The following is a 56,267-nucleotide window of genomic DNA, read 5'->3' on the forward strand; positions in this document are numbered from 1 at the left end:
AACCATGCAACAAAATGGCTCTGGACCTACAATCATGAGCGTCCGAACATGGGCCTTGGAGGCATCACCCCGAAACAGAAATTGGCCCTCGTGCCATGACCTCTACTTCTGGTGAGCGCTAAAAACGGGGGGATTACCGGGCGGATAAGCGAAGCGTCTTCTGCCGGGTGAGGTTCTTGGCGGATGACGCTGCGCTTATCCGCCCTACGCGCGCTGTAGGTCAGGTGTTACTTCGGTCGTAATAGGATGATATGTACGCAAAGATAGCTTTTACGTATTGCTCCATCGTTCGAACACCTCCGCTCAACCGAGGTGGTTGGTTGCCGTGTGCAACGTGACCTCGGTCAATCAGAATTAAATCTCGTAGAACGCTATTAATCTCGCTTGGTATCACCTTTGATTCATTGAGCATCACTTTAATTGATGCATTTTTATTTTTTCCGCGCGCCGCTCTGTGCTTATTTTCGAATATTTCGAAGCAGATGCTCAAGCTCAATATGCTGCGCTCGTCCCGATTGTTCATGTATTCAGACACGCCAGAGAAAAAGTTTTGAAGTGCTATTTCTGTCGATGCTGACGTTGCAAGATGTAGCTGAATGTTCCTCCAGATAGTGGAATCAATCGATTTTTCGAAGCCGAGAGGAAATTGAAACTCGGTACAGGCCTCCCACGGACTGACGAGCGCTTTGTGTCGATTATGCCGTTCTTCCATTTTCAGCTTGCATGGAAGTTGATACGAGCTCAGTAGATGTGCTCGCAGACGCAACTCTTGGTCGAAAGGATTAATGTCCGAGGCAATCCACCATTGAAACGTCTTCTCCGATGTCGCTTGCAGGAATCGTTCAAGCCCAGGTGCCACGCCGCATTCTTCTCCGATTACATCAATACGGAGGCCATGGCAATATGTCTGCCCAACCTCTTTGGCGGCATACGCGGGCGGGCCCACAGAGACGCTGGTAACACGATCATCTGGAAGGCGCACGTAAGCTTGACAACAATCAGAGTGCGCGACGGGTACAAATGCGTCTTCGAAAGAAGATGCCTTGGCGGCATCTTTGTTTATCAAAAATGGAGGGTAAATTCGGTACGTGGTTTCGCCAACAGCAAATTCTATTACTGAAGTGATGTCATTGCGTGTTGTAAGGAGGGGTGCGCGTAATTCGATGAAATACGTACACGCGTCTTGCATGAATTCTTGGTTTTCATGGAATTCACAATCTGATCTATCTTTGCATGCCTTTCTGGTGAATGCGATATAGCGCTCACGATAATGTTTTTGTTCGGTCATTGCGTGATGGCTAGCCAATTTTAGTGATTCGTTCATAGTAATAAGTCACCCCTTCACACAAACCACCTGCTTCAAGGTGTGCACCACCTCCACCAGCGCGTCCTGCGCGGCCATCACGGCGTCGATATCCTTATACGCCATCGGGATCTCGTCAATCACTTCCGCATCCTTTCTGCATTCGACGCCGGCCGTCGCGCGCACTTGATCGTCGACGGTGAACTGCTTGCGCGCGGCCGTGCGGCTCATGACGCGTCCCGCGCCGTGGCTGCAGGAGCAGAAGCTTTCGGGGTTGCCTTTGCCGCGCACGATGTAGCTGGCGGCGCCCATGGAGCCGGGGATGATGCCGAGTTGGCCGGCCTGGGCGGAGACGGCGCCTTTGCGGGTGATGAAAACCTCGCGGCCGAAGTGGGTCTCTTTTTGCACGTAGTTGTGGTGGCAGTTCACCGCTTGCTGGTCGGCGGTGAAGGGCTTTTTGATGACGTGGCGGGCGGCGTCGATGAGGTGGGCCATCATCAGTTCGCGGTTGGCGCGGGCGAAGTCCTGCGCCCAGCCGACGGCTTCGACATAGTCGTCGAAGTGCTGCGCGCCTTCGGTGAAGTAGGCCAGATCGCGGTCGGGCAGGTTGGCGATGTGCTGGCGCATGTCGGTCTGGGCCAGTTCGATGTAGTGGCGGCCGATGGCGTTGCCGACGCCGCGCGAGCCGGAGTGGAGCATGAACCACACGCGGCCGGCCTCATCCAGGCAGACCTCGATGAAGTGGTTGCCGGTGCCGAGCGTGCCGAGGTGGGCGTGGTTGTTGGTCTTCTCCAGGCGGGGCGCCTGCTCGACAAGGCGGCGAAAGCCGGGTTGCAGGCGTTTCCAGGCGGCGTCCACGCTGGCGGGCGGTTTGCCCCAGCTGCCGTGGTCGCGCTTGCCGCGGGTCATGTCGCGGCCGTGGGGCACGGCTTTTTCGATGGCGCTGCGCAGGCCGTGGAGCTTGTCGGGCAGGTCGGCGGCGTCGAGCGTGGTGCGCACGGCCATCATGCCGCAGCCGATGTCCACGCCCACGGCGGCGGGGATGATGGCGCCGAGGGTGGGGATCACGCTGCCGATGGTCGAGCCCTTGCCCAGATGCACATCGGGCATCACCGCCAGGTGCTTGTAGATGATGGGCAGGCGGGCGGTGTGGATGAGCTGTGCGCGGGCGGCGTCTTCGACCGGCACGCCGTGGGTCCACAGCTTGATCGGGGCGGCGCCGGGCAGGGCGAGGGTGTCGTGGTCGGCGGTATGGGGCATGGCCAGTCCGGTGTGGGGCGTGTGTTGACGTTAGTGGCGCGGGCGGGGCGGGCGTTCAGCCGCCGCACTGGGCACGGATCAGTGTGCCGAGGGTGGCCACTGCGCGTTCGGACGCGTCGGTCCACGGGTGGCCGGTGTTGAGGCGGATGCACTGGTTGAAGCCGCGCGTGGCCGAAAAGATCGGGCCGGGGGCGATGCTGATGCCGCGCGCCAGCGCCTGGCGGTGCAGGGCCAGGGCGTCGGCGCCAGGGGGCAGGGCGATCCACACGAAGTAGCCGCCGCGCGGGCTGGCCAGCTGCACGCCGGGCGGAAAGTGCCGCTCGATGGCGGCAATGGCCCGCGCGGTCTGGCTGGCCAGGGCCTGGCGCAGACGGCGCAGGTGGTGGTCGTAGCCGCCATGGTGCAGGTAGTCGGCCAGCGCGGCCTGCAGGGGTACGGCGGTGCCGAGGCTGGTCGACAGCTTGAGCCGCTGCACCGCGCGGGCATGTCGGCCGGCAGCCACCCAGCCGACGCGGTAGCCCGGTGCCAGGCATTTGGCGAAGGACGACACATGCAGCACCTGCCCGGCGCTGTCGAGCGACTTGGCCGGCAGCGGGCGCGGCTCGCCAAAGTGCAGCTCGGCATACACGTCGTCTTCGATCAGCGGTACGTCGTGGCGCGCCAGCAGGCTCACCAGTTCGCGCCGGCGATCGTCTGGCACGCAGGCGCCGAGCGGGTTCTGGTGGTTGAGCATGAACAGGCAGGCGCGGATCGGGTGGCGGTCCAAGGCCTCGGCCAGTGCGCCCACGTCCACACCTTCGCGCGGATGGGTGGGGATCTCGATCACGCGCAGGCCGAGCCGCTCGATGGCCTGCAAGCCGCCGTAGAAGGCGGGGGACTCGATGGCCACCAGGTCGCCCGGACGGGTGACCGCCTGCAGGCACAGGTTGATCGCCTCCATGGCGCCCGAGGTGATGACGATTTCCTCCGGCGACAGGGACACGCCGGCCGACAGGTAACGCAGCGCGATCTGGCGGCGTAGCTCGTCGTTGCCCGGCGCCAGATCGGTGACGCTGCGCCACGGGTCGAGCCGCCGCGCGCTGACGGCAAGCGCGCGCGCCAGGCGGTCGAGCGGGAACAGCTCGGGGCTGGGAAAGCCCGAGCCGAGCGGCACCACCTCGCGGTCGCGGGCGGAGTCGAGAATGTCGAAGATGAAGTCGCTCACCGTCAGCGCGGTGGCGTCGGTGCCCGGCCGACTGACCGGCGGCTCGGCCAGCGTTTGGCCGAGGCGGGAGCGCACGTAGTAGCCCGAGCGCGGGCGTGCCTCGATGAGGCCGCGGCTCTCGAGCAGGGCGTAGGCCTGCAGCACGGTGGACGGGCTGGCGTTCTGGCTGCGGCAGGCATGGCGTACCGACGGTATCCGTTCGCCGGGGCGCAGGGTACCTTCGGCAATGCGTCGGGCCATGTCGTCGGCCAGTTGCTGGTAACGGTTCATCGTCCCTCTGTCGTGTGGGTACGCGACACCATGATACGCATCAAGCGCGACCCCAATTTCTGTATTGCCGGGCGGTCGGACAAACTGTCCCTGCCCGTGGCGAATGCGCTGTGCGCTAATGGTAGCCGTGTTCTTCCCGCCAGGCCGATGCCATGCAACTGACGCTCGACGCCATACCTCATTCGCCACCCGCACGCAGTCCGGTCCCCGGCAATCGCGGCATCTGGGTGGGCATTTTCTGCGAGCTGACCGAGTTCGCCTTGATGTTCCTCGCCTATGCCTATTTCCGACTCACTTTTCCGGAAGACTTCCATCGCGGTCCAGGCATGCTCAATACCACGGCGGGTGTCACCAATACGCTGGTGATGCTTACCAGCAGCTACTGCGCCATGCGCGCCATGATCGCCATCCGGCGCAACCAGGCGCGGGTTTGTCTGCGCTGGCTGGTCGCCACGCTTTGTCTGGGCATCGTGTTTTTGCTGGTGAAGGCCTGGGAGTTCAACTGGAACCTGGATCACGGCGTGGTCGGCACCGGCAACAGCTTCATCGCCATGTACTACTACCTCACGCTCAACCATCTGGTGCATGTGGTGTGGGGCTGCCTCGGGCTGATCTGGGCGCTGCTGCGCACCTGGGGCGGGGCCTACAGCCCGGCCGACCACGAAGGTGTTGAGGCGGCCACGTTGTACTGGCACGCCACCGATCTGGCGTGGATCGTGATTTTCCCGCTCATGTACGTACTGCGTTGAAGGAGACCAGACCATGTCTGCCGAAACTGTTGCGACCCGCATCTGGCTCCTCCTTGTGGGGCTGACCCTGCTCAGTGCCGCATTGGCCGACGGTGGCGTGCCCGGTGCGCTGACCGCCCTGATCGCACTGGGTGTGGCGGGCGTCAAAGGCGCGCTGGTGATCCGCCATTTCATGGAACTGGACGGCCGGTTTCCGCGCCTGCGCCAGCTCATGAACGGCTACATCGTGCTGGTGCCGGCGCTGCTCTTTGTGCTGGGCAGCGTGTTCGCGCAGTAGGGCCGGCTTTGGTCGGCCTTGGCGGGTTGAAACCCGCCCTACGACACTGCCGGCCCGCGCGGTGCAATCTGTAGCCCCTGAAAATCGTGTTCTCTGGAACTGTACCGTAATTCGTGGCACTGGTTTACTCGCCTCACCCCGTCGGTGCCGCGCCGTGGTGCCGGGGGCGTTCGAGGACCGTCATGACCGTCGCCACCATTACCTTTCACCGCCACCCCCCGCAACAGATTCACCCGCGCGAGACGGCCGGCCGCTACAACCGCCTGCGCTGGGCCATGGTGTGGTTCAGTCAGGTGATTTTCTACGGCACCTGCTGGCTGCGCTGGGATGACCGCCAGGCGGTGCTGTTCGACATCGCCGGGCGCAAGGCCTACCTGTTTGGCCTGGTGCTGTGGCCGCAGGATGCGCTGTTGCTGGCCTGGCTGCTGGTGCTGGCGGCGACGGCGCTGTTCTTCGTCACTGCGCTGGCGGGGCGGGTGTTTTGCGGCTTTGCCTGTCCGCAGACGGTGTATACCGCCATCTTCCGCTGGATCGAGGCGCGTATCGAGGGCGATCACCTGGCGCGGGCGCGGCGCGATGCGGCGCCCTGGGGCCCGGCCAAGCTGGCCCGGCGCGGCAGCAAGTTTGCGCTGTGGGCACTGGTGGCCGGGTGGACCGGCATCACCTTTGTTGGCTACTTCACACCGATGCAGCCCTTGCTGACGGATTTGGCGGCGGGCGCGCCGGGGCCGTGGGCGGGGGCTTGGATCGTGGGGTACGCGTTGTTCACCTTCGTGCTGGCGGGCTTCGCGCGCGAGATGGTGTGCCTGCACATGTGCCCGTATGCGCGCTTCCAGGGCGTGATGTTTGACGCCGACACGCTGACCATCGGCTATGACCAGCCCCGCGGCGAACCGCGCCGGCCGCGCGGGGCGCGCCAGGCCGAGCCGGCCGGTGACTGCGTGGCCTGTAATCAATGTGTGCAGGTGTGCCCGACCGGCATCGACATCCGCGACGGCCTGCAATACCAGTGCATCAACTGCGGCCTGTGTGCCGATGCCTGCGACACGGTGATGACTCATGTCGGCGCGCCCACCGGGCTGATCCGCATGATGTCGGCGCAGCCGGGTGGCCATGCCGCCCACGGCTACTGGCGCGAAATCGCCCGGCGTCTGCGCACGCCGCGCGCACTGGCCTACCTGGTGGTGATGGCGGCGGTGAGTCTGGCCATGGTCTGGCAACTGGCCACGCGGGTGCCACTACAGCTCGACGTGCTGCGCGACCGTCAGTCGCTGGCGCGCGAGGGGGCCGACGGCCGCATCGAAAACAGCTACACCCTGCGCTTGCTGAACATGCGCGAAGCCGCGCGGAGCGTGGCCATCGAGGTGCGCGACCTGCCCGGCGGCGCGCTGATCGGCCCGGCCGTGCATGCCGTCGAGGCCGGCCGGGTGAGTACGGTGTCGATCACCGTGGCGGCGCCGCCGGGCGAACGCCGCCAGCAGCCGCTGCGGCTGCAGCTGCAGGCGCTGGACGGCTCGGGTGACCGCGCCGAGGCGGCCAGCGTGTTCTTCAACCCGCGGTGAGCGCGCTCACAGGCCGAAGGCGAAAATGACGATCAGCCCGCCCAGCAGCCACGCGGCGCGCAAGGCGCCGGCCTCGCGGTGGATCAGACCGCGGCTGACCATCCACACGCCGAGGCCGATCTTTACGCAGGCCGCCAGGGCCAGCCACGGCGTGCTGCCCAGCGCGGTGAGCGCGGGGTTGGCAATAAAGGCTAGTGGCACGATGTACAGCCCGATGCCCAGGCTCATCGCATGGCCGGCCACCTTCAACCACGGTGCGCCCGCCATGCCGGCGGCGATGAACACCGCGCCGCACACCGGCGGGGTGATGGTCGACAGCAGCGCGAACCAGAAGATGAACAGGTGCGCATGCAGCGGCTCGACGCCAATCTCGATCAGTGCCGGGCCGGCGACCGCTACGCAGATGACATAGGCGGCGGTGGTCGGCACTTCCATGCCGAGGATCAAGCAGGCCAGCCCGGTGAGCAGCAGCGCGCCCCACAGGTTGCCGCCCGACAGACCGAGAATCAGCGAGGTGATCTTGACGCCCAGCCCGGTGATGTTGAGCACGCCGATGATCAGCCCCGCGCAGAAGATGATGGCCGCGATGGTGGCGATCTGCCGTGCAGCGCTGACCGCCGCGTCGACCAGCCGGGCACCCCAGCGCGACAGCGAGGGGCGCAGGCGCTCGTCAAACAGCAGCAGCGCCGCGGCTGCGCCAGCCGCAGCGGCACCGGCGTATTGCGGCGTGTTGCCCGACAGAAACAGGATGCCGAGCAACAGCCCGAACGGAATCACAAAAAACAGCACCAGCCGCGCCACCTTGGCAAAGGGCGGGATGTCTTCGCCGCGCATCGGCTCCAGCCCGTAGCGCCGGCCGTACAGATCGCAGCCCGCCCACACGCCCCAGAAAAACAGCACCGCCGGCAGTAGCGCCGCCATCAATACTTCGTTGTAGGTGGTGCGCAGCAGCTCGACCATGATGAAGGCGCCCGCGCCCATCACCGGCGGCATGATCTGCCCGCCCGACGAGGCCACGGCCTCGACCGCCGCCGCCAGCGCGGGCGGATAGCCGAGGCGCTTCATGGTGGGCAGGGTGATGGCGCCGGTGGAGGCGACATTGGCCGAGGCCGAGCCGGAGATCGACCCGAACAGCGCAGAGGACAGCACAGACACTTTGGCCGCGCCAGCGCGCAATCGCCCGGCCACGGCCACCGACGCAGCCATGAAGCCTTGCCCGCCCTCGCCCGCGCTGACGATGGCGCCGAGGATCACGAACACCGCTACCACTTCGGCCGAGACGCCGGTCAGGCTGCCCCACAGGCCGCCCTCGGTGATGGTCAGCGTGCCCAGAAAACTCGCCAGCGGAATGCCGGCATGGCCGAGCTCACCAGGCAGGTGCTGGCCAAACAGGCCATAGAGCAGGGCCAGCGCGGCGGTGATGGGCATGGCCCATTTCACTTGCCTGCGCGCCATCTCCAGCGCCAGCAGAATCAGCCCCCAGGCGACCACGAACTGCGTGGTGCTGCGCAGCCGGCCGTACTGGTTGTCGAGCATTTCGTACTGCACCAGCACGTAGATACAGGCGGCCAGCCCCAGCGCGCACAGCAGCACGTCGACCGCACGGCGCCAACCGGTGGCGCGCTGCGCGGTGAAAATGAACACGAAGGGAATGGTGGCAATGATGTGCAGCGGGCGGCTGATGAGGTGGGGGATCAGCCCCGCCATGACCAGCCACAGGTGATAGCCCACCGAGGTGATGGCGAGCGCCACCATGACGGTGTGCAGCGAAAAGAGGGGATTGGCGGGGGCGGGGGTGTCGGTCATGGGGGGGCGTGGCACATTGCCCGCGTGGTCGCAGGTCTGGTTGTGGGCAAAAGCAACGCGGCGTCCGAAGACGCCGCGCAGGCTTGGCTGGCTGATTACTTCAGCCGATCCGGCACCGCGATGCCGGCCTCGGCGTAGTACTTGAGCGCGCCAGGATGCAACTTGACGCCGATGTTGTCGAGCAGCGAGGCATCGATACTCTTCCACCACGGATTGGACTTGGCCATCTCGGCCAGGCCCTCCCAATAACTGCGGGTGAGCTGATAGGCGGTCGCTTCGTCCATGTCGGTGAGCGCGTAGGCGATGACCGGCAGCGAGGTGGTGACCACATCGGTATCCACGCCCGGGTAGGTGCCTTTCGGAATCACCAGGCGGGTGCGGCCGGTGGCCTTGACCTGCTCATCGGTCATCGACAGCAAGGTGACCGGCGAGCTGGCGGCCGCTTCAACGACGTTGGGCGCAGGCCATGAACCGGCAGTGGCGAAACCGTCGACCTGGCGGTTCTTCATTGCCGCGCCGGCCCCGGAGAGCTCGATGTCGATCACCTCCACCTTGTCTTCGATGCCGAACAGTTTGAAGTTCTTCACCGCCTCGGTGGCGCCGAAGGAGCCCTTGCCGGTCACAAAGCGCTTGCCGGCCAGGTCGGCAAAACTGTTGATGCCCGCGTCGGCCCGCACCACGTAGTGCATGGTCAGCGACGGAATCGGGAACATCGCGCGGATCTTCTTGAAGGCTTCGTCCGCCGGCTCGAAGGGCTTCTCGCCCGCCACCGCCTTCTCGACCAGCGCCGGGGGCGAGGTAAACATGTAATTGGCGTCGCGACCGGCGGCCTCCATCACGTTCTGCACCGAGCCCTGGCTCTCTTCGACCGTGACGATGATGGCGCTGGCACTGGCCTTCTTGACGGACTCGCCGATCTGCACGGCCATCTGGTAGTAAGACGTGCCGGCCTTCGCCGCCTTGAGGGTGACGCGGGTTTCGGCCGTTGCCAGCGAGGCGCTCAGGGCCAGCGTGAGCGCCGCGCCCAGGGTTGCCATATGTCCAAGCTTCATAGTTTTCTCCATCGAATCGCGTTTCCCGAGAAGGAAACCGGCCAGGTTTTGCCTGACGGAATGTATTGGTTCTTGTTCTGGATGCTGTGCGTCGGGATGCTTCCCGAATGCGGCGAAAGTACTATCGCACAAAGCGCCGCAGGGGGAGCCGAATTTATTGTTATCGGGTTGTGTCTGCTGTAAATGCTTGGGGTCGACTAAGCCGAAAGTATCAGTTCTCGGGCCGCGACTGCCCCAGCCGCTGCGAGATTTCGCGGGCGCTGGTCATCAGCCGGGTGGCGATGGGTCCGTCCCAGGCCGGGTCGAAGCTGCTGGCCGGGCCCATGGCGGTGAGGGCGAGGGTGAGGTGGTTGCCGCTGTCGAAGACGGGGGCGGAGAAGGCGTTGATGCCGGGGATGGGGTTGCCCAGGGCGCGGGCGAGGCCGTGTTGGCGGATCTCGGCGAGGGTGTCGTCGACATGGCGGCGCGACTGGCGCAGGGCGGGCTGCTCGCCACCGCCGAGTTGGGCCAGCTCGCTTTCGACCAGCGGGCGGGTGATGCGCTCGGGCAGGAAGGCGGCGAACAGCCGGCCGGTGGCCGAGGCCATGAGCGGGGTCATGACGGTGCCGGGGCGCATGTTCACATGGATGGGGCGGCTGCATTCTTCGATGCGCACGATGGTTGGGCCGCGGTTGCCCCACACGGCGATGGCGATGTTCAGCTGCAGGTCGTCGGCCAGCTGGGCGACGGCCGGGGTGGCGGCGCGGATCGGTTCGACCTGTTCGAGTGCCGTCAGCCCCAGTTGCAGCGAGAAGGCGCCCAGGCCGTAGCGGCCGGTGGCGGCGTCCTGCTCGATGAGGCCAAGTTTGCAGAAGCTGACCAGGTAGGGGTGCGCCTTGGCGGGCGGCATGCCGGCTTCGCGCGCCAGATCGCGCAGCATCATGGGGGCGCCGTGGCGAACGAGCGCTTGTAACAGCGTGCCGCCGACTTCGATCGACTGGATGCCTCGGCGATCACGTTCCATGGTGTGGATGTCTTCCTTGTTTTTCGCGGCATCTTAGCAGTTTTCGGGTGTCCTATCGGAGCCTCGTCAGTGAATTAAAATTCGTTATTAACAAAATCATTGACTAATGACGAATCAAAAACTAGCATGAGGATGTCGCGGTTGCCTGGATGTGCGCATCCGATTCGAGCGACCCAGCCCCACACCCAGATCATGGAGCACCTTATGAACACCAAAGTCTTTGCTTCCCAGGCCGACCTGGAAGTAAAAAAAACCACCTTCGAGCAACTCTCTGCCCACTGCTGGGCCTACACCGCCGAGGGCGATCCCAACACCGGCGTGATCATCACAGACGAAGCCGTGCTGATCTGCGACACGCTGGCCACGCCGCTGATGGCGCAGAGCCTGATCGCCGAGATCCGCAAGGTCAGCCAGGCGCCGATCAAGTATGTGGTGCTGTCGCACTATCACGCGGTGCGCGTGCTGGGGGCGTCGGGTTACAAGGCCGAGGGCATGGAGCAGATCATCGCCAGCCAGGGCACCTATGAAATGATCGTCGAGCGCGGCGAGCAGGACATGAAGAGCGAGTACGAGCGCTTCCCGCGGCTGTTCCAGAATTTTGACTCCGTGCCGGGCCTGACCTGGCCGACCATGGTGTTCAAGGACGAGATGACCCTGTACATGGGCGGCCTCGAAGTGAAGGTGATGCACCTGGGCCCCGGCCACACCAAGGGCGACACCGTGGTGTGGGTGCCGAGCGAGCAGGTGCTGTTCTCGGGTGACCTGGTCGAGTGCGATGCGGCCTGCTACACCGGCGATGCGCAATTGGAAGAATGGCCCGCCACGCTGGATGCGATCTCCGCGCTCAATCCGCAGGCCGTGGTGCCGGGCCGTGGCCCCGCGCTGACCTCGCCGCAGAAAGTGGCCGAGGGTCTGGCCTACACCCGCGACTTCGTCACCACGCTGTTCAGTTCGGCCAAAGAGGCCGCCGCACAGGGTCTGGATCTGAAAGCCGCGATGGCGCTGGTGCGCAAGAACATGGATCCGAAGTTCGGCCAGGTGTTCATCTATGAGCACTGCCTGCCCTTCGACGTGACCCGCGCGGTGGATGAAGCCAGCGGCATCAAGCATCCGCGGATCTGGACGGCCGAACGCGACCAGGAAATGTGGCACGCGCTGCAGGCCGATTGAAACCCCTAGGGCGGATAAGCGCAGCGCATCCGCCGAACGATGGGGCAAGAACAACCCCCGGTGGCCCACGGGCCGCCAGATCCCCAACCCGGCGCACAACGAACAGACCGGGCGAGATCCTAAAAATGTCCAAAGGAGGACGCGACGTGCTGAGTACCTATCAGTATCCCAAGTACGAATATCGCAAGCCGGCTGAACTGGCCGCAGGTGAGAACGGCGCGCCGGGGCGTTACCCGGTAGTGGTGGTCGGAGCCGGCCCGGTGGGCTTGTCGGCGGCGATCGATCTGGCGATCCAGGGCCAGAAAGTGGTGGTGCTGGACAACGACGACACGGTGTCGATCGGCTCGCGCGGGGTGTGCTACGCCAAGCGCGCGCTGGAGGTGCTCGACCGCCTCGGCTGTGGCGACGAGATGGTGAATAAAGGCGTGTCGTGGAACGTCGGCCGCACCTTCTTCCGCGAAGAAGAGGTGTTCAACTTCAACCTCTGCCCCGAGCCGGATCATCACCGCCCGGGCATGATCAACCTCCAGCAGTACTACCTGGAGGAGTATTTGGTGAAGCGCGCCGTCGAAGTCGGTGTGGATCTGCGCTGGAAGAGCACCGTGATCGCGGTGAACCCCGGCGAAGACACCACCGGCCTGCGCGTCGAGACGCCCGACGGCGTCTACAACATTGAGGCCGACTGGCTGGTGGTCGGCGACGGCGCCCGCTCGAGCATCCGCACCATGCTGGGGCTGGACATCGACGGCAAGATCTTCATGGATCGCTTTCTGATCGCCGACGTGGTGATGAAGGCCGACTTCCCGACCGAGCGCTGGTTCTGGTTTGATCCGCCCTTCCACCGCAATCAGTCGGTGCTGCTGCATCGTCAGTCAGATAACGTGTTCCGCATCGACTTCCAGCTCGGCTGGAATGCCGACCCGGCGGAAGAGAAAAAGCCCGAGAACGTCGTCCCGCGCATCAAGGCGATGTTGGGCGATGACCGCGAATTCGATCTCGAATGGGTCAGCGTCTACACCTTCCAGTGCCGCCGCATGAACAGCTTCCGCCACGGCCGCGTGCTGTTTGTCGGTGACGCCGCGCACCAGGTCTCGCCCTTCGGTGCGCGGGGCGCCAACTCGGGCATCCAGGACACCGACAACCTGGCCTGGAAGCTCAAGCTGGTGATGGACGGCAAAGCGCCGTCCACGCTGCTCGACACCTACTCCGAAGAGCGCGTGTTCGCGGCCGACGAAAACCTGATGAACTCGACCCGCTCCACCGATTTCATCACCCCCAAGAGCACCACCAGCAAAACCTTCCGCAACGCCGTGCTGGGCCTCGCCGAGCACTACCCGTTTGCCCGTGCGCTGGTGAACTCCGGCCGGCTCTCGGTGCCCGCCTACCTCACCGAATCGCGGCTCAACACCGCTGACACCGACGCTTTCGCCGGCAAGATGGTGCCGGGCGCGCCGATGGACGATGCGCCCATCGAAACCGACACCGGCGAGTCGTGGCTGCTGCAGGTGCTCGGCAACCGCTTCCAGTTGCTGGTGTTTGCCGATGACGCGAGCCAGGTGGCCGATGCCGCCGCGCTGGCTGACCTGGCCAACAACACCGTGCCGGTGCAGGTCATTGTCGTTGCCAAGACCGGCATCGCCCCGGCCGGCCTCAAAACCGTCATCGACACCCGCGGCTGCATTGCCGAACGCTACGACGCCCAGCCCGGCACCTGCTATCTGGCCCGCCCAGACCAGCATGTCGCCGCCCGCTGGCGCGCCTTCGACGCCGCCGCCGTCAAGAAAGCCGTGGCCGTGGCCACCTGCAACGCCTGAGGAGACCGACCATGTCCCTGATCACCACCAGCAATTTCGCCGAACCGGGCAAGCGCTACTTTCAGACCTTCAGCCCCGGCGACGACTTCTACGAAGCCCTCATCGACATGCACCGCGACCTCACCGACGAACAGTCGGCCATGGTCAACGCGCGCTTGATTCTGCTGTTGTCGAACCATATTGGCGACATCAGCGTGCTGCGCGAGGCGATGGACAAGGCCCGCGAAGGGGTTTGATGCGCTCCTGTCGCAGTGAAGAAACGGCGGGCCGCGGCTCGCCGTTTCTCGTTGACCGTGCCGTAGGGCGGATAAGCGCAGCGCATCCGCCGAACACCGCCCCGACGCGGCACCGATGGCGGATGCGCCTTATCCGCCCTACGGCGCTGAGAGGCTCTGCAAGGCCGCGGCGCCCACGCGGTTACGCGCCCGATGTTGGACCTTGATTACCCTGCTGGATTCGACCATCCGTTGGCCGGGTCTCGCCCCGGCGGGCGACTTACTTTCTTGCTTGTGCAAGAAAGATAAGCAAAGAAGCACACCCCGCCGTCGTGGCCCTTCGGGCTTCCCTCCCTCCGCAAGCACGGGGCGGGCAGCTTCGCAAACTCGCCCTGCGGGCTCAAACAAGCGAAGCCGCTTTTTCCACCCCGCACTTGCTGCGGTCGGCACGGCAGAGGGGCGAGGTGGGTGCTTGCCTGTGTGGCCTTGGTCGAACCGGGAGGTCGGCTCGGCGGCAAGGTGCAATAACCGAAGGGCATTGCACCGTTCAACGGTTGCGCCGTGTTGGAATAGATTCAGCCACATCGAATCTACTCAAGGTATGAGCTTTGAGGATGGCGGCCTTTTTTTGAGATAACGTGTGATGCTACTGGGTATCGTTGTCGTCTATCACTAGTTCGTATCCAATCAAGCAGGGGGAAAATCAATGAGAACTGTGCTCTTGACTTCTATTTTCCTCATGATAGCTGGGTGTTCCACAGTCCAAGAAATACGGCGTCCCGACGGCTCAGTGGAGTATTTGATCGCGTGCGGAGCAAGCCTTGGTTGGAACATCTGCTATGACAAGGCAAACCAAGTGTGCCCTTCGGGCTACAAAACGTTGTTGCGAGATGCCGGCTTCAATCGCAAGGAGTTGCACATTTCCTGTCCCGCCGAACGTCATAGTTCGCAGTAAAGTGAGATAGTCGAAAGGCATTTGCTCTTCCTCCGCCGCTGCTTGCTGCAAAACAGCTGCGCCAGTCGGACCTACGGGGTAGGCGGACTGAGTCGCCCCGGACGCCATCGTTTGAAGTATCAGCCCTCCAGTGGTCAGAGTGAGCGGGCTTCTCGTTGGATTCACTTCGCATACCCCTCATGCTCCCCGATATACCGAAACAGAAAATCCCGAAAACTCTGCGACGCGGGCGTGAGCGATCGGCCGTTGCGGCTGAAGGTGTAGAAGCGTCGTGTCACCACCGGGTCGACCAGCGGGCGCATCTCCAACCCGTACAGCCGCACGAGCGAGGCGGCGTAGGGGATGCAGACGGTGATGCCGAGGCCTGAACTGACCATGCTGAGGGCGGTGGACATGAAGGCGACGGTGGTGTTGGGGTCGAGGGATTTTTCGCGCATGGCGGTGTGCAGGTCGACCGACAGGCGTTCGGTGAATTGGCCTTGCAGGGCGATCAGTGGCCAGGCTTCGAGGTCGGTCCAGCCGACGGTTTTCTGTTTGGCGAGGGCGTGATCGGGCGGGAAGACGGCGACAAAGGGCAGCTCGAACAGGGTGGTGGCGTCGATGTCGGAGTTGGGGTCGCGTTCGGGGCCGACGCCGAAGTCGACCTCGCCGGAGAACACGCGCGAGACGACGCTCTCGACCGCACAATCGACGAGCCGGATGCGGATGTCGGGGTGTTCGGCGCTGTAGGCGGCGATGACCTCGGGCAGCAGGGTGCAGGCCATCAGCTGCGGGGCGGCGACGCGCACGGTGCCTTTCTTGAGGGCTTTGAGTTTGGTGGCTTCGTCGATGACGTTGTCGAGGTCGTGCAGGATTTTCTCGATCAGCGGGTAGAGCTCGCGGCCGGTGTCGGAGAGCTGGATGCGGCGAGTGCTGCGGTCGATCAGGCGCAGGCTGAGCGAGCTTTCGAGTTCCTTGATCAGGCCGGACAGCGCGGATTGCGTGATGAACAGGCTCTCGGCGGCGAGGGTGAAGCTGCCGGTGCGCGAGACGGCGACAAAGGCGCGGAGCTGGCGCAGGGTGATATTCATTAGATCATCCGATAAATTGATCTGAAAAAGCTGTTTGTATGATAGATCGTTCTGGGCTGTAATGGACACATCGGCCAGTGGCATCGGCCCGAAACGCGCAGAGACCGGTCAGGTCCGCATAAAGGAGACAGCAAAATGAGCTTGGTCCAGAAAATCCATCACGTGGCATACCGTTGCATTGACGCGCTGGAGACGGCGCGCTGGTACGAAAAGCACCTCGACATGAAGCTGGTGCTGTCGATCGCCGAGGACGCCGTACCTTCCACTGGCGCTCCCGATCCCTATATGCACATCTTCATGGATGCGGGCATGGGCAACGTGCTGGCCTTCTTCGAGCTGCCGACCTGCTCGCCGATGGGCCGCGACGAAAACACGCCGAACTGGACCCAGCACCTGGCGCTGGAAGTCGATTCGATGGAAACGCTGATGGCCGCCAAGGCGCGGCTCGAGGCCGCCGGCATTGAGGTGATCGGCCCGACCGACCACGCGCTGTTCAAGTCGATCTACTTCTTTGATCCGAATGGTCACCGTCTGGAGCTGGCCGCCAACACGCTGCGTCCGGGTATGCTCGAAGCGCTCGACACCGTGAAGTGGGACATGCTCGAGGAGTGGGCCAAGACCAAGAAGGCGCCCAAGCACGCCGCGTGGATGCACGACGGCAGTTATGTGGAGATGTTCAAGTGAAACTCGCAACCCTGAAAGCGGGCGGACGCGACGGCACGCTGGTGGTGGTCAACCGCGACCTCACCCGTTGCCAGCGTGTGCCCGAGGTGGCCGCGACGCTGCAGCAGGCGCTCGACAACTGGGCCGACACCGCGCCGCAGCTGGCCGCGGTGTACGAGGCGCTCAACAATGGCGCGGCCCGCCACGCCGAGCCCTTTGATGCGGCCGCCTGCCACTCGCCGCTGCCGCGCGCTTATCAGTGGGCCGATGGCTCGGCCTACATCAACCATGTGGAGCTGGTGCGCAAGGCGCGCGGGGCGGAGTTGCCCGCGTCCTTCTACACCGATCCGCTGATGTATCAGGGCGGCTCCGACAGTTTCGTCGGCCCGCGCGATACCGTGGTGGCCGATCCGGTCTGGGGTATCGATTTCGAAGCCGAAGTGACCGTGGTGACCGGCGATGTGCCCATGGGCGCAACGCCCGAGCAAGCGGCCGAGGCGATTCGCCTGGTGATGCTGGTCAATGACGTGTCGCTGCGCAACCTGATCCCCAACGAACTGGCCAAGGGCTTCGGTTTCTTCCAGTCCAAGCCCGCATCAAGCTTCAGCCCGGTGGCGGTCACGCCCGACGAACTGGGCGAGGCCTGGCAGGGCGCCAAGCTGCATTTGCCGCTGCTGGTCGAGCTGAACGGCAAGCCCTTCGGCAAGCCCAATGCGGGCGTCGACATGACCTTCAACTTCGGTCAGCTGGTGGCGCATGTGGCCAAGACGCGTGAGCTCGAAGCCGGTTCGATCATCGGTTCGGGCACGGTCTCCAACAAGCAGGGCGACCTGTGGGGGTCGAGCATCGACAACGGCGGCGTCGGTTATTGCTGCCTGGCCGAGGTGCGCATGTACGAAACCATCGAGCAAGGCAAACCGGTGACCCCCTTCATGCAGCCCGGCGACCGGGTGCGCATCGAGATGAAGGACGCGGCCGGCCACAGCATTTTTGGCACCATCGACAACACCGTGGTGACGCCCCGCGCGTCGTAGCCCCGCAGCAACCCAACATAAAAAAGGTGGACGAGACATGAAAAAGACCCTGATCACCGCAGCCATCGCGCTGCTTGGCAGCACCGCCGCCCTGGCCGACGAGCCGATCATCCTCAAGGTGGCGCACTTCTGGCCGCCCACCGCGATGAGTCAGCAAAAAGTGCTGGAGCCGTGGTGTGCCAAGATCGAGCAGGAGTCGGCCGGTCGCATGAAGTGCCAGATCTACCCGGCGATGCAGCTCGGCGGCACGCCGCCGCAACTGATCCAGCAGGCGCAGGACGGCGTGGCCGACATCGTGTGGACCCTGCCCGGCTACACCGCCGGCCGCTTCCCGTCGATGGAAGCCTTCGAGCTGCCCTTCATGACCAACCGCGCCGAGCCGGCCAGCCGCGCTGCGTGGCTGTACTACGAGCAGTTCGGCAAGGAAGACTTCGCCAACGTGAAGCCGCTGGCCTTCCATGTGCATGACGAAGGCTATGTGCACAACAACAAGCGCCCGATCACCAAGATGTCGGATTTCCGCGGCCTCAAGATGCGCGCCCCGACCCGCATGACCAACAAGATGATCGCCGCCTTTGGCGCCACCCCGGTGGCCATGCCGATGCCGGCGGTGGCCGAGGCCGTGTCGAAAGGCGTGGTCGATGGCTATGTGCTGCCCTGGGAAGTGATCCCGGCGATCAAGCTGCACGAGATGACCAAGTACCACTCCGAGACCGAAGGCTCGCTGCCCTCGCTCTACACCACGCTGTTTGTGGTGGCGATGAACCCGGCCAAGTACGACAGCCTGCCGGACGATCTGAAGAAGGTCATCGACGCCAACTCCGGCGCCGATTTCTCGGCCTCGATCGGCAAGGCTTGGGATGTGTCGGCCCCGCCGGCCCGCGAAAAGGCCGTCGCGCACGGCAACGAGTTTGCCAAGATCTCGGTCGAGGAGCTGACCAAGTGGCGCAAGGTGGGCGACAAGCTGGCCGAGAGCTGGGTCAAGGAAATGAATGGCAAGGGCTACAAGGGCCAGGCCATGCTCGACACTGCCAAGAGCCTGATCAAGCAAGCCAACGCACAATAAGGTGGGTCACCGGGGCTGGCGTTGCCGGCCCCGGCGGACGAAGCGCCACTGCGCCTGCGGGCGCGCCTCTGACCAAGAGAGTTCCCCATGGCTGAAGCAATCCCCCGGTCCGACGACATGCCGGACCCGCGTCCGCGCGACCCGATCGGACGTTTTCTCTACAACTGGTCGATGCTCTCCGCCATCGGCGGCAGCCTGACCCTGTTCGCGATCTGCGGGGTGTCGGTGTATAGCGTGGTCGGCCGCTGGCTGACCGACGAGCCGGTGCTCGGCGATGTCGAGCTGGTGCAGATGGGTTGCGCGCTGGCCGTGGCCGCCTTTCTGCCCTGGGCGCAGATGAAGAACGCGCACGTGATCGTCGACTTCTTCACCCACACCGCCTCGCCGGCCGTGCGCGGCGTGCTCGACCGCATTGCCGCGGTGCTGCTCATGGTGCTGGCCTTCGTCATCTCCTGGCGCAGCTTCGTTGGCGCGTGGGAAGCGTACGAGACCGGCGAGACCACCATGTTGCTCGGCTGGCCACTGTGGTGGTCCTACACCACGCTCGGTCCGGGCTTCTTCCTGCTCGGCCTGACCGCCGCCTACACCGCTTGGCAAGGCACGCTGCACAGCGAAGGGGGCATGGAATGAGTTCCGTTGAAATCGGCTTCGCCATCGGCGCCTTCACCCTGGTGCTGCTCGCCTTCCGCGTGCACATCGGCATGGCCATGCTGCTCGGCGGCTCCATCGGCTACACCCTGGTGTCCGGCTGGGACCCGCTGATGAATTACTTCAAGCACCTCGCTTACGGTCGTTTCTCGGTGTATGACCTGTCGGTGGTGCCGCTGTTCTTGCTGATGGGCAACGTCGCCGCCAAGGGCGGCCTGTCGCGTCGGCTGTTTGAAGCCACCAATGCCTTTCTCGGGCACTACCCCGGCGGTGTGGCGATGAGCGCGATTGGCGCCTGCGCCGGCTTTGGCGCGATCTGCGGCTCCTCGCTGGCCACCGCGGCCACGATGGGGCAGGTGGCATTGCCCGAGCTGCGCCGCTGCAATTACTCGCCTTCGCTGGCCACCGGTGCGCTGGCCGCCGGCGGCACGCTGGGCATCCTGATTCCGCCCTCGGTGGTGCTGGTGATTTACGCCATTCTGGCCGAGCAGAACGTGGCCGCGCTGTTCATGGCCGCGCTGATCCCCGGCCTGATCGCCATGTTCGGCTACATGCTGGTGGTGACGCTGTATGCGCGCTTCGTGCCGGGCAGCGGTCCGGCCTCGGCGCCCCTGCCGTGGCGGCAGCGCCTGCACGCAGTCGGCCGGGTGTGGCCGATTCTGGCGGTGTTCATCACCGTGATCGGCGGCATCTACGGCGGCATCTTCACCCCCACCGAAGCGGCGGCGGTCGGCACTTTTGCCACCACCGCGCTGGCCGTGGCCTCGCGCGAGATGCGCTGGCGCGAATTCATGGCGGCGGTGCTTGGCGCGGCCGAAGCGACGGCGATGATCTTCCTGATCCTGCTCGGCGCCGATGTGCTCAACGCCTTCCTGGCGCTGTCGCAGATGCCGGTGGCGATCGCCGAATGGGTGCTGGCCAGCGGCTACCCGCCGATGGTGGTGTTGTTTGCCATGATCCTGGTCTATCTGCTGCTCGGCTGCGTGATGGACAGCCTGTCGATGATCCTGCTGACCATTCCGGTCTTCCTGCCCATCATCATGGGGCTCGACTACTGGGGCCTGGGCTATAGCGACAAGGCGATCTGGTTTGGCATTCTGGCCCTGATGGTGGTCGAGATCGGCCTGATCACGCCACCGGTGGGCATGAACGTGTTCATCATCAATTCGCTCGCCAAAGATGTGCCGATGAAGGAAACCTTCCGAGGCGTGCTGCCCTTCCTCGCCTCGGACCTGCTGCGCATTGTGCTGATCGCCTTCTTTCCGGGCGTGGCGCTGTGGCTGGTGCATGTGTTGGGCGGCTGATGGCCGGCACAGGAGACTGACATGAAGCTCTACACTTATTTTCGCTCCTCGGCGGCCTACCGCGTCCGCATCGCGCTCAATCTCAAGGGCCTGCCCTGGGACGCCGCGGCGGTGCATCTGGCACGCGATGGCGGCGAGCAGCATTCGGACGCCTACCGGGCGGTGAATCCCGCCGAACTGGTGCCCACGCTCGAAGACCGCGGCGCCACGCTGACCCAGTCGCTGGCGATCATCGAGTACCTCGAAGAACTCCGCCCGCAACCGGCCTTGCTGCCGGGCAACCTGATCGCGCGGGCCCGGGTGCGGGCGATTGCGCAAGCGATTGCCTGCGATATTCACCCGATCAATAATCTGCGGGTGTTGCAATACCTGACCGGAGAAATGGGCCTGAGTGAAGACCAGAAGATGCAGTGGTATCGGCACTGGGTCGATACCGGTCTGGCGGCGGTCGAGGCCATGCTGGCCGAGCACCCCGACACCGGCGTGTTCTGCCATGGCGACACCCCGGGCCTGGCCGATTGCTGTCTGGTGCCGCAGGTGTACAACGCGCGGCGCTTCAACTGCCGGCTCGATCATGTGCCGACGGTGATGCGCATTGTCGAGGCCTGCGAGGGCTTGCCGGCCTTCCAGGCGGCATCGCCCGGCGCACAGGCGGATGCCGAGTAAGCCCGATGTGCAGGCGGTGCCCGGGTTGGGCATCGCCATCCTGTTGACCACGCTGGTGGCGCTGGGGCCGCTGTCGACCGACTTCTACCTGCCGTCGCTGCCCGCCATGACCGCGGCGCTGGGCACCGATGTGGCCGGTACCCAGCTGACGCTGTCGATTTTTTTGGGCGGGTTCGCCGTCGGTCAGCTGTTCTACGGGCCGTTGTCCGACCGCTTCGGTCGCCGCCCGCTGATGCTCGCCGGGCTGATCATCTTTCTTGCCGCCAGCATTGCCTGCGCGCTCGCGCCCAATATCGAGACCTTGATCGCCGCGCGCTTTGTGCAGGCCATCGGCGCCTGTGCCGGGCCGGTGCTGGGGCGCACGGTGGTGCGTGACCTCTACGGCCCGAAAGACTCGGCGCGCATGCTGTCGTACATCTCGGCTGCGATGGCGCTGGCGCCGCTGCTCGGGCCGGTGTTCGGCGGCTGGCTGTCGGTAGCCTTCAGCTGGCGGGCGACCTTTGTTTTCCTCATCATCTACTCGGCCTTGCAAACCGCCGCGACCTGGCAACTGCTTGCCGAGAGCAACCGGCACCCCGACCCCACGGCCATACAGCCGCGGCGCATCCTGGCCAACTACGCCACGCTGTTGCGCGACACCACCTACCGCGGGGTGCTGCTGTGCAACGGTCTGGCCTATGCCGGCATGTTCGCCTTCATTTCCGGCGCGCCCTTCGTGTTCATCAACCTGTTCGGCTTCAGTCCACAGACCATGGGTCTGGCCTTCGGGTTGATGGTGTCGGGTTTCATCACCGGCACCATGTCGTCCGGCCGTCTGGCCTCGCGTCACGGGCCGGATGTGATCCTGACCGCGGGCGTGGTGGTCGGCAGTGCGGGCGGTGTGGTGATGCTGGCCCTGGCGCTGACTGGTTGGCAGCACCCGGCGGCGATCATGGTGCCCATGTGGCTGGTGACCTGCGGCATCGGCTTCATCATGCCCAACGCCACGGCCATTGCGCTCGCGCCGTGGCCGACCATGGCCGGTGCCGCCGCCTCGCTGATGGGCTTCTCGCAAATGGCGCTGGCTGCGGCCTTCGGTATCTTTGTCGGTCACAGCTTTACGGATTCCACCGTGCCCATGGCCGCCGCCATTTCGGCCGGCATGGGCGGTTCGCTGCTCAGTTATCTTTTGTGGGTGCGTCCGGCCAGCCGACGCGCCTGAGGAGGCCTCATGCGTCGTCGTGCGTTGCATTTGCTGTTGGGCCTGGTCTGCCTGAGCGGCCTGGCGCCGGCTGGCGCGTTTGAGCTGAGGCTTGCGCTGGCAGATGCCGTGGCCCCGGTGAGCGCCGCCGCCACGCGCCCCGATCAATTGCCACACAGCACCGTTGCGCTCGGGCGCGGGCCGATTCGCGCCGCCTGGCTGGCCGCGCCGACCGACCGCTACGGCCATGCCGTGCTGGGCGATGCGCTGGAGGCCGGACAGTTGCGCATCGACACGGTCGATGGCCAGGCGCATATCGCCACATTGCCCGAGACGCGCGTCTTTGAAGACCTCGTGCCGCGGCTGATGGCACTGGGCGGGGGCGGTGACGACGCCGTAGTGGTGGTCGAGAGCGATGCCGACCGCGGTGCCTCGCTGAGCGTCTGGCGGGTGGATGCCGGCGCCTTGGTGCGCCACGCGAGCAGTGCGTTCATCGGCCAGCCCAACCGCTGGCTCAACCCCGTCGGAATCGGCGACTTCGACGGCGACGGGCGCCCCGATCTGGCCGCCGTGCTCACCCCGCACATTGGCGGCATCCTGACGCTCTACCGGGTGGCGCCGCCCCGGCTGGTTCCGTTTGCCCGCACCGACGATGTCAGCACGCACCGTATCGGCAGCACAGCGCTGGGGCTCGGGCAGGTGCTGCGCGTGGGTGATCGTGATGCGCTGCTGGTGCCGGATCAGGCGCAGCGGCGCATGCGAGTGCTGCGTTGGGTCGGCGAGTGGCAGACGCTGGCGAGTGTCGATTTGCCCGGGCGCATCGGGGGCAATCTGGTGCCGGATGGCCCGGATCGCTGGCGGATGCCCCTGGAAGATGGTCAGGTAGTGGTTCTGCATTTCTTGCGCTAGAACAAGAAATGCCGGCTCGTGTGTAAGGAATCGGAAAAAGCGGCGGTCTGTCAGGTGAGTCCGCTGTTTTGACAGTGGGCGAAAGCGGCAAACACAAACCGCAAACCACCATTTTGAGACCTGGAGATTCACATGACCAAGAACCCGACCGCTCGCAAGCTCGCCACCGCCTTTGTCGCCGCTGGTCTGATGGCCGCTGGCAGCATGGCCTACGCCACCTGCGCGCCGAAGAAAGGCGCCTGCTCGGCACAGCACCCGTGCGCTGCCAAAAAGAACCCCTGTGCCGCCAATCCTTGCGCGGCGAAAAACCCCTGCGCGGCGAAGAATCCGTGTGCTGCCAAGAATCCTTGCGCGGCGAAAAACCCCTGCGCAGCCAAGAAGATGTAATTAGGCCGCCCGCCAAGGTCGCGATGATCGGCTTGGCGGGCCTCGCCGCTTGCCCTGGCGTGCGAGCACGCCGGGGCAAGTTCGTTCTTGTTCGGCGCCTGTTGGCCATGTCGGCGCAAGCGGCGTTGAATGAACCACCCCCAGAGAGAACGGGAGAGACCCATGGCACAGGTATCAACACCCCATACCCTGGTCGCGGCCATGCTGGCTACCGGCTTGATGACCGCGGGTGGCGCCGCTTTGGCCGCCGCGCCGTGCAGTCCATGCAGTGCCCGTGACCGCAAAGCCTGGTCGGCCAAAAACCCCTGCGCGGCAAAAAACCCCTGCGCCGCGAGAAACCCCTGCGCGGCAAGGAATCCGTGTACAGCCAATCCGTGCGTCGCCAAAGCTCCCAACCCCTGTGCCGCCAAGGCGATCACGCGCCCGGCCGGTTATGTCCCGATGAAGGGCGACGCCACGCGTGGTGAGGCGGTCTTCAATGACACCCAGCTGTCTACCAACGGCTTGTCGTGCAATAGCTGCCATACCGGCGGCGCCGCCTACAAGGCCAGCTTTGCCCAGCCCTATCCGCATCCGGTGCAGATGGCCATGGACCACTACGGCATGACGCAGATCCACCTCGATGAGATGGTGCAGCTGTGCATGGTGCGCCCGATGGCGGCGCAGCCGCTGGACTGGAAGTCGCGCGAACTGGCCGATCTGGTGGCCTACGTGAGCATGGTGCAAAAAGGCTACAAGCCCAATCCCTGCGCTGCGAAGAATCCATGTGCCGCCAATCCCGGCGCCGCCCGGAATCCGTGTGCAGCAAAGAACCCGTGTGCTGCCCGCAATCCGTGCGCTGCGAAGAGTCCCTGCAAAGCATCCTGAGCTTGATCCGGCCCGCTGTCGCCGCTATTGTCGGCATGACGGCGCGCTGAACATCGGGCGCCTGAGGGCGCCCGATGTGTGTTTTGCCCGCCGCGAGCGCAACGCTGACGATACCCGGCAGTGCGTTGATGCTGCGCGATCCGATGCTTTGACCGCATTCATGCCCGAGGAGGGGCCGCCATGTCTTCGACGCTTCGACTGGATGACTATCTGCCCGATCTGGCGGGTATTCCGCGTGCCCGGCGCATGCAGATGCAGGCGGCCGCGCGTGACATCGAGGAGTGCTATCGGGTCTTGCGCAAGGGCGGTCTGAATGTGGTGGGCGAGGTGCTGCGCGGTGGGGGCGAGTTCGTCGAACTGGCGCACTATCCGGCCGACGATGTGTATGACCGCGACACCCATGGTCAGTATTACTATCACGCCCATCGCGGCGTCGACGCCGAGCATGGCCATTTCCATACCTTTGTGCGCGCCGGTGGCGTGCCCGATGGCCGAGTGCCGTTGGCGGTGCCACATGCCAGCGAAGCCCGTCCGACCGGCGATGCGGCGATCTGCCACCTGATTGCGGTGTCGATGGATGGCTGGGGCTACCCGTCAGGCTTGTTCACCACCAACCGCTGGGTGACCGACGAGTCCTGGTATGCCGCCGACGACGCCATCGCCATCCTGCAACACTTCGAGATCGATCACGCCTTCCCCTCGTGGCCGACCAATCGCTGGCTGACGGCCTTGCTGCGCTTGTACGGGCCGCAGATCGAGGGCCTGTTGCGCCATCGCGACGCGGTCATGTCCGATTGCCAGCGCGACCGGCCGGGCGACGATGTCTACGAAGATCGCAATATTGATGTAATCGGCTACCTGCCGATCGCCGTCGACACCTTTGCCGCGGCGCTGACCGAGTCTCTGCGCTGAGCTTGCGCCTGCAAACAAAGTAAAACGGGCCGATCAACGGCCCGTTTTTGCGTGTGGCCGAGGTGCTTAACGCACCACCAGCTTGTAGTCGGGGGTGGGGTTCAGCGGGCAGGAATAGACATATTCGCCGGCCTTGAGCTCGATCTCGTAGTCCTGCGTCTTGCCGGTGACCAGCCCGCCGCCAGACACGCTGGGCAGCAGGGCGCGGGCGGCCAGGCCGTCGCCGCGCAGCCAGAAACCGAGCTCGTAAGGCACGTTCTGGTTGCTGACCCGGAAGACGTAGCGGCCGGGTTGGAGGTTCAGCACCTTGGCCTCGGCCAGGCGCTTGTCGCCGGTTTCGGCATTGATCTTGCGGCAATCGTCGGCCGTCATGGGGGTGTAGCCGCGATTGATGTCGTGCTCGCTTTCGAGAAACTGGCAGCCGACCTGATTCAAGTGGATCACGGTGGGTTCAGCGGCTGCCTGGGCGGTGCCCATGCCGAGCGCCAACAGGGCCGCGGTGAGGGGAAGGTGGAAGTGTTTCATGGCGGGGTCTCCTGGACATCGGGCAGGCGGGGCTGCCGGGGTGTTGGGGCGTCCGTTCAGGGCGCTGTCAGGGAGATAGACCCGGCTGAGCTGGCAATGCTTACGGTCGGCGCTCAAAAACAATGACGCGTCAGACGCCATTGCCCATGCGCGTGGCGCGTGGCTGGCGTAGCACGAGCCAATGCGCGGCTTTGTCGGGGTCGGTGAACAGGCGCATGTCGAAGCCGGCGTTTTGGACGGCGGTCTCGAGAAAATTCTGCGAGCGGTCGTCCGGGTCGATCAGAACGGCGAAGCTGGCCGCACGGTTGACCCCCAGTGTCGGCAATTCTTCGTGCGCGAACTGGTAGTTTCGGAAGATCGATTCGACATTGCGCGTGCCGCGTGCATCGAACAGAAACCCTTGCGTGCCGTGGGCATCGCCAAACGCGGTGGCGTCGAGCGCTGCCTGGCGGATCAGATCCAGTGTCACGTCTTCGCTGACCCGACAAAGGACAAAGTGGCCGCACGCTGACAGGGAAAGCGTAAAACCCATGTGTTCTCCTGGCGTGCGCGCCGGGGGCGGTGCTCTATTCGAGCGAGGTTCGTCTTGCGCGCACTTCATGCTCTGACAGTAGCGCGCCCGGCCGGACCCGGATAGGGCATGACACAAGCTATAACGAGTCCGCGCCCGACGGTCGGTCTGGCGACAGGGCCGTTCTCAATTTTTTTCTCGCGTTGCCGTAAAGCGTGTAGTCACCACGTCGATCACTGAGGGAAGGGACACCGTGGGTTGGTTAAGTCGATTGCTGGGCGCGGCAGTTGAGGCGGCAAGACCGCAGGCCGCGGCGTCCGAAGAGGGGGCCGGTCCGGTGGCAGCGGTTGTTGACGCACAGCCCGTACCACCGGTGGATGTCCCGCCGGGGATGTCTGCGCAGAGCGCTGGCGTACTGGTGTGGGAAGCCGTGGTGGGCGATAAGTCGGAGCCGCTGGGCTATCGCTTCTTCTTGTCCGAGGCAGCCACCTTGCGTGTGCGCGGCGGCGCGCGGGTCAGGCAGTTTCTGGACGCGATGCTGGTCAGCCATGTCGCCAGCATTTCGCCTGCCTGGCGCAGCCATCGCCAGATTTTCCTGTGTCTGGATGCTGATGCGCTCGACGCGGTCGCGCTGGCGACGCTCGGCGGCGATGGCGTTCATCTGATTCTGGATTCCGACGCGCGCGGCGAACCCGCCTCCGATGCGTGCATCGCCGCGGTCACCCAGTTGCGTACGGCGGGTTTCCGGGTCTGGCTGCTGGCCTGCGACGGCGCGCCCTGGCTGGCGTCGCTGGTGCCGCATGCGAGTGGTTTTGCGATCAGTCTGGGGGCCGAATCGCTCGATGGCGTGGAACAGTTTGTGGCGGGTTTGAAGGCGACCTATCCGGGCCTGCCGTGGTGTGCGCTCGATGTGCCCACCGTTGACGATCTGGCGCTGCCCCATCGGCTCGGCTGTGCCGCCATCACGGGTCCCTTCGTGAGCGAACGGGCGCCCAATCTTGGCGGTCGCTTCTCGCCGAACGGACTGCGTGTGGCCTCCTTGCTCAGCAAGTTGCGCCAGGGGGCCGAGATTCGCGAAATGGCTGGCGTGCTCAAGCAGGACGTGGCTTTGTCCTACCGCTTGCTGCGCTATGTGAATGCCGCGGCCTGGGGGCTGGTCAATCCGATCAGCTCCATCGAACAGGCCATGCTCATGCTCGGGCGTCGCCCACTGTACCGGTGGTTGATGCTCTTGTTGCTCGCTGGTGCGCCCAAGGGCACCTTGTCTGAAGTGCGCGGCGAGGCCACGCTGGTGCGTGCGCGCTTCATGGAGTTGCTCGGCGCCAGCCTGAGCGTGCCGCAGCGTGACGAGCTGTTTGTGCTCGGCATGCTGTCGCTGCTCGACACCGTCTTGCAGGTGCCGGCCACCCGCGTGCTCGACACCCTGCCGATGAGCGACACCATTCGCGCGGCCCTGGCCGGCACCGAGGCTGACAACCCCTACGGCCCGTATCTGGTGCTGGCCCGCGCCTGGGACAGCGGCGACACCGCCGCCATCCATGCCGCCTGCGAGCGGATCGGGCTGACCCCGGAAGACGCCGGCCGCCTGCATCTGCAGGCTTTCGACTGGGTGCTCGAAAACGGCAAGTGAGCATTGTCGCTCAGCCGCCACTGAGCGCCTGCACGAAGAGCACTTCGTCGGTGCCATCGAGGGCGTGCGCCAGCGAGAAAATCTGCACGCCGTCGATGAAGCAGCGCATGTGGCGCCTGATCTGCCCCTGCTCGTCCACCATGCGAAAGCGGATGCCCGGAAACTGGCGGTCCAGATCGTCCAGCAGCGCGCCCAGTGTGCCGCCATTGGCCTCGACCCGCGGCGCGTGGGTGTAGTCATGCAGCGGGGAGGGGATCAGCACGCGCATCAGGCTTGCGGATAGCCGATGCTGAGGGCGTAGATCTCGGGCAGATGCCGGGCCAGACACTGCCAGTTGTCGCCCTCGTCGCGGCTGGCCCACAGTTCGCCGCTGGTGGTACCGACATAGAGCCCCAGTGTGGCTTCGGTGTCGGCGCACATGGCCTGGCGCTTGACCGTCCACCAGGCCTGCTCGGCGGGCAGGCCGTGATCCTGCCGTTGCCAGCTCGCGCCGCCGTCGCGGCTGCGATAGGCGGCGGGCTTGCCGTCCGGGCTGGTGCGTGGCCACACGGTGTCGCCATTCATGGGGAAGACCCACAGCGTGTCCGGATCGTGCGGATGCAGCACCAGCGGAAAGCCGATATCGCCGACCTCGGCCGGCATGTTGTCGCCGATGCGCTGCCAGGTGGTGGCGGGGCGGTCGAGCCGGTAGATGCCGCAATGGTTCTGCTGGTAGAGCCGGTCGGGCAGCGTGGGGCACAGGCGCACGCAGTGCGGGTCGTGGAAGGTCGGCGTGTCGCGGTCGAAGCCTTCGACCACGGCGAGACCATCGAGCAGCGGCGTGAAGCTGCGCCCGCCGTCGGTGGATTCGTGCACCCCGCCGCCCGACATGGCGATGTACAGGTGCGTCGGGTCGCGCGGGTCGATCTGGATGGAATGCAGCTTGGGGCCGTCCGGCGTGCCGTCCTGTTCGGTGCCCATCCACTCGCGGAACGTCGGATCGTCATTGAGGCAGGAAAACGGCGCCCAGGTGTCGCCGCCGTCGGTCGAGCGGAACAGCCCCTGCGGCGAGGTGCCGGCGTACCACACCTCGGGCTCGCTGGCCGGGCCGGGCTCGAGCCAGAAGGTGTGCTTGACGCTGCGACCGTTGCCGTCGGCCGTGGTGGCAAAGGCCGGTGGCTGGGCGGCTTCCTGCCAGTTTGCGCCCAGGTCGGCGGAGCGGAAAAGGGTCGGGCCGAGATGGCCGGTGGACACTGCGGCGAGCAGGGTGCGTCCGTTGCGCGGATCGAGCACCAGATGGTTGATGATTTGGCCAAGAAAATGCGGGCCATCGAGGCGCCAGTGCTGGCGATCGGTGTCGCCATGCAGAAGCCACGCGCCCTTGCGGGTGGCTACGAGTAGAACGGGGTGCGCGCTTGCCATGGCGGTCTCCTTGTCCGGTGCAGCGACGTGCTGTCGTCATCTGTAGTCGTTGGCGCAGGGCGTTATTCGACAGCACGCCAGCCCCGAATTTCAGAATAGGTGGCTGCGCGTCGGCGTCAAATACGATTCCGGGGCGAGGGTGCGGAAGGTGAGCGGAATGAATCCATGTGGCATTCGTACAAATGCCTGGGGTATATTCTTGGGTTTTTTGGGGAGGTCGCAATGGCAGCGACATCAAACGCGTCCGGCGGTGTTCGGTTGCTGGTCTTGCTGGTTCTGCTGGGGATTTCGGTGTTCCTGCTGGTGAACAAGAACCTGTTTCTGGACAACGTAGCGAGCTGGCGCCGGGGCACGGCGTCGTTCTCGCTCGACCTGAATACGCTGTCCGGCAGCTTGACTGAGGCCGGGGTGCTGCGCCGATTCCCCGAACTGGAACTGCGCTGCCAGTCGGCGCCGGCCGACATCCAGAACCTGGGCGATCGGGTCTGCTACAACTACGCGAAGCGTTTCGATGGCTACGGCGCGCACTTTGTCGCCTTTTTCTTGCGCGACGGCAAGCTGGCGAGCATGAAGGTCGATGTGCCGTGGTGGTGGCATGCCGCCATGGAGAAGCGCTTGATCGAGCGCTATGGCCAGCCGACCGGACGGCAGGTGTTACCGTCGGGCGACCAGCGTCTTGAGGGCTGGCAGCTTGCGCAGGGTTCGGTGTTCTATAACCGCGACCCGGATCTGAATCCGCTGCAGTGGAATTCCGTGTTCTGGATGAGCGACCGGCAGATCGAACAAATGGGCGGGAGCTTTGTTCAGGGTGTGAGCGAACCCAGCGCCACCCGCGCGCAGATGCTGCGCTGGCTGCTCGGCAAGCTGATTCACTCCTGATCGCAGCCGGGCAGGGCGCGCCCGGCTGCGATCAGCCATGACTTACAGTAGCACCCGCTCGATGCCGCCATGGTTGGCGCGGTCGACATATTCGGGTAGCCAGTTGTCGCCGAGCAGGTGCTTGGCGATCTCGACCACGATGTAGTCGGCCTCGATGCCGCCACCGTCGTTGGCGTAACGCGTCAGGCCCTGCAGACAGCTCGGGCAGGAGGTGAGGATCTTCACCGGTGTGCTGGCGTCGCCCTCGCGCAGCGCGGCGGCGCCTTGCTCCATTTCTTCCTGCTTGCGGAAGCGCACCTGGGTGGAGATGTCCGGCCGGGCGACCGCCAGCGTGCCCGACTCGCCGCAGCAGCGGTCGTTGAGGTCGACGCGCGTGCCCATCAGCTCGTTGGCCACCTTGATGCCCGAATGGATCTTCATCGGCGTGTGGCAGGGCTCGTGGTACATGTACTTCTGACCGGTGATGCCCTCCAGCTTGACGCCTTTTTCCATCAGGTATTCATGGATGTCGATCAGGCGGCAGCCGGGGAAGATCTTGTCGAACTGATATTTCATCAGCTGATCCATGCAGGTGCCGCAGGACACCACCACCGTCTTGATGTCGAGGTAGTTGAGCGTGTTGGCGACGCGGTGGAAGAGCACCCGGTTATCGGTGGTGATCTTCTGGCCCTTGTCTTCTTCGCCCGCCGCGGTCTGCGGATAGCCGCAGCACAGGTAGCCCGGCGGCAGCACGGTGGTGGCACCGACATGGTAGAGCATGGCCTGGGTGGCCAGGCCGACCTGGCTGAACAGGCGTTCGGAGCCGCAGCCGGGGAAGTAGAACACCGCTTCGGATTCGTCGCTGCGTAGCTTGGGATTGCGGATGACGGGGATGACCTTGTCGTCCTCGATGTCCATCAGCGCGCGGCTGGTGCGCTTGGGCAGGTTGCCCGGCATGGGCTTGTTGATGAAGTGAATCACCTGCGCCTTGATCGGCGCCTTGCGCAGCGTGGCCGGCGGTTGCTTGACCTGCGACTGGATCAGGCCGAGCGACTTGGCGGTCTTGTGCGCCCAGCGCTGCGCCTTGTAGCCCCATTCGATCATGCCCTTGCGCATCAGCTTGATCGTAGCCGGGTCCTTGACGGTGAGGAAGGCCATGGCCGCGGCCTTGCCGGGGTTGAAGGACTTCTTGCCCTGGTTGCGCAGCAGGTTGCGCATCTTGATCGACACATCGCCGAAGTCGATGTCGACCGGACAGGGGTTCTTGCACTTGTGGCAGATGGTGCAGTGATCGGCCACGTCTTCGAACTCGGCCCAGTGCGCCAGCGACACGCCGCGGCGGGTCTGCTCCTCGTACAGGAAGGCTTCGACCAGCAGCGAGGTGGACAGGATCTTGTTGCGCGGCGAGTACATCAGGTTGGCGCGTGGCACATGCGTGGAGCACACCGGCTTGCACTTGCCGCAGCGCAGGCAGTCCTTGATGTCGTGGGCGATCTCGCCGATCTCGGTCTGTTCCATGATCAGCGATTCGTGGCCCATCAGCCCGAAGCTGGGGGTGTAGGCGCGGTCGAGGTTGGCGCCGCGCTGCAGTTTGCCGCGGTTGAAGCGGCCTTCCGGATCGACCTTTTGCTTGTAGGTCCAGTAGTTGGCCATCTCCGCGTCGGTGAGGAAGTCGAGTTTGGTGATGCCGATACCGTGCTCGCCGGAGATCACGCCGTCGAGCGCGCGGGCGATGGCCATGATGCGGTCCACCGTCTCGTTGGCGGTCTGCAGCATGGCGTAGTTGTCGGAGTTGACCGGGATGTTGGTGTGCACATTGCCGTCACCGGCGTGCATGTGCAGGGCCACGAACAGCCGGCCGCGCAGCACCTGGGCGTGGGTGGCGTCGACCTTCTCGCGTACCGGGCGGAACACGTCGCCTTCAAAAATCTTGATCAGGCGCGCGCGCAGCTCGGTCTTCCACGAGGTGCGCACCGAGTAGTCCTGCAGGCGGTGGAAGAGCACCGGATTGGCGGCGGTGTTGGTCAGCTCGCCGGCGGTGATGCCGAACTCGGCAAAGCGGGTTTCGGCCTCGGCCAGCGGGGTGTCGAGGTTGTCGAGCAGCCACTGCCAGCGCGCGCGGATGCGGGAGACGTAGTCGAGCGCGGCCTGGCGGCGATCGCCGATGATCTCGGCCGGGTCGATGTCGGCGTCCTGCGTGTGCAGCGGCAGCTCGCTCAGCAGCGTGTCGGTCAGCGCGTCGCACAGCTCGAGCTTGTTTTTGGTCGACAGCTCGATGTTGATGCGTTCGATGTGGTCGCAGTAGTCGCCCATGCGCGGCAGCGGGATGACCACGTCTTCGTTGATCTTGAAGGCGTTGGTGTGGCGCGAGATGGCCGCGGTGCGTGAGCGGTCGAGCCAGAACTTCTTGCGCTGCTCGTCGCTGACCGCGATGAAGCCCTCCGAGCCACGCGCGTTGGTCATGCGGACGACGGCCGAGGTGGCCGTCATCACGGCCTTTTCGTCCAGACCGACGATGTCGCCGACCAGGACCATCTTGGGCCGGCCGTGGCGCTTGGCCTTGGTGGTGTAGCCGACGGCCTTCACATAGCGCTCGTCGAGGTGCTCGAGGCCGGCCAGCTGCACGCCCAGGGCGTGGCCTTCGCCGCCCGGCTTGAAGTAATCGGTGATCTCGACGATGGCCGGTACCGCCTCGCGCACCTGGCCGAAGAATTCCAGACACACCGTGCGCGTGACCGGCGGCATCTTGTGCAGCACCCAGCGCGCCGCGACGATGATGCCGTCGGTGCCTTCTTTCTGCACGCCCGGCACGCCACCGAGGAACTTGTCCGTCACGTCCTTGCCCAGGCCGTCCTTGCGACAGGCCGCGCCGGGCATGGACAGCAGCTCTTCGCCCAGCGACTTGGTGCCCGAGGCGTCGAAGCGCTTGAGGCGGAAGTGCACCACGTCCTGCTCGTGGATCTTGCCGAAGTTGTGGTCGAGGCGCTCGACCTCCAGCCAGTTGCCGTCCGGCGTGACCATTTTCCACCACGCCAGGTTGTCGAGCGCGGTGCCCCACAGCACGGCCTTCTTGCCGCCGGCGTTCATCGCCACGTTGCCGCCAATACACGATGCGGAGGCGGAGGTCGGGTCGACCGCAAACACCCGGCCAGCCGCACTGGCCGCTTCGGCCACGCGCGCGGTGACCACGCCGGCGCTGGTGCGGATGGTGGCGTAGGGTTCGGCCATCGGGCCATCCAGGCCCGGCAGCACGGTCTCTTCGACCTTGCCGATGTCGATCAGCTTTTCGGTGTTGATGACCACCGAGCGCGCATCGAGCGGCACGGCGCCGCCGGTGTAGCCGGTGCCACCCCCACGCGGGATGATGGTCAGACCGAGTTCGATACAGTCACGCACCAGATGGCCGATTTCGGCCTCGGTGTCGGGGTAGAGCACCACGAAGGGGTACTCGACTCGCCAGTCGGTGGCGTCGGTCACATGCGAGACGCGCGCATGGCCGTCAAAGCAGATGTTGTCCTTGCGGGTGTGACGCGTCAGCACCCGGGTGGCCTGGCGGCGCAGGTCAATGGTTTCTTCGAACTGCAACTCAAACTGGGCGACCGCCTCGCGTGCCGCGCGCACCAGCAGTTCGACCTTCTCGCTGCGGTCCTGATCTTCGGACTGCGAATCGAGGCGTCGCTTGTCGATCTCGTTCAGGCGGTGACGCAGGGCCCCCACCAAGGCGCCGCGCCGGTCGCGGTTGCCGAGCAGGTCGTCCATCAGGTAGGGGTTGCGTTGCACCACCCAGATGTCGCCGAGTACCTCGTAGAGCATGCGGGCCGAGCGGCCGGTGACACGCTCGCTGCGCAAGGCGTCGAGCACCTGCCAGCTCTCTTCGCCGAGCAGGCGGATCACGATCTCGCGGTCGGAGAAGGAGGTGTAGTTATAGGGGATCTCTCGCAGGCGCTGGGTCATCGGCGTGTCTTGCGGTTGCGTTGGGGGAAACGATGCATTCTATCGAACTGCGGTGCACCATGCAGCCCCAATGAAAAACCCTGAGCGCAACAAGGCTTTGATTTTCGGCGCTTATCTGCCCGGCGATCATGGCCTGGCCTCCTGTTCCCGGCGGCGCGTGCGTGTTTAGCAAATTTTGAAGCTTTGCTGATGCAACTCTTAAGAGCGGCGCGCCGGGCGGCTTCGTAAGCTGGCCTCTCGAATCAATCGATGGAGTCCAGCATGAAACTGTTTGCGAAAGTGGTCCTTGCCGCGGCTGTCGGCGCCAGCCTGCCGGCCCTGGCCGCGCCGGCCGATCCGGTGGCGCGCGGGCGCTATCTTGTCGCGGTGGCCGACTGCAACGGCTGCCACACCGCCGGGTTTGCCGAGTCGGGCGGGGCGGTGCCCGAGGCTCAGCGGCTGACCGGCATGGCTGTCGGCTTCAGCGGCCCGTGGGGCGTGAGCTATCCGGCCAACCTGCGCCTGTCGGTCAGCCGCCAGAGCGCGGAGGAATGGCGGGGGCGTGCCCGTGCCGGCGGCCTGCCTCCGATGCCGTGGCCGGCCCTGAAGGCCATGACCGACGAGGATTTGAACGCCATCTACGCCTATCTGCGCGCGCTCGGCCCGGCCGGGCTGGCGGCGCCGCAGGCCGTGCGGCCGGGCGCGCCGATCCCGACCCCGCATTTCGTGTTCGTACCGCAGCCGCCGACCACGGTGGTGAGCGCTACGCGTTGAGTTGCGCACAGGAGAGAGGCAATGCACATGCGATTCCTACAGCCGACGACCGCCGAGCGCCATGATCTCTACGCCGGCATCCACAAGGGGCTGCGCCTGTTCATGGGTGAGGTGCTGACCGAACTCGGGCGTCTCGATACCGACGATGACGCGGCGGTGGCCGAGGCGCTCGCCGCGCTGCAGGTGCTGATCGGCTTTTGTCGCGACCACCTGGCGCATGAGGACCGGGTGATTCACCCGACGCTCGAGGCCTTGCAGCCGGGCAGCGCCCGGCGGGCGGCCGACGCCCACGCCGAACACGAGGCGAGCCTGCGCTTGCTGGGGCATCTGGGCGATGAGTTGCGCAGCAGTACCGGGCCGGCGCGGGTCCACGCCGCGGCGCGGTTGTACCGGCAGTTGGCCGCCTTTGTCGGCGAGAGCCTGCTGCACATGTATGAGGAGGAAACCGAGCATAACGAGGTGCTGTGGGCGGGCCTGAGCGATGCGCAGATCGCCGCATTGCACGGGCGCATCCATGCCCGGCTGACGCCGGCGGACATGCGCCTGGCGCTGGCGTGGATGGTGCCGGCGATGCGCCCGGCCGAGCGCATCGCGCTGCTCGCGCCCTTGCGCAGCCGGCTGCCGGCGGCCGCTTTCGACGATCTGCTGGCGGCACTGCGGGCGCGCCTGGGGGACGCGGCGGCGGCGCAGCTGACGGCGGCGCTGCCTCAGGCGGCCTGAACGCCCCCGGCGATCAGGCTGACCGGCCGCGCCAGCGCCAGGCGGATGCGGCCGCGGCCGGCCTTCTCGATGCGCAGGTCGGCCTCGCGGTCGGCCAGCCGGCGGCTGAGCAGGATCAGCCGGGCGTCGAGGTTGTCGGCCACCTCGGGCAGGCGCAGGCGGGGGTCGAGGCGCAGTTCGCGCTTGGAGAACTCGCAGCGGCCCAGCGTCTGGTGGTCCTGCAGCAGCGCCCACAGGATGCTGCCGGCCACGCCCTTGATCAGGTAGGTGTCGTCGAGAAAGATGCTGCCGTCCTGCGCGAAGTAGCGCACCCGCAGCGGCGGAGCGGCGGCGTCGGGCGGCGGGCGTGCCGGCACGGCCGGCGTGCCGTCGTCCTCGAGGGCCTCGAATTGCAGCGCGCACATGCACGGCCCGAGCATGGCGCACAGGGCGACCAGCGCGTCTTCCATGTCGTAGTCGAAACGGTATTGCTGGTCGCTCTCGACATACAGCACGGCCATCAGCCGGTCGCCGGCGCGCACCGGCACGGCGAGTTGGCTGGATGGGTCGGGCAGGCCGGGCAGGGGGATGCTCGCTTCGAGCCGGTCGGCCAGCTCGCCGCCTTCGAGCTGCTCGCGGATGGCCCGACCGTAGGCGTATTCAGCGGCCGGGAAGATGATGCGGATGGGGGTTTGCTCGCGCGCCGCCACGCCAATCACGCCGACCCCGTAGGGGATCTCGGCGCCGGCGCCGGAGCTGGCGTAGCCGCGGCTGGCGACGATGTACAGGCGCGGACGGGTGGCGTCGGCCATCAGCAGCATCTGGTGCGTGATGCCGAAATGGCGCTCGAGGCACTGCGCCAGGGTGTCGATCAGGTGCTCCAGACTGCGGCAGCCGGCCAGCGCGTCGACACTGCGGCGCAGTGCCGGCAACAGCGGCGCGCGCGCGACTGGCGGTGGCAGGCTGTGGCCGGGCACGGCCTCGATCGCCAGTACCCGGTAAATATCGGCGCCACGCAGCCGGAACACGCCGGCCATGCCGGTGTGCGAGGCGATGCCGGCCAGCGTGGCCTTCATGCGTTCGAACAGCGGGCCGGCGGTTTCGGTGCGCAGGTAGCGGATGCTCAGCCGGTAGCGGGCGGCGGTGTCCGGATCCATCATCAGCACCGTGGCGTGCGGATTGGCCAGGATGTTCTCGCGCGTCTTGTTGAAGAACTGGAAAGACAGCGCGACATGCTCCGGGTCGACATACATCAGCTGCGACACATAGGTGACGTTGGGCGTGCCGTCGGGTGCGCAGGTGGCCAGCCCGGCTGGCAGGATGCCCTCGAGGCAGCTACGCAGGGAGTCGAGATTCAGCACGGTATTCATGGCAGGGCGCAGCCGGTGGCCAGACGCTGCCCGGCCTGGGGGCCGGGAGTCTGGCCGAAGACCTCATCCGGCGTGAAGCGGACAATGCAAAGCGCCTCGGTGGGGCAATGCAGCAGGGCGCGCACGAAGGCTTCGGGGGTGCCGACGGTGGCGAGGCGGTTGACCATGGTGTCGATGTAAGGCGCCAGTAGCGCGGTATCGTCGGGGTCGCGCTCAACCCGGTGGGCGTCATGCCCCTTGAGCTGGACGGTGCGGTGGCTTTCCGGTTCGCTGAACACCACGGCGATCCGGCCGTTGGTGGCCAGGGCGCGCAGCACCGGCTCGGCCTGTGGCGCGGCAACCAGCATTCGCAAGCGGCCGGCGGCCGTGGGGTCGCGACGGCAGCCCAGGCCGCGCACCAGCGTGGCAAAGCCTCGATCGTCGCTGGCGGCGAGATGGATCGACAGGTGGCTGGTCACGAAGTCGGCCAGCGCGGGGGTGAGCACGGTCGGTGAAGTCATGTCGGCGCCCTGAGGTCCGATGGACTAATTTACTCCAAGCTGTGGCCCGCGTGCGTGGCTAACGCAGCATGAAGGTTTCGTACTCCAGCCGGTGCAGTTTGCGGTCGAGCGCGAACAGGCCGTAGAGCAGGGTCAGCAGCACGGCGGCGGCGTAGCCGTAGCCATAGAAGGCGGCGCCGAGCTGGAGCGACAGCGCGGTGAGGGCGAGGTTGCTGACGCACAGCAGCGCGCACAGGCGCAGCACCAGCGCGCGCTGGTCGAGGTAGAAGAACACGTTGAGCAGCGCCAGCAGGCCGACCTGCAAGCTGGCGCCGAGTGTCTGGATGTGGAAGAGCGGCAGGTAGAGCGCCGAGATACCCAGCGCGGCGAGCACGCTGGGGCCGACGATGATGGCGGCGAGCAGGGCGAGGGTCTGGATCTTGCCGATTTCGGCAAAGCCCTGACGGATGGCGAGCACCATCTCGTCGCGCATCGATTCGATGGTCTCCAGGCTGCCGCCCTCGCGCACGGCGGTGTAGAAGCGCTCGTGGTAGTCCACGAAGTCGGTCTCGATGCGCACCAGAAACACCGCCATGCCGGGGATGATGAACAAATAGGCCATGAACACCGGCAAGTCGTAGATGACCGAGGCGCGCAGCGGGCCGATGATGGCGGCCGAGGTGTCGGGGTAGAACCAGAACACCAGTTTGTCGGCCCACACCGCGAGGTTGTAGAGCACGCCGATGATCAGCAGGCTGGGGTAACGGTTTTGCGGTTTCAGAAAGTCGAAACGCACCGCCTCGGTGGCGCTGAAGCTGCGCACCGTCAGCCACCACATGCCGCACAGGAGCGCGAAGTGGCCGAGCACGAAGCCGGCGAGCAGGCCTTCGAGTGCCCAGTTGCGCGCCAGCAGCGCGGCGCCCACGGTGATGCCGTAGCCGAGCGCGTACATCGCCAGAATGGCGCGGTAGCGCTTGAGCCCGGACAGAAAGATGGTCAGCACCCAGATGGCGCACAGCTGCGTGAAGCCGGCGATCATCAGCAAGCGGTAGAGCACGTTCTCGCCGGCGAAGGCGGTAAAAGCGAGCACCGTGGCCAGCGTGCCCGCTGCCATCAGCACCAGACACAGCACGCCGTGCAGATTGGGTAGCACGGTGTCGTGCTTGTGCTCGAACAAGCGGTCGGACACATAGCGCGTAAAGGCCAGCTGCACGCCGCCGGTGAGAATCAGTGAGCTGGCGATCAGCCAGGTGACCGACACCTGAAACTGCGTGACGCCATGGGATGAGGCGCCCAGCGAGGCGCTGAGCAGGCCGATGGCCAGGATGCCGACAATCGACAGCACCCACGGCCCCGAACCGATCACCCCGGCATAGGCATAGGCCTGCACCAGCCCGAGCAGGCTGTCCTTGCGCAAGAGCTTGCGCAGCTCGAAACCGATGCCGGCCACGAATTACCCCTCAGTCCACCGCGGCGGTCAGCGCGATCTCGACGCGCCAGCCAGCCTGCGCCAGCCCGGCCACCTGCACGCAAGCGCGGCAAGGGGCGGTCCCCTCGGCCAGCCAGGCGTCCCACACGGCGTTCATGCCGGTGTAGTCGTCCATGTCGACGAGGTAGATGGTGGCCATCAGGATGCGCGATTTGTCGCTGCCGGCCTGGGCCAGAAGGCGGTCGATGCTGCCGAGGATCTCGCTGGTCTGGGTTTCGATGTTGGTGTCGATGCTGGCGGGCACTTCGACGGTGTATAGCGTCTGGTTGTGCACCACGATGTCGGAGTAGCGGGTGGTGGTGCCGTAACGGGTCAGGCTCATGATTGGCGCTCCTTGGTGAGTGAGGGGGCTAGCGCGCGGTCGTAGACGGCGCGGTAGCGTTGGAACATCAGGGCGTCACTGTAGCGCGCTTCGACCCGGCGGATGCCGGCGTCGCGGGCGGCGCGCCAGCGTTCGGGGTGGCCGAGCAGGTCGAGCGCGGCGTCGGCGAGGGCTTGCGGGTCGGCGATGCCGACCACGGCACCGGCGTGGCCAAAGGCGCGGTCCTCGGCGTCGCCACCTTCGATCAGTTGCCGGCAGGCGCCGACGTCGGTGCTGATGCAGGGCACGCCAGCGGCGAAGCCTTCGAGCACCACCAGCGGTAGCGCTTCGGAGATGGAACTGAGTACCACCAGGCCGATCCTGGGCAGCAGCGCGTCGATGCGTTGCATGCCGAGCAGGCGCACTTTGTCGCCCAGGTCGAGGCTGTCGATCAGTTGGCGGCACTCGGCCACATAGGCCGGGTCTTCGTCCAGCGGGCCGGCGATCCAGGCTTCGGCCCCGGGCAGGCGGGTGATGACCGTGCGCATGGCGCGGATGAAGTTCTTCACGTCCTTGATCGGCACCACCCGGCCGATCAGGCACAGCACGGGCGGGATCTCGTCGACGCGTTGCGCGCGCAGCGGTGCCAGTCGGGCGATCGCCACGCCGTTGGGAATCACCTGCGTGCGCTCGGCGGCCGCACCATCGGCGATTTGCCGGCGGCGGTTGGTTTCGTACAGCGAGATGATCGGGTCGGCGGCGTCGTAGCTCAGCCGGCCCATCCACTCGAAGAAGCGGATCCACAGCTGGCGGAAGTAGGACAGCTCGGTCGGGTCGCGCTGGAAGGCGTTGCGGTTGTCGTTGATCCACTCACTCTGAAACAGGTCGATCTTGCGTTCCTTGGTGTAGATGCCGTGCTCGGTGAGGATCAGCGGGCGCCCGGTGGCCTGGGCCAGTAGCGCGCCGAGAAAGCCGGCATAGCCGGTTGAGATGCTGTGGTAGGCCCGCACCGGGATGAGCTGGTCGGCAATGCGCGCGAGCTGCCACAGCGGCTGGTGCATGATGCGCACCGACCAGAAATAGTCGACAAAACTGGGGTCGGAGCAGTGCTTGCGGTAGTGGTGGGTAATGCGCTGCCAGGCCGCCTCGGCGTGGCGGAAGTCGTGCTCCGGGATGGCGCCGCCTGGCTTGATGTGGGCGCAGGCGGCGTGCATCAGTTTGGGCGACACGGCCGCACCGCCGCGAAAGGCCGTGTGCAGGGCGTCGATGTCGGCAAAGGCGGCGGCGTTGCCGGTGCGTGGGCGCGGCGCATTGGGTGCCTCGGCCAGGCTGTCGTGCAGGAAATGGGTTTCCAGATGCACCACATTGGCCGGCAACTCGTAGCGCATGGCCGGGTAGTCGTCGCGGCGGCTGCCGAGAAACACCAGCGCAAAGCGCACATCGGGATGGGCCAGCAGGATCTGATGCATCCACGAGGACACCCCGCCCGACACAAACGGGTAGGTGCCTTCGAGCAGCAGCGCCACATCGGCTTCAGTGGCGGTGGGAGTGGCGCTCATCGGGGACTCCAGAATTGCGCCACCTTCTGCACGCCCATCATGCCGCGCCAGCTGGCCAGCGGTGCGAGCAGGCGTCGGACTGCGGTGAAATCGCGTCGCAAGAAGGCCAGCTCTGCCAGATGGGGCAGGACGCGGTGATCGGGCAGGCCGGCCGCGCGCGCTGCCTCGAAGGCCACCTCGGCCTCTGTCGTGTTGCCTAGCGCCAGCAAACATTGCCCACAGCGCAGGTAGAGCCCCGCGCCGCTCGGTCGCAGCGCGAGCGCTTCGCGGGCGTGATGCAGCCCCGCCTCGGCGGCATGGGTGCGCAGGTCGCCCTGCGCCAGTTGCTGGTAAATCAATTCCCAATACAAACCGGCCAGCCGGGTGTGGGCGAGCGCCAGGGCGATGGGGTTGCGCGCGCTGGCGAGCCGCTGGCGTTCAGCCTGGATCTGGGCGTTGAGTGTTTTCTCCTTGCGGTCGAGCATGCCGTAAGCGAGCAGACGCAGGTCTTCGCTGTCGTCGCCGAGCAGATCGCGCAGTAGCGGGCTGGCGACGCGGCCGGGCACGTGCTGGAGTGCGACGAGCGCTTTGAGGCGTTGCGGCGTGGGCACCCGCGGGTTGCGCAAAAAGCCACTGACACCGGTCTGGTGAAAGCCGCTGCGCTCGCGTTGATGCGGATCGAGCGCGGGGAGCTCGAGTGTGCGCAGCCCGCGCGGCCGGCGTATCGCCAGGCGATAGCGGCCGATCCACAAGCCGGCCACGATGCCGGCAAAACCCAGCAAGGGGATGAAGGCCGACAGGGAAAACATCAACAGTCCGCTGGCGCGCCCTGAGCGGGCGGTGAGCGCGGGCATGAGGGCCAGCGCGCTCAGCGCGAGCAGGGCGCTGGCAGTCAGGTGGGCCAGCAAAAAGACGGCCAGGGGGTGTGCGAGGTGCTCGGCAGTGCCGAGCAGCCACATCGCCAACCCTTCAAGCAGCAGTGCTGATACGCCGCTGAGCAGGGCGAACATGGCAATCCTCAAGCAGGGTGGACAGCAACTCGGTGGCCGGTGTGGCGTCGAGCCGGTAGGCATGCAAGGCGATGCCGAATTCGCCCGGCGGCACGCCCAGGTGCTGGGTGAGCCAGGCGTCGAGGCGGTCGAGATAGCCCTCGATGGCCGCGGCGCCGGCCAGCGGCATGAGCACCAGCAAGGCGTTGCGGTCGTCCTCGCGGGTATGCCAGGTGACATCCAGCGTGCGTTGCAGGCGGTGCCATTGCAGGGGCAGGTCGTCGAGCACCGGGCGGCTGCCGTAGGTCAGCACCACCACGGCGCTGGGCAAGCCGCTATCGCGGGTGACATGCCACATGCGTTTCAACTCGAGGGCGAAGTCGGGCGGGCAGGCCGGCGCGACGGCGAGCACCGGGCGGATGATGTCGCGGCTGGCGAGGCTGTCGGCGTAGTAGCCGACCAGCAGATTGAGGATCTGCAAGCTGTCTTCGTTCAGCGCGAAAAAGGGCATTGATTCGACCACCAGCACGCCGTGGTCTGTCCCGCGCAGATCGCGCAGGCGGCTGACCACCAGATACTGGCTGCCGTGGTGTTCGGGCAGCGCATCGCTGGCGACATGGCACAACCCATTTTCAGTGGCGGCGGCCAGCACCAGGGGGTCGTTCGGCGCGAAGGCGAAGGGTGCGCCGAGCTGGCCGGCGGGGGTGTCGGTGGCATCCATCGGATACAGCGCGGCGCGCTCGACCTGGCAGAACTGGGCCAGCAGCTTGAGCAGGGCGTCGGCGCCGGGCAGGGGGCCGGCGGTGTCGGTGCCGAGCAACTCACGCAGGCCGGTGAGTGCGTCGCGCATCGACACCGGCCGGCTGATCAGGTCTTGCTCCAGGCGGTCGTGCGAGACGCGCAGCAGGTAGTGTTGGCGGGTCAGGTGGTCGAGCCGTTCCTGCACATAGCGGGCATGGGTTTCGGCGCGGCGCACGCGAGTGCGCCAGATCGAGGCGAATTCGCCACAGACCATCACCAGCACCAGCGTGCCCAGAAAATACAGCTGCGGGGTGGCCGCGCTGACCTTGCCGGTGCCGGTCAGGCCCAGCCAGCCGACGAGCAGCACGATGCTGCCGATGACGCCCAGCATCGGGCCGTAGCGCAGTGCCAGCAACATCGGGCCGAGCACCGGCCAGGGGAAGCTGGCCCAGGCAAACAGCGGGTCGGCCGGGTTGAGCCACCACGCCGACGCGAGCAGCAGCAGGGGCAGGACGACGGTCTCTGCCAGGGCGGAGCTTGTTAATTGGCGGGGTGCGAGCAAGTGTCGGAAAGGCATGCGACGACTTAGCGGACGACGGGTGCGAGCAGTGACTTGATCAGGGTTTGTGCCACGGCGGCCAGCGAATCGCGGCCCCAGCCGGTGCGCGCGCCGACGCCGCTCCAGACGGTGCTGCCGTCTTCGACATCAATGATGTGCAGCGCCAGACCCACCGCCGGCTCGCCATCGACGCCGACCTTGTATTGCCATTCGTCCACCGTGCCGGTGAGCACATAGCGCACGCCGGCGCTGCGCGCCCAGGCGAGGGCCGCCTCGGTGTCGGCGGCCGGGGCCGGATCGAACAAGGCGTCGCGCGCCGGTGCCGGCGGGCGTACCACCTCCTTGACGCCCAGCGTATGCAGCAGGGCGCGGGCCACCGCTTCAGCGCGGGCGCCGGCCATGGGGGTGGTGGTGGCGTTTTCCAGTGTGAGCACGGCCCAGCGGGCGTCGGGCGTGGCGCTCCGATCGGGCACACGGTCGGTCACGGCGCAGCCGCTAAGGACGGTGATGAGGCACATCAGGCGCAGGACAGGGTGGGCAAGCAAGGTTTTCATGTCGATCCCGTGGGCTCAGAAGAACAGTTGATAGTCGAGAAACAGGGTGGAACTGCGGCCGGTCTCGCCTTCGCCGCCCTTGTCGTGTTGCACGCCGAGAAGCAGCTGATCGGCGCCGAAGACCCGGCCGCTCAGGCCGAACTCCACCCCGTAGCCATAGCCGCGGCCGCTTACATGGTTGAGATCGAGCGTGGCGTAGGGCACCAGGGCGCGCTGGAGGCCATGGCGCTGGCGGTTGTTGACCGTCATTCGCGCGCCGCGAAACTGGTAGCTGTCGGGCAGCAGCGGGGCGAGGCCGCCGGGCAGGATTGACGCCAGCGCCGCGCGGTCGCCGGTGTCGTTGCCGATGTCGGCGCGAAAGCGATAGCCGCCGACATACACGCCGGCTTCGATTTCGGGCCGGCCGCGGGTCAGGCGGTGGGTGTAGTCGAGTTGCCAGCGATCGGCGCGACCCAGCGCCAGCCCGTGCTGGCTGCTGTAGCGGCTGTGCGCCCATTGGGCGGCAATGCGCTCGCGCGAGCTGAGGCCGTAGGCGGCGCTGGCGAGCAGTTCGTCCTTCATGCCGGCCACGCGCAGCGCGGCGCTTTCGTTGGCGGGCAGTTGCGTGCCGGCCTCGAGCGCGAAGGCCCAGCGCTGGTCGAGGGTGAGGTCATGCCCCAGCCAGACGGGGGTGGTGTCGGTCAGGCCGCGACGGCGGGCGACGCCAAGGCGGGTGAGGCCGGCGTCGGTGGTCCACGCCACTTCGACGCTGGCCTGGCGCTCGTTGGGCGCGGCGGCGAGTGCGCCGCTGCCATTGAGGCGACGCTGGATGCTGCCCAGGGTGAGGCTGAGCTTGAGCCGGGGGGCGAGGCGCAGGCGCAGTTCGGCGTGCTGGGCTCGCTCTTTGAAGGCGTCGAGCTTGTGTGCGGCGGCGTCCAGGCGCAGACGGTGGGCCTGGTCGAGCAGTACCTCGCTTAGTTGCAAATGTAGCGCGTCGTTGTGGCGCTGGTCGTTGGCGGCGGCATGGGTGACGCTGGCGGCCACCTCCGGCCGGCCGAGGCGGTCGGCGATTTCGCCGCGCTGGGCGGCGGGCAGGGCCGTGTCGCGGCGGGCGAGGATCTCGGCCAGCGTGGCGCGCTCGTCACTGGCCAGTGCGACCGCGGCTTCGGCCCACAGCGGGCGGGTCAGGGCGCGGGCGTAGCGCTCCCACAAAAAGCCGCGGGCGCCGTCGATGTCGCCCTGGTCGAGCAGCCAGCTCATGGCCACATCGCGCAGCAGCGGGGTGTCGAGCGGGTCGGCGTCGCCGTCCTGGCGCATCAGTGCGCGCAGCAACTGGTCGCTGGCGTCGCCGGGGCGTTGCTGGCGGGCCAGGCGGACCTCCGCGGCGCGTCGGGCCAAGTCGGCGCTCTGGTCGGTCGGTGCAGTGCGTGGCCGTTGCTGCCACTGCTGTTCGCGCAGATGCCAGGCGCGGTCGATCTCGCCGGCCTGTTCCAGCGTGTCTGCCAGACCCATCATCCACAGGAAGTCGTCGCGATTGGCGCCGGCGCGCGGCAGCAGATAACGGTCGAGCGCGCGCTGTGGGCGAGACAGCAGTGCGTTGGCCGCGGCCAGGGCGTCATGCAGGTCGGTGTCGCGGGCCCAGCGGGTTTCGTGGCGGGCGAGCAGGGCGGTGAGGGTGTCGGCCTTGCCGCCGTCGATCAGCAGCCACAGCAGCGAGGCGCGGGCGGCGGTGTTGGCCGGGTCGTGGGCCAGCGCGGCTTCGAAGTCGTCGCGCGCGGCGTCGAATTCACCGAGGCCCTGATGCCATTGCCCGCGCAGACGCAGGAAGCTGGCGTTGCGCTCGAGCGCCGTGCGTGGCGCGTCGTCGAGGGCGCGGATGAGCGTGCCCATGGCGGCGTAGTTGCGAGTGGACAGGTGCAGATCGAGGCTGCGCAGCAGCCAGTCGGGCGTGCCGAGGCGCTCCCAGGCTTGGGCGGCCAGGCGGGCAGCCTGGTCGGGGTGGGTCCGGCGCAGGAGTTCGATCAGGTCGGCGAAGTCGTCGGGCCGGGCCGTGGGCTGGGGTACGAGCCGGCTCAGGGCGTCGCGTTGCGCATCGCGGTCTTGCAGCAGGCCGGCGAGCGAAGCGCGCAGTTGCCAGTAGTCGGTCGCATCGTCCGGCGCTTGGGTGCGTGTCGCGTCAAGTGCGGCCAGGGCGGCTTCAAGCTGGCCACGGGGGATCAGCCCGACCGCACGGCGCAGGCTGAGCGCGGTGGAGGCGCCGGCGTGCTGTGCCCACATGACCAGCGCGGCGTCGGCGATGGCGCCTTGGCCGGCGCGCTCGGCGAGGGTGGCGAGCGCGTCGAAGCCAGCATCGGAGGGGTGGCGCGTGGTGTGCGCTTGCAGATAGGCGATGCCGGCGTCGGGCTCGCCGAGGCGCTCATACAGCGCGGCGATGTCGCGCAGTTGGGCGGTGTCTCGTGGGCGCTGGCGCAACTGGAATTGATGGGCGTCGAGCAGCATGCGGTGCTCGAACAGGCCGGGGGCGAGGCGAAGCACCTGGGCCCAGGCGTCGGTGTGGTCGTTGCGGGCGAGGTGATACCACTGGGCCAGCGCGTCGGCCGGCTTGCCATGCCATTCGGCTGCCTGGGCGAGGCGACGGCGCCAGTCGGCGCTGTCGGGGGCCTGGCGCACGGCGGAGAGGCTGAGCACATAGGCGTCTTCGAGCGCACCGGCGCCGAGGAAGGTGTCGTAGGCGAGGCGGTAGCGGGCGTCGTCGAAGGGCAGGGCGGGGTCGGCATTGCTGCTCAGGGCGACGAGGCGGAAGCTGCCGTCGAGCTGCTCGCGCAGGCTGAGGCGGATCAGGCGACGGGCGTAGTCAGCGGCGCGGTCGGGCCGGTTGGCGGCGCGGGCGAGCCCGATGAGAAAGGTGAGCGTGGGGGCGTCGTCGGCGAGCGCGCCGAGTGCCTGGTTGGCGATGGCCAGTGCGGCCGGAAAGTCGCTGATGGCTTGCAGTGTGCGCAGGGCGGCGAGGAAGTATTGGCGTTGCGCGGCGAGCCCTTCGCTGCGGTCGCGGGCGAGCAGGTAGGCGCGGGCGGCCAGGTGCGGGTGGGCGTCGCGTCGCAGCGTGTCGGCGAGTGTCTGTGCGGCGTCGGCATCGATGTCGGCGTTGGCATGCAGGGCGTCGATGGCGTGGGTGGCGATCTCGGTCTGTGTGTGCTGGGCAGCGTAGGTGATCAGGCTGAGCCGGTCGGCGGTGGACAGGGCGGGATCGCCGGCGAGGGTGCGCAGGATGTGGCGTTGCTGGAGGTTGAGCGCGAGCGGCGTGCGCGCGTCAGGGGCGTCGTCGACGGTGAAGCGCCAGTCGAGCCACCGGGCGCGGCGGTCGATGGCCGGGTCGGGGTGGCCGAGTAGCGGTGCGATAGCCTGGCGGGCGGCGGGGTAGTCGCGGCGGGCGTCGTGTTGGGCGGCGAGGGCAAAGCGCATCTGCGCGTTGTCGGTTTCGGTGCGCAGCAGATTGTGCAGGTAGGCGGCGGCCAGCACGTCGCCCTGACGGGCGCCGAGTGAGGCCTTGACCAGGGTCTCATACGGAAACAGCAGCACCATGCCGGCGGTGGCCAGCGCGCCGAAGATCACCAGCGCACGTAGCGACACGACACGGGGTCGTTCAGCCGGGGCAGCGGAGGGTGAATGTGGCATTGGTGCCGTCAAGGTGATAGTGGTGTTTCAGCCCGCTGCGCCCGGAGGCGACGACAGGGCCTCGCCCTGTCTGCAGGCGGCAGTCGCTGGGGTGAGACAGCGTGAAGGACAGGGGGGTATGTGCCTTCAAGGCAAAATCAATGCCTTTGGGGTGACCCTGCCAGTGGGTGAGGCGGCCGTTGGCGGAGACGAAACTGGGGATGTCGGCTGCGGTAGCGCCAGTGCGCAGGCTGGCGCGTGAGCTGGCCAGGGTGGCAAAGCGGCCGTCGGGTCCGCTGGTTGTGCCGGCCAGGCCGGGGCTGTTGGCCAGATCGATGGCGGCAAAATCGGGCGGCAGGCGCAGGTTGTGCAGCGCATCGGCGTTGCGGATGTGCAGGGTGTCGGGGTCGTCGAGTGCGCGGGCGAGGCTCAGGGTATTGAAGTTGTGCGCCATGGCGATGTAGTCGCTCGGAAACACCGGCTGCGTGGGCTGCGCGAGCGCCCAGTCGTACACGGTGTGCAGGGCCTTGAGGGCGGCGACCTTGCTGGCGGAATAGGTGTGGTAGTAGATGTTGATCGGTTTGAGGCGGCGTGGCTCGCCGGTCATCTTGAAGGTGTCGATGACATCGCGAAAGCCGTAGAAAGGGCCGGTCCAGTCGCTGGTGTACACGTTCTCGTTCATCACCGGGGCGTAGGGCTGGAAGTAGGGGCCTTGATGCACGCCGATGGGTGACACCGCGGCCACGGTGGGCCGACGCCGGCTCATGGTGGTGTTGCCGCCATTCATGTCGAGCAGATTGTGATCGGTGATCAGTTTGAGGGTGTCGGCGTCGGGTGCGGCGTTGCCGCTCCACAGCAGCAGGCGCACGGGTTTGCCGGCCGGGGCGAGGCGGCTGCGGATGTAGTCGATGGAGCCGAGGATCTCGCGCTCGGGGCTGGGGGTGTAGCCGGGGATGTCGAGGTGGTAGTCGGCGGCGCGGTCGTCGTCGCGTGCGTCGAACACCTTGCGCCACTTGAAGGGGTGCGAATAGGTGTGGCTGGCGATCTCGACATGCGCCAGGGCGAACATCTGGCGGGCGATGCCTTCGAGTCGCGTGGCCAGCGCCGGGTAGAGCCCCTGGGGGCTGACTTCGGCCTCGATGACCGACATGGCGTGCGGGATTCGATAGCGCTTGAGCACGTCGTCGAGCAGTACCTGCGCGGCCAGCGGTGAGCCGGGAAATTCGCCCAGCGACGGGAAGCCATCCCCATCGATGTGCACCATCAGCAGCCGGCGGCCGCTGGCGGTGGTGGGGTCGGGCACCGGACGCGCGGGCAGGCGCAAGGCGCGCTGCAGGAAAGCGAAGGGGTCGGCGCCCCAGCGACTCTGGCCTTCGACGCCGGGAAGTTCGACCACCGCAAAGGCGTCGAGCAGATAGCCGCCCCAGGGCATGATGGCGGCGGGGTGGTAAGTCTGGCCATTGGTGTCGGTCAGCGTGGCCAGCGGAATGCCGCCGGGGGCGGTGATTGGAAGCAGAGTGCCGGCACGGGGGCGCGGCGGCATTTCGAAGCCGATGAGCGGGTCGCTCTGGCTGAGTGTCAGCGGGGCGGTCGGTGGCAGCGCGAGGCGCAGCCCGAGTCGGGCGGCGGCGCTGTGGCCGAGCTCGAAGCCGAAGTCGTCGAAGATCGCCACTTTGGTGCCGGCGTCGATCTGCGTCTGCAGCCAGTGGTGCAGGCGTTCGCCGCGTTTGATGCCGCCGGTCATCCAGGTCACGATGCCGGCATGGATGCGCGGGTCGAGACGCTCGGGCAGTGCGTCGTCGGGTGTCACATAGTCGGCCACGTAACCGAGGTAGTTGAGCGGCATCTCGATGTAGCGGTGGGCATTGGTGTAGTTGATGGCGCTGGCTTCGTTCGCGTCATACACCACCAGCACCCGGCGCGGCAGGGCCTCGTTGGCGCCAGTGCCCAGGGTGGTGAGCGAGGGCTCGGCAATCCACGGGATGATCTCCTCGGCCAGCATGCGGCGCGCCAGTGTGCGCGCTTCGTCGAGCGCGGAGGCGGGCAGGTAGTCGATGCCGATCACTGGCAGGCCGTAGCGCTGGCGGACTTCATCAAAGCGCGCGAGCAGCCAGCGGCGGTCGGCCTCGGGCACGGCCACATAGCGCGACTGCCCGGCGCTCCAGCCGCGATGCACCGACTCGGCGGCCACGGCGAACACCTGCGAATGCACGGCCGGCAGCAATTCGAAGCCGCGATTGAAGATCAGCCGGATGCCGGGGTAGCGCTTGGCCAGCGTCTGGATGAGCGCTTCCAGCCCGCGCTGGGCGGCGGCCGGGTCGACGTCATCGAGCAGGCGGTAGGCGTCGAGCGTGTCGAGGAAGAAGCCCCGATACCCACGCTGCCACAGCGGGCCGACGATCCGCTCGGCCATGAACTCGGCCCAGACCGGCTGGCTGACATCGATAACCACGCTACCCCAGTCGGTGTTGATCTTGCGCTTGAGCGCGGCGGGCACCTCCGCCAGGTAGGCGCGCTGCGGATGGACTTCACCGACGCTCACATAGGCGAACAGGTCGGTGTCGGGGCCGAGCGCGCCGGGTTGGTGGCCGTGGTCGGGCTCGACCACCACGATGTCGTGCGCGCGCAAGCCGTCGGCGGGGAGGGTGCTGCCGTAGTGGAAAGCGATCGAAAACGGCGCGGCCTGCAGCTCGCCCAGGCCGAGAAGGCAGGGAAACAGGGCAATCAGGAAGGTGAGCGCGCGGGGCATCGTTTCGCTTTCAGGCAGATGGGCGACCGAGTATACGGAGCGCGCTAGGCTTGCCGCATGACCGATCGCACGGCGCGGCAGGAATTGCGAAAACAAGTGTTAATTCTTGCGGTTTGACGTCTTCAGGACAGTGCGGCGGCCTGAATCACCGCATAGCGCAGCAGTTTGCCGAGCGCCATCCACGCCGCGCAGGCGACTGGGGGCAGGCGCAACCAGCCAGCGGCGGCGCACAGGGCGTCGCCAACAACGGGCGCCCAGGCGAGGATCAACACTGGCGCACCGTGGCGCTCGATCCAGGCCGCGCGCGGCGGTGTGGCGCCGTGCGGAATGGCCCGCGCCATGGCGTAGGTCGTCATCCCGCCCAGGGTGTTGCCGAGGGTGGCCAGTGCCAGCGCCGGCCAGGCCAGCTCGGGATGCAATTGGAGAAAGCCGGCAAACACCAGCTCCGATCCGCCGGGCAGCAGGGTGGCCGCCAGAAAGCTGGCGACAAACACCGCACCGAGGCCGGTATCGGGGCCGGGGTCGAGCCAGGTGAGCACTTCCATGAGGACTCGCGGATCAAGGAGGAGGAGATTGTCTCCGATCTGGCGGCAGATTGTGTCTTGCCGCGCTGCGGCATGCCCTGCTACCGTGCACGTTTCCCTTGAAGTTACAGGCTTTTACGATGAGCACCGCGCACCCAGATTATCTTGAACGCATCCTCAACGCGCAGGTGTACGACGTCGCCATTGAAACGCCGCTCGATTTTGCCCCCAGCCTGTCGGCCCGGACCGGCAATCACATCTACTTCAAGCGCGAAGACCTGCAGCCGGTGTTCAGCTTCAAGCTGCGCGGCGCTTACAACAAACTCAGCAAACTGTCGCCCGAAGCCCTGGCGCGCGGGCTGGTGTGCGCCTCGGCCGGCAACCATGCCCAGGGGCTGGCGCTGTCGGCGCAGAAAAAGGGCGTGCGGGCGGTCATCGTCATGCCGACCACCACGCCGCTGATCAAGGTCGACGCGGTGCGTCGCCGCGGTGGCGAAGTGGTGCTGGCCGGCGAGAGTTTTTCCGAGGCCTACACGCACGCCAAGGAGCTCGAAGCCGCCGAGGGGCTGACCTTTGTGCATCCCTTTGACGACCCCGAAGTGATCGCCGGTCAGGGCACGGTCGGCATGGAGATCCTGCGTCAGCACCCCAAGCCGATCGAGGCCATCTTCTGCTGCGTGGGCGGTGGTGGGCTGATCGCCGGCATTGCGGCCTATGTGAAGCGCGTCCGCCCCGAGATCAAGATCATCGGCGTGGAGGCGATCGACGCCGACGCCATGACCCAGTCGCTGGCGGCCGGTCATCGTGTCGTGCTCGACCAGGTCGGCCTGTTCGCCGACGGCGCGGCGGTCAAGGAAGTGGGCGAAGAAACCTTCCGCCTGTGCCAGTTGTATGTCGACGAGATGATCCGCGTCGACAACGACGCCATCTGCGCCGCCATCAAGGACGTGTTCGAAGACACCCGTTCCATCCTCGAGCCCGCTGGTGCATTGGCCGTGGCCGGCGCCAAGGCCTACGCCGCGCGCGAAGGCCTGCGCGACGCTGCGCTGGTGGCGGTGGCCTCGGGCGCCAACATGAACTTCGACCGCCTGCGCTTCGTCGCCGAGCGCGCCGAGGTCGGCGAGCAGCGCGAAGCCGTGCTGGCGGTGAGCATTCCCGAACAGCCCGGTTCCTTCAAGCGTTTCTGCAGCCTGCTGGGCAACCGCAACATCACCGAATTCAACTACCGCTACGCCGACAGCGCCGAGGCGCACATCTTTGTCGGCGTGTCGGTGCACAACCGTGAGGAGTCCCGCGCGCTGGTCACCAGCCTGGTCGCCGAAGGCCTGCCCTGCATGGACCTGACCGACGACGAAATGGCCAAGAGCCATGTGCGCTACATGGTTGGCGGCCACGCCCCGCAGGCCGACAACGAAGTCCTCTACCGCTTCATCTTTCCCGAGCGCCCCGGTGCGCTGATGAACTTCCTCACCAACCTGCATTCGGACTGGAACATCTCGCTCTTCCATTACCGCAACCACGGCTCCGACTCCGGCCGGGTGCTGGTCGGTATGCAGGTGCCCGCCGGCGACAAGACCGCCTTCCAGACCTTTCTCGACCGGCTCGGCTACGAATACGCCGACGAGACCGCCAATCCGGCGTATCGCATGTTCCTTGGTTGAGCGGTTTCGCTGAGTCAACAGACAACCCGGCCGCGTGCCGGGTTTTTTGTGTTTGTTCGGCCACTTGCTGGGGCCTCGGTTCGCATTCGTGTGGCTGTGCTCAATCATGACAAAGGCGCGATTGACGCCACCCCGCCGCCGCACTACGCTCAGCGACCCAACCCCTAGAGATTTCGCGCCATGAGAGCAATTCAATTGCCACCGGTCGCGAGTGCGCTGCGCCATGGACTGGCCCTGGCTGCATTCGTTTGTACCCTGCCCGTCGGGGCAGAAGCCGTTCACCCCTGGGTGACCGAGTCGCCCCGGCTGGAGAAGAACGCCTATTTTTCCAACCTGACATCCGGCGACGTGGTCGACAGCCCCTTTGTCGTCAAATTCGGGCTCTCGGGCATTGGCATTGCCGGGGTCAGTAAACCGGTGTCGCATACCGGCCATCATCACTTGATGATCGATCGCGAACTGCCGCTCGACTTTACCCAGCCGCTGCCCTTCAACGATCAGTATGTGCACTTCGGCAAGGGCCAGATGGAGGCGGTGCTCGAGCTGCCGGCCGGCAAGCACGCGCTGCGGCTGGTGTTTGCGGACGACAAGCACATTCCCAATTTTGTGTACAGCGACGTGCTGCACATCGAAGTGCGCGGGCCCAGCGGGCGCGACAAGGCTGCGCTGGCCGCCAAGTCGGTCGAGATCCTGACGCCGAGCGAAGGCGCGCGTGTCACCGCGCCCTTCCTGTTCGGCATGCATGCTTCCGGTTTCAACATCTCGCACAGTGACATCAAGGAAGCGCAGACCGGCCATTTCCGCGTCAAGTTGCACACCGTCGAGGGCAAGACCGAGGTGATCACCCTGGCGGATGGCCGCACGCAGGTCTGGCTGAACCCGCCGGCGGGCGCCTATGCGGCGGAGCTTGAGCTGGTCAGCAATAGCCAGCCGGTGCGTACGCTCGGCAGCGCCCCCAGCCGGCGCTTTACCGTCATCGCGCGTTAAGTCCGCTCCGGTCGGCCGCCACCCGGCGGCCGGTGTTGGTCATGCGCATGCGCTATAACGCAGTGACTGAACACCGTTTTGATACCGGGGAGGACATTCGCATGGACACCGATCAGCGCGGGCTGTTTTCACCGATCCGCATCGGTACGCTCGAGTTGCCGGGCCGCCTGTTCAAGACCGCCACGGCCGAAACACGCGCCACGCCCGAGGGTTTTGTGAGCGACGCGGTGCTCGACTTCTACCGCCCGATCGCCCGGGGTGGCACGCCGCTGATCATCACCGGCAATATCTACATCAGCCGGCAGGGCAAGTCCGCGCCCTTTCAGCTCGGCGCCGATGACGACGACAAGATCCCCGGCCTGGCGCGCATGGTGGCCGAGGTGCACGCGCAGGGTGGGCGGATGTTTGCCCAGCTCAATCACTGCGGCCGCCAGGTGGTGCCCAACTTTGTGGGTGCGACCGAGGTGGTGTCCGCCTCCGCCACCAAAGACCTGCTCACCGGCACCCGCCCGCGCGAGATGAGCGTGGCCGAGATCCGCCAGATCGTGGCCGACTTTGCCGCCGCTGCCGAGCGCTGCCAGAAGGCCGGCTTTGACGGCGTCCAGATGCACTCGGCCAACGGCTACCTGCTGAGCCAGTTTCTGACGCCCTACACCAACCGCCGTCAGGACGAGTACGGCGGCAACCTCGAACGCCGCACCCGCTTCGGCCGCGAGGTGCTGGCCGCCATCCGCGCGCGGGTCGGCGCGGATTTTCCGGTCATCCTCAAGATGAATGGCGCCGACAAACTCCCCCTGCGCGACGGACTGAAAACGCACGAACTGGTGCAGATCGCCAAGATCATGGAGGCGGCCGGCGTCGACGCGGTGGAGATTTCCGTCGGTCATTACGAATCCGGTTTTCCCATGGTCTGCGGCAGCTTTGGCCGCTGCCTGCGCCACATGGTGCAGGGGAGCATGGCGCACCTGCCGTGGCTGCGGCGTTGGGCCATGCGCGTATTTCGTCCGTTGATCGCGCTGGCGTCCAACGTGCTGTGGCCGGGCCGCGAAGGCTTCAACCTCGACTACACGCCCGACTTCAAGGCCGCGCTGACGATTCCGGTGATCTGTGTCGGCGGCTTCCGCACCCGCGCCGCCATGGAAGACGCGCTGCGGCACGGCCTGTGCGACGCGGTGTCGGCCGGTCGGCCCTTCATCGCCGACCCCTATTTCTACCGCCACCTGTACGACAACACCCCCGGCCCGCGCTGCGTGGATTGCAACGGCTGTGTCGGTCACCTCGGCGCCCAGCCCGCCGATTGTTACCACCCCACGGTGCGGGCAGAAAAGGACGCGATGCTGGCGGGGGCTATGGCTTCGCGGGCGCCTTGAGTTCGACCATGATGACGTGCGTAGGGGTGTCGCCGACGTTTTTGCCGATATGGGTTTGTGCCGGGGAGTAGATCACGTCGCCGGCCTTGAACTCGCGCTGGATGACTTTGCCGTCGGGCAGGGTGATGCTGCGCTTGAAGGGGCTGACGGCGTAGAGCACGAAGGCGGGGTGGTGGTGCTGTTGGGTTGAGTCACCGGGTTGGTCCTGGTGTTCGAGGACACGGACCTGATCATTTTCGAGGATGACTTTGTATTGGTTGCCGTCGGTGACAACGGGGTCTTGCGCCAGGGCGGTCAGGGAGGCCAGCGACAGCACGAGGAGTGCGGCGGTTCTCAGCATGGGACACCTCTCAATCAGGACGCGGGAACGTTCGGAGCCTGTTGAAGCCCTAGCGTGCGGGCCGAGCAGGCATTGCGTCGCGGCGAAGCGGTGGTGTGCCTGCGATGACGTCTTTGCAGCATAGACCCGGCGCGGGGACTGGCAAGCCGTGTGTTGGGCGGTGCGCGCCGGCCGTTTGTCCTGCAAGGGGCCTTGGGGCAAGGCTTTTGCCCGGCAAAGCATTACACTCTGCGTCTTCCGAAGGGTTTGCGGTGTTCGAACGTGGCGTTTTTTGATGCCGCGCGCCGCTGCGCTTCGATGTTCAATGCGCCGCATGCGCGCAAACAAAGGTTGTTCAGATGCACATTTTTCGTGATGCGGATGCCCCGCTTTTACTGGCCACGCTGATGGCGTCCAAGCGCCGCGCGGCCGATCTGGTCGGTGTGATCGCCGCGCTGGATCTGATTCTCGAAGGCGCGATTCCGCCCTCGCCCAAGCTGATTGATTCTTTCGGGCGCCTGTCCACGCATGGTCTGATCGCTGAGGTCGACGGTGGCTATGTGCTCACCGCCGAGGGCGAGAAGATGGTGGTCGGCCTGCCCAAGAAGGCCACATCGGATGAACGGGTCGACAGCATCCGCGAAGACCTCGCGGGCTATCCGCAAGCCGATGACCACCCCGCGGTGGAACTGACGGTCGAGGCCATCCATGCGGCTGTCCTTGCGCACAGGGCATCGAAATCCGGCACCGGCCGCAACATGTTGATGCCAAAAACCAAAGCCGCCGAAGCCGCTGCCAAACGCGCCGCACAGTGGCGTCATGCGGCGGCGGCGCGTCGTCGCAAGGCGCAGCGCTAAGGGCGCAGATCGCAAGCGCGGTGCTTGGGATGCCTCGATATCGATCAGCATCGGCTTTGGCCGAGCACGGCGGCTTGAAACCCGCCCTGTACGCACTGCAGGGGCAATTCGCCACCCGTGGCGGTGTTGCCAGGCGGTAGCGCGCGTGCTTGAGGATCAGGGCGTCGGCGGGGCGCCCGAGCTCATCCCGCCGCCCCGATCAGCCATGTCACCGGCCGCGCCACGGTGCGCCCGAGCCCATCGAGCACGGCCAGCTGAAAGGCGTTCCAGCGGGTGCCACTGGTTTGTTTGGGCTCGCCTTCGAGATCGGGGTCGCAACGCATCTGTGTCCAGCCCTGATAATCCTTAACCTCGGGGATGGTGGTGGGGAGGTTTTGGAATTCTGGTTGGTCTCTCAACGTTGTTTCCGGGAGGACATTTTTGGCGTCAACAACCTCCATTCCCCAGTACTGACCAATCGGCTTCGACGT

Annotated in this window: 50 protein-coding genes; 24 read left to right on the top strand and 26 right to left on the bottom strand. The window is 66.1% G+C overall.

Translation table 11 applies throughout. The annotated features are described in order from the left end of the window. Positions 1-220: 220 nt before the first annotated feature. From FHP91_RS19525 to FHP91_RS19535, 3 genes are read right to left on the bottom strand one after another with little or no spacing between them, the layout of a single operon-like run. Positions 221-1,324, bottom strand: coding sequence for a hypothetical protein (locus FHP91_RS19525; RefSeq protein WP_144311183.1), 1,104 nt, complete (start codon positions 1,322-1,324; stop codon positions 221-223). A 9-nt stretch (positions 1,325-1,333) separates the two neighbouring features. Further along, positions 1,334-2,563, bottom strand: coding sequence for an RtcB family protein (locus tag FHP91_RS19530; RefSeq protein ID WP_144311184.1), 1,230 nt, complete (start codon positions 2,561-2,563; stop codon positions 1,334-1,336). A 55-nt stretch (positions 2,564-2,618) separates the two neighbouring features. Beyond that, entirely contained in the window at positions 2,619-4,037 is a 1,419-nt protein-coding gene (locus FHP91_RS19535; RefSeq protein WP_144311185.1) for an aminotransferase-like domain-containing protein, read from the bottom strand. 152 nt (positions 4,038-4,189) lie between these two features. Between FHP91_RS19535 and FHP91_RS19540 the strand changes: the two genes are divergently transcribed. From FHP91_RS19540 to ccoG, 3 genes are all read left to right on the top strand, one after another. Beyond that, complete coding sequence (locus FHP91_RS19540; RefSeq protein ID WP_144311186.1) at positions 4,190-4,786, top strand: cytochrome c oxidase subunit 3 family protein; 597 nt, start codon at positions 4,190-4,192, stop codon at positions 4,784-4,786. A gap of 13 nt (positions 4,787-4,799) precedes the next feature. Further along, positions 4,800-5,063, top strand: coding sequence for a cytochrome C oxidase subunit IV family protein (locus FHP91_RS19545; RefSeq protein WP_144311187.1), 264 nt, complete (start codon positions 4,800-4,802; stop codon positions 5,061-5,063). A gap of 182 nt (positions 5,064-5,245) precedes the next feature. After that, the gene (ccoG, locus tag FHP91_RS19550; protein ID WP_144311188.1) at positions 5,246-6,625 is read left to right on the top strand and encodes a cytochrome c oxidase accessory protein CcoG; all 1,380 of its coding nucleotides are present in this window, start codon (positions 5,246-5,248) and stop codon (positions 6,623-6,625) included. A 6-nt stretch (positions 6,626-6,631) separates the two neighbouring features. Here the strand turns inward: ccoG and FHP91_RS19555 are convergent, their stop codons facing one another. From FHP91_RS19555 to FHP91_RS19565, 3 genes are all read right to left on the bottom strand, one after another. Next, the gene (locus tag FHP91_RS19555; RefSeq protein ID WP_222105262.1) at positions 6,632-8,431 is read right to left on the bottom strand and encodes a TRAP transporter permease; all 1,800 of its coding nucleotides are present in this window, start codon (positions 8,429-8,431) and stop codon (positions 6,632-6,634) included. A gap of 95 nt (positions 8,432-8,526) precedes the next feature. Then, on the bottom strand, positions 8,527-9,483 hold the full coding sequence (locus FHP91_RS19560) for a TAXI family TRAP transporter solute-binding subunit (protein ID WP_144311189.1): 957 nt from the start codon (positions 9,481-9,483) through the stop codon (positions 8,527-8,529). 211 nt (positions 9,484-9,694) lie between these two features. Beyond that, positions 9,695-10,486 (bottom strand): IclR family transcriptional regulator, encoded by a 792-nt coding sequence (locus FHP91_RS19565; RefSeq protein WP_144311190.1) that lies wholly within the window; start codon positions 10,484-10,486, stop codon positions 9,695-9,697. A gap of 204 nt (positions 10,487-10,690) precedes the next feature. On the opposite strand from FHP91_RS19565, the gene FHP91_RS19570 reads away from it, so the two are divergent. From FHP91_RS19570 to FHP91_RS19580, 3 genes are all read left to right on the top strand, one after another. Further along, on the top strand, positions 10,691-11,656 hold the full coding sequence (locus FHP91_RS19570) for an MBL fold metallo-hydrolase (protein ID WP_144311191.1): 966 nt from the start codon (positions 10,691-10,693) through the stop codon (positions 11,654-11,656). Between the two features lie 146 nt (positions 11,657-11,802). Continuing rightward, positions 11,803-13,470, top strand: a complete 1,668-nt coding sequence (locus FHP91_RS19575) for an FAD-dependent oxidoreductase (protein ID WP_144311192.1) — start codon at positions 11,803-11,805, stop codon at positions 13,468-13,470. An 11-nt stretch (positions 13,471-13,481) separates the two neighbouring features. Next, positions 13,482-13,706: a DUF2783 domain-containing protein gene (locus tag FHP91_RS19580; protein ID WP_144177573.1), complete on the top strand. Its 225-nt coding sequence runs from the start codon at positions 13,482-13,484 to the stop codon at positions 13,704-13,706. Between the two features lie 1,095 nt (positions 13,707-14,801). Here FHP91_RS19580 and FHP91_RS19590 read toward each other — a convergent pair. Continuing rightward, positions 14,802-15,710 carry a LysR family transcriptional regulator gene (locus tag FHP91_RS19590; protein WP_144311194.1) on the bottom strand — a complete coding sequence of 303 codons (909 nt, stop codon included), beginning with the start codon at positions 15,708-15,710 and terminating at the stop codon, positions 14,802-14,804. 135 nt (positions 15,711-15,845) lie between these two features. On the opposite strand from FHP91_RS19590, the gene FHP91_RS19595 reads away from it, so the two are divergent. The 8 genes from FHP91_RS19595 to FHP91_RS19630 all read left to right on the top strand — a co-directional run bounded on the left by FHP91_RS19595 (position 15,846) and on the right by FHP91_RS19630 (position 23,180). Beyond that, positions 15,846-16,394 carry a VOC family protein gene (locus FHP91_RS19595; protein WP_144311195.1) on the top strand — a complete coding sequence of 183 codons (549 nt, stop codon included), beginning with the start codon at positions 15,846-15,848 and terminating at the stop codon, positions 16,392-16,394. Next, on the top strand, positions 16,391-17,407 hold the full coding sequence (locus tag FHP91_RS19600; protein WP_144311196.1) for a fumarylacetoacetate hydrolase family protein: 1,017 nt from the start codon (positions 16,391-16,393) through the stop codon (positions 17,405-17,407). The genes FHP91_RS19595 and FHP91_RS19600 overlap by 4 nt, the downstream gene beginning before the upstream one ends. A 37-nt stretch (positions 17,408-17,444) precedes the next feature. Continuing rightward, positions 17,445-18,473, top strand: coding sequence for a TRAP transporter substrate-binding protein (locus FHP91_RS19605; RefSeq protein ID WP_144177563.1), 1,029 nt, complete (start codon positions 17,445-17,447; stop codon positions 18,471-18,473). Positions 18,474-18,560: 87 nt separating this feature from the next. After that, complete coding sequence (locus FHP91_RS19610) at positions 18,561-19,103, top strand: TRAP transporter small permease (protein WP_144311197.1); 543 nt, start codon at positions 18,561-18,563, stop codon at positions 19,101-19,103. Next, complete coding sequence (locus FHP91_RS19615) at positions 19,100-20,425, top strand: TRAP transporter large permease (protein WP_144311198.1); 1,326 nt, start codon at positions 19,100-19,102, stop codon at positions 20,423-20,425. The genes FHP91_RS19610 and FHP91_RS19615 overlap by 4 nt, the downstream gene beginning before the upstream one ends. 21 nt (positions 20,426-20,446) lie before the next feature. Next, complete coding sequence (maiA, locus tag FHP91_RS19620) at positions 20,447-21,091, top strand: maleylacetoacetate isomerase (protein ID WP_144311199.1); 645 nt, start codon at positions 20,447-20,449, stop codon at positions 21,089-21,091. Further along, positions 21,081-22,292 carry a multidrug effflux MFS transporter gene (locus tag FHP91_RS19625; RefSeq protein WP_144311200.1) on the top strand — a complete coding sequence of 404 codons (1,212 nt, stop codon included), beginning with the start codon at positions 21,081-21,083 and terminating at the stop codon, positions 22,290-22,292. Before maiA ends, FHP91_RS19625 begins: the two co-directional genes overlap by 11 nt. Before the next feature lie 9 nt (positions 22,293-22,301). Further along, positions 22,302-23,180 carry a hypothetical protein gene (locus tag FHP91_RS19630; RefSeq protein WP_144311201.1) on the top strand — a complete coding sequence of 293 codons (879 nt, stop codon included), beginning with the start codon at positions 22,302-22,304 and terminating at the stop codon, positions 23,178-23,180. Between the two features lie 209 nt (positions 23,181-23,389). On the opposite strand, the gene FHP91_RS21540 is transcribed toward FHP91_RS19630, so the two are convergent. Further along, on the bottom strand, positions 23,390-23,986 hold the full coding sequence (locus FHP91_RS21540; protein ID WP_246116383.1) for a hypothetical protein: 597 nt from the start codon (positions 23,984-23,986) through the stop codon (positions 23,390-23,392). Positions 23,987-24,008: 22 nt separating this feature from the next. Between FHP91_RS21540 and FHP91_RS21545 the strand changes: the two genes are divergently transcribed. Together FHP91_RS21545 and FHP91_RS19645 are read left to right on the top strand one after the other, a co-directional pair. Next, the gene (locus FHP91_RS21545) at positions 24,009-24,434 is read left to right on the top strand and encodes a hypothetical protein (protein ID WP_246116384.1); all 426 of its coding nucleotides are present in this window, start codon (positions 24,009-24,011) and stop codon (positions 24,432-24,434) included. A gap of 180 nt (positions 24,435-24,614) precedes the next feature. Beyond that, positions 24,615-25,346, top strand: coding sequence for a DUF6969 family protein (locus tag FHP91_RS19645; RefSeq protein ID WP_144311203.1), 732 nt, complete (start codon positions 24,615-24,617; stop codon positions 25,344-25,346). 66 nt (positions 25,347-25,412) lie between these two features. Here FHP91_RS19645 and FHP91_RS19650 read toward each other — a convergent pair whose 3' ends face one another. Both FHP91_RS19650 and FHP91_RS19655 read right to left on the bottom strand, forming a co-directional pair. Continuing rightward, positions 25,413-25,871 carry a hypothetical protein gene (locus FHP91_RS19650; protein WP_222105263.1) on the bottom strand — a complete coding sequence of 153 codons (459 nt, stop codon included), beginning with the start codon at positions 25,869-25,871 and terminating at the stop codon, positions 25,413-25,415. A 130-nt stretch (positions 25,872-26,001) separates the two neighbouring features. After that, the gene (locus tag FHP91_RS19655) at positions 26,002-26,403 is read right to left on the bottom strand and encodes a hypothetical protein (protein WP_144311204.1); all 402 of its coding nucleotides are present in this window, start codon (positions 26,401-26,403) and stop codon (positions 26,002-26,004) included. A gap of 370 nt (positions 26,404-26,773) precedes the next feature. On the opposite strand from FHP91_RS19655, the gene FHP91_RS19660 reads away from it, so the two are divergent. Next, entirely contained in the window at positions 26,774-28,012 is a 1,239-nt protein-coding gene (locus FHP91_RS19660; RefSeq protein ID WP_144311205.1) for an EAL and HDOD domain-containing protein, read from the top strand. A gap of 10 nt (positions 28,013-28,022) precedes the next feature. On the opposite strand, the gene FHP91_RS19665 is transcribed toward FHP91_RS19660, so the two are convergent. Next, positions 28,023-28,280 carry a MoaD/ThiS family protein gene (locus tag FHP91_RS19665; RefSeq protein WP_144311206.1) on the bottom strand — a complete coding sequence of 86 codons (258 nt, stop codon included), beginning with the start codon at positions 28,278-28,280 and terminating at the stop codon, positions 28,023-28,025. Further along, on the bottom strand, positions 28,280-29,413 hold the full coding sequence (locus tag FHP91_RS19670) for a WD40/YVTN/BNR-like repeat-containing protein (protein WP_144311207.1): 1,134 nt from the start codon (positions 29,411-29,413) through the stop codon (positions 28,280-28,282). The genes FHP91_RS19665 and FHP91_RS19670 overlap by 1 nt, the downstream gene beginning before the upstream one ends. Before the next feature lie 222 nt (positions 29,414-29,635). On the opposite strand from FHP91_RS19670, the gene FHP91_RS19675 reads away from it, so the two are divergent. Next, positions 29,636-30,292 carry a hypothetical protein gene (locus FHP91_RS19675; protein ID WP_144311208.1) on the top strand — a complete coding sequence of 219 codons (657 nt, stop codon included), beginning with the start codon at positions 29,636-29,638 and terminating at the stop codon, positions 30,290-30,292. A gap of 42 nt (positions 30,293-30,334) precedes the next feature. On the opposite strand, the gene FHP91_RS19680 is transcribed toward FHP91_RS19675, so the two are convergent. Continuing rightward, positions 30,335-34,225: a DUF3683 domain-containing protein gene (locus FHP91_RS19680; protein WP_144311209.1), complete on the bottom strand. Its 3,891-nt coding sequence runs from the start codon at positions 34,223-34,225 to the stop codon at positions 30,335-30,337. A 261-nt stretch (positions 34,226-34,486) separates the two neighbouring features. Here FHP91_RS19680 and FHP91_RS19685 point away from each other — a divergent pair, with 261 nt between their 5' ends. Then, positions 34,487-34,978, top strand: coding sequence for a c-type cytochrome (locus FHP91_RS19685; RefSeq protein WP_222105264.1), 492 nt, complete (start codon positions 34,487-34,489; stop codon positions 34,976-34,978). Positions 34,979-34,999: 21 nt separating this feature from the next. Then, positions 35,000-35,698, top strand: coding sequence for a hemerythrin domain-containing protein (locus FHP91_RS19690; RefSeq protein WP_144311211.1), 699 nt, complete (start codon positions 35,000-35,002; stop codon positions 35,696-35,698). Here FHP91_RS19690 and FHP91_RS19695 read toward each other — a convergent pair. From FHP91_RS19695 to FHP91_RS19745, 11 genes are all read right to left on the bottom strand, one after another. Next, entirely contained in the window at positions 35,686-37,047 is a 1,362-nt protein-coding gene (locus FHP91_RS19695) for a pyridoxamine 5'-phosphate oxidase family protein (RefSeq protein ID WP_144311212.1), read from the bottom strand. The genes FHP91_RS19690 and FHP91_RS19695 overlap by 13 nt on opposite strands. After that, positions 37,044-37,547, bottom strand: coding sequence for a hypothetical protein (locus tag FHP91_RS19700; protein WP_144311213.1), 504 nt, complete (start codon positions 37,545-37,547; stop codon positions 37,044-37,046). The genes FHP91_RS19695 and FHP91_RS19700 overlap by 4 nt, the downstream gene beginning before the upstream one ends. Positions 37,548-37,605: 58 nt before the next feature. Further along, the gene (pelG, locus tag FHP91_RS19705; RefSeq protein ID WP_144311214.1) at positions 37,606-38,976 is read right to left on the bottom strand and encodes an exopolysaccharide Pel transporter PelG; all 1,371 of its coding nucleotides are present in this window, start codon (positions 38,974-38,976) and stop codon (positions 37,606-37,608) included. A gap of 10 nt (positions 38,977-38,986) precedes the next feature. Further along, positions 38,987-39,337 (bottom strand): RidA family protein, encoded by a 351-nt coding sequence (locus tag FHP91_RS19710; RefSeq protein WP_313791164.1) that lies wholly within the window; start codon positions 39,335-39,337, stop codon positions 38,987-38,989. Then, positions 39,334-40,875 (bottom strand): GT4 family glycosyltransferase PelF, encoded by a 1,542-nt coding sequence (gene pelF, locus FHP91_RS19715; RefSeq protein ID WP_144311216.1) that lies wholly within the window; start codon positions 40,873-40,875, stop codon positions 39,334-39,336. The genes FHP91_RS19710 and pelF overlap by 4 nt, the downstream gene beginning before the upstream one ends. Further along, on the bottom strand, positions 40,872-41,864 hold the full coding sequence (locus FHP91_RS19720) for a hypothetical protein (RefSeq protein ID WP_144311217.1): 993 nt from the start codon (positions 41,862-41,864) through the stop codon (positions 40,872-40,874). The genes pelF and FHP91_RS19720 overlap by 4 nt, the downstream gene beginning before the upstream one ends. Next, complete coding sequence (locus FHP91_RS19725) at positions 41,824-43,161, bottom strand: PelD GGDEF domain-containing protein (RefSeq protein WP_144311218.1); 1,338 nt, start codon at positions 43,159-43,161, stop codon at positions 41,824-41,826. Before FHP91_RS19725 ends, FHP91_RS19720 begins: the two co-directional genes overlap by 41 nt. Positions 43,162-43,169: 8 nt before the next feature. Continuing rightward, positions 43,170-43,697, bottom strand: a complete 528-nt coding sequence (locus tag FHP91_RS19730; protein WP_144311219.1) for a penicillin-binding protein activator LpoB — start codon at positions 43,695-43,697, stop codon at positions 43,170-43,172. A 15-nt stretch (positions 43,698-43,712) separates the two neighbouring features. Continuing rightward, positions 43,713-47,306 carry a tetratricopeptide repeat protein gene (locus FHP91_RS19735; protein ID WP_186301648.1) on the bottom strand — a complete coding sequence of 1,198 codons (3,594 nt, stop codon included), beginning with the start codon at positions 47,304-47,306 and terminating at the stop codon, positions 43,713-43,715. 13 nt (positions 47,307-47,319) lie between these two features. Then, entirely contained in the window at positions 47,320-50,079 is a 2,760-nt protein-coding gene (locus tag FHP91_RS19740) for a bifunctional glycoside hydrolase 114/ polysaccharide deacetylase family protein (RefSeq protein WP_144311221.1), read from the bottom strand. A 122-nt stretch (positions 50,080-50,201) separates the two neighbouring features. Further along, on the bottom strand, positions 50,202-50,624 hold the full coding sequence (locus tag FHP91_RS19745) for a YqaA family protein (protein ID WP_144311222.1): 423 nt from the start codon (positions 50,622-50,624) through the stop codon (positions 50,202-50,204). Between the two features lie 119 nt (positions 50,625-50,743). On the opposite strand from FHP91_RS19745, the gene ilvA reads away from it, so the two are divergent. The 3 genes from ilvA to FHP91_RS19760 all read left to right on the top strand — a co-directional run bounded on the left by ilvA (position 50,744) and on the right by FHP91_RS19760 (position 54,621). Further along, on the top strand, positions 50,744-52,264 hold the full coding sequence (gene ilvA / locus FHP91_RS19750; RefSeq protein WP_144311223.1) for a threonine ammonia-lyase, biosynthetic: 1,521 nt from the start codon (positions 50,744-50,746) through the stop codon (positions 52,262-52,264). A gap of 180 nt (positions 52,265-52,444) precedes the next feature. Further along, positions 52,445-53,251 (top strand): DUF4399 domain-containing protein, encoded by an 807-nt coding sequence (locus tag FHP91_RS19755; RefSeq protein ID WP_222105265.1) that lies wholly within the window; start codon positions 52,445-52,447, stop codon positions 53,249-53,251. 101 nt (positions 53,252-53,352) lie between these two features. After that, entirely contained in the window at positions 53,353-54,621 is a 1,269-nt protein-coding gene (locus FHP91_RS19760) for an oxidoreductase (protein ID WP_144311224.1), read from the top strand. Here the strand turns inward: FHP91_RS19760 and FHP91_RS19765 are convergent. Then, a complete protein-coding gene (locus FHP91_RS19765; RefSeq protein WP_222105266.1) occupies positions 54,599-54,961 on the bottom strand; it encodes a hypothetical protein in 363 nt (120 codons plus the stop codon). The genes FHP91_RS19760 and FHP91_RS19765 overlap by 23 nt on opposite strands. 338 nt (positions 54,962-55,299) lie before the next feature. Between FHP91_RS19765 and FHP91_RS19770 the strand changes: the two genes are divergently transcribed. Beyond that, a complete protein-coding gene (locus FHP91_RS19770; RefSeq protein WP_144311225.1) occupies positions 55,300-55,797 on the top strand; it encodes a hypothetical protein in 498 nt (165 codons plus the stop codon). Between the two features lie 182 nt (positions 55,798-55,979). Here FHP91_RS19770 and FHP91_RS19775 read toward each other — a convergent pair. Next, positions 55,980-56,267: hypothetical protein (locus FHP91_RS19775; RefSeq protein WP_222105267.1), on the bottom strand; the 288-nt coding region annotated here is incomplete at its 5' end.

Origin of the sequence: Denitromonas halophila (assembly GCF_007625155.1) — a bacterium.
Taxonomy (GTDB): domain Bacteria; phylum Pseudomonadota; class Gammaproteobacteria; order Burkholderiales; family Rhodocyclaceae; genus Nitrogeniibacter; species Nitrogeniibacter halophilus.

Coding starts and splice junctions, on each gene's coding strand:
- FHP91_RS19645 (WP_144311203.1), top strand. CDS start 24,615: ATGTCTTCGACGCTTCGACTGGATGACTATCTGCCCGATCTGGCGGGT.
- FHP91_RS19665 (WP_144311206.1), bottom strand. CDS start 28,280: ATGCGCGTGCTGATCCCCTCCCCGCTGCATGACTACACCCACGCGCCG.
- FHP91_RS19740 (WP_144311221.1), bottom strand. CDS start 50,079: ATGCCCCGCGCGCTCACCTTCCTGATTGCCCTGTTTCCCTGCCTTCTC.
- FHP91_RS19570 (WP_144311191.1), top strand. CDS start 10,691: ATGAACACCAAAGTCTTTGCTTCCCAGGCCGACCTGGAAGTAAAAAAA.
- FHP91_RS19530 (WP_144311184.1), bottom strand. CDS start 2,563: ATGCCCCATACCGCCGACCACGACACCCTCGCCCTGCCCGGCGCCGCC.
- FHP91_RS19720 (WP_144311217.1), bottom strand. CDS start 41,864: ATGTTCGCCCTGCTCAGCGGCGTATCAGCACTGCTGCTTGAAGGGTTG.
- FHP91_RS19565 (WP_144311190.1), bottom strand. CDS start 10,486: ATGGAACGTGATCGCCGAGGCATCCAGTCGATCGAAGTCGGCGGCACG.
- FHP91_RS19580 (WP_144177573.1), top strand. CDS start 13,482: ATGTCCCTGATCACCACCAGCAATTTCGCCGAACCGGGCAAGCGCTAC.
- FHP91_RS19605 (WP_144177563.1), top strand. CDS start 17,445: ATGAAAAAGACCCTGATCACCGCAGCCATCGCGCTGCTTGGCAGCACC.
- maiA (WP_144311199.1), top strand. CDS start 20,447: ATGAAGCTCTACACTTATTTTCGCTCCTCGGCGGCCTACCGCGTCCGC.
- FHP91_RS19710 (WP_313791164.1), bottom strand. CDS start 39,337: ATGAGCCTGACCCGTTACGGCACCACCACCCGCTACTCCGACATCGTG.
- FHP91_RS19650 (WP_222105263.1), bottom strand. CDS start 25,871: ATGAAACACTTCCACCTTCCCCTCACCGCGGCCCTGTTGGCGCTCGGC.
- FHP91_RS19675 (WP_144311208.1), top strand. CDS start 29,636: ATGGCAGCGACATCAAACGCGTCCGGCGGTGTTCGGTTGCTGGTCTTG.
- ccoG (WP_144311188.1), top strand. CDS start 5,246: ATGACCGTCGCCACCATTACCTTTCACCGCCACCCCCCGCAACAGATT.
- FHP91_RS19610 (WP_144311197.1), top strand. CDS start 18,561: ATGGCTGAAGCAATCCCCCGGTCCGACGACATGCCGGACCCGCGTCCG.
- FHP91_RS19725 (WP_144311218.1), bottom strand. CDS start 43,161: ATGCCTTTCCGACACTTGCTCGCACCCCGCCAATTAACAAGCTCCGCC.
- FHP91_RS21545 (WP_246116384.1), top strand. CDS start 24,009: ATGAAGGGCGACGCCACGCGTGGTGAGGCGGTCTTCAATGACACCCAG.
- FHP91_RS19540 (WP_144311186.1), top strand. CDS start 4,190: ATGCAACTGACGCTCGACGCCATACCTCATTCGCCACCCGCACGCAGT.
- FHP91_RS19630 (WP_144311201.1), top strand. CDS start 22,302: ATGCGTCGTCGTGCGTTGCATTTGCTGTTGGGCCTGGTCTGCCTGAGC.
- ilvA (WP_144311223.1), top strand. CDS start 50,744: ATGAGCACCGCGCACCCAGATTATCTTGAACGCATCCTCAACGCGCAG.
- FHP91_RS19660 (WP_144311205.1), top strand. CDS start 26,774: ATGTCTGCGCAGAGCGCTGGCGTACTGGTGTGGGAAGCCGTGGTGGGC.
- FHP91_RS19730 (WP_144311219.1), bottom strand. CDS start 43,697: ATGAAAACCTTGCTTGCCCACCCTGTCCTGCGCCTGATGTGCCTCATC.
- FHP91_RS19700 (WP_144311213.1), bottom strand. CDS start 37,547: ATGACTTCACCGACCGTGCTCACCCCCGCGCTGGCCGACTTCGTGACC.
- FHP91_RS19765 (WP_222105266.1), bottom strand. CDS start 54,961: ATGCTGAGAACCGCCGCACTCCTCGTGCTGTCGCTGGCCTCCCTGACC.
- FHP91_RS19670 (WP_144311207.1), bottom strand. CDS start 29,413: ATGGCAAGCGCGCACCCCGTTCTACTCGTAGCCACCCGCAAGGGCGCG.
- FHP91_RS19695 (WP_144311212.1), bottom strand. CDS start 37,047: ATGAATACCGTGCTGAATCTCGACTCCCTGCGTAGCTGCCTCGAGGGC.
- FHP91_RS19770 (WP_144311225.1), top strand. CDS start 55,300: ATGCACATTTTTCGTGATGCGGATGCCCCGCTTTTACTGGCCACGCTG.
- FHP91_RS19595 (WP_144311195.1), top strand. CDS start 15,846: ATGAGCTTGGTCCAGAAAATCCATCACGTGGCATACCGTTGCATTGAC.
- FHP91_RS19555 (WP_222105262.1), bottom strand. CDS start 8,431: ATGACCGACACCCCCGCCCCCGCCAATCCCCTCTTTTCGCTGCACACC.
- FHP91_RS19680 (WP_144311209.1), bottom strand. CDS start 34,225: ATGACCCAGCGCCTGCGAGAGATCCCCTATAACTACACCTCCTTCTCC.
- FHP91_RS19525 (WP_144311183.1), bottom strand. CDS start 1,324: ATGAACGAATCACTAAAATTGGCTAGCCATCACGCAATGACCGAACAA.
- FHP91_RS19625 (WP_144311200.1), top strand. CDS start 21,081: ATGCCGAGTAAGCCCGATGTGCAGGCGGTGCCCGGGTTGGGCATCGCC.
- FHP91_RS19535 (WP_144311185.1), bottom strand. CDS start 4,037: ATGAACCGTTACCAGCAACTGGCCGACGACATGGCCCGACGCATTGCC.
- pelF (WP_144311216.1), bottom strand. CDS start 40,875: ATGAGCGCCACTCCCACCGCCACTGAAGCCGATGTGGCGCTGCTGCTC.
- FHP91_RS19755 (WP_222105265.1), top strand. CDS start 52,445: ATGAGAGCAATTCAATTGCCACCGGTCGCGAGTGCGCTGCGCCATGGA.
- FHP91_RS19590 (WP_144311194.1), bottom strand. CDS start 15,710: ATGAATATCACCCTGCGCCAGCTCCGCGCCTTTGTCGCCGTCTCGCGC.
- FHP91_RS19690 (WP_144311211.1), top strand. CDS start 35,000: ATGCACATGCGATTCCTACAGCCGACGACCGCCGAGCGCCATGATCTC.
- FHP91_RS19745 (WP_144311222.1), bottom strand. CDS start 50,624: ATGGAAGTGCTCACCTGGCTCGACCCCGGCCCCGATACCGGCCTCGGT.
- FHP91_RS19685 (WP_222105264.1), top strand. CDS start 34,487: ATGAAACTGTTTGCGAAAGTGGTCCTTGCCGCGGCTGTCGGCGCCAGC.
- FHP91_RS19545 (WP_144311187.1), top strand. CDS start 4,800: ATGTCTGCCGAAACTGTTGCGACCCGCATCTGGCTCCTCCTTGTGGGG.
- FHP91_RS19615 (WP_144311198.1), top strand. CDS start 19,100: ATGAGTTCCGTTGAAATCGGCTTCGCCATCGGCGCCTTCACCCTGGTG.
- FHP91_RS19560 (WP_144311189.1), bottom strand. CDS start 9,483: ATGAAGCTTGGACATATGGCAACCCTGGGCGCGGCGCTCACGCTGGCC.
- FHP91_RS19760 (WP_144311224.1), top strand. CDS start 53,353: ATGGACACCGATCAGCGCGGGCTGTTTTCACCGATCCGCATCGGTACG.
- FHP91_RS19655 (WP_144311204.1), bottom strand. CDS start 26,403: ATGGGTTTTACGCTTTCCCTGTCAGCGTGCGGCCACTTTGTCCTTTGT.